Origin of the sequence: Olivibacter sitiensis DSM 17696, assembly GCF_000427965.1 — a bacterium.
Classification (GTDB): Bacteria; Bacteroidota; Bacteroidia; order Sphingobacteriales; family Sphingobacteriaceae; genus Olivibacter; species Olivibacter sitiensis.
The window spans coordinates 57,672-102,532 of the sequence record NZ_ATZA01000016.1 but is presented as its reverse complement, the minus strand read 5'-3'; the positions used below and the strand labels follow the sequence as shown (position 1 = coordinate 102,532).

The 44,861-nt window shown below is 44.1% G+C and carries 42 protein-coding genes (1 of these 42 only partly in view); 16 read left to right on the top strand and 26 right to left on the bottom strand.

The window, feature by feature from the left end:
• On the bottom strand, positions 1-225 hold a 225-nt coding region (gene tnpA, locus A37S_RS0110565), incomplete at its 3' end, for an IS66 family insertion sequence element accessory protein TnpA (RefSeq protein ID WP_028296954.1).
• Positions 226-441: 216 nt separating this feature from the next.
• On the opposite strand from tnpA, the gene A37S_RS0110560 reads away from it, so the two are divergent.
• The 3 genes from A37S_RS0110560 (at position 442) to A37S_RS0110550 (ending at position 2,015) form a co-directional block, all read left to right on the top strand.
• Entirely contained in the window at positions 442-1,005 is a 564-nt protein-coding gene (locus A37S_RS0110560) for a hypothetical protein (protein ID WP_157278562.1), read from the top strand.
• A 603-nt stretch (positions 1,006-1,608) separates the two neighbouring features.
• Positions 1,609-1,830, top strand: a complete 222-nt coding sequence (locus tag A37S_RS28300) for an Arm DNA-binding domain-containing protein (RefSeq protein WP_425414407.1) — start codon at positions 1,609-1,611, stop codon at positions 1,828-1,830.
• Complete coding sequence (locus tag A37S_RS0110550) at positions 1,731-2,015, top strand: ATP-binding protein (RefSeq protein ID WP_425414406.1); 285 nt, start codon at positions 1,731-1,733, stop codon at positions 2,013-2,015. Before A37S_RS28300 ends, A37S_RS0110550 begins: the two co-directional genes overlap by 100 nt.
• Before the next feature lie 14 nt (positions 2,016-2,029).
• Here A37S_RS0110550 and A37S_RS0110545 read toward each other — a convergent pair whose 3' ends face one another.
• Together A37S_RS0110545 and A37S_RS0110540 are read right to left on the bottom strand one after the other, a co-directional pair.
• The gene (locus tag A37S_RS0110545; protein ID WP_028296951.1) at positions 2,030-2,647 is read right to left on the bottom strand and encodes a response regulator; all 618 of its coding nucleotides are present in this window, start codon (positions 2,645-2,647) and stop codon (positions 2,030-2,032) included.
• Complete coding sequence (locus A37S_RS0110540; RefSeq protein WP_028296950.1) at positions 2,634-4,583, bottom strand: tetratricopeptide repeat-containing sensor histidine kinase; 1,950 nt, start codon at positions 4,581-4,583, stop codon at positions 2,634-2,636. The genes A37S_RS0110545 and A37S_RS0110540 overlap by 14 nt, the downstream gene beginning before the upstream one ends.
• 225 nt (positions 4,584-4,808) lie before the next feature.
• On the opposite strand from A37S_RS0110540, the gene A37S_RS0110535 reads away from it, so the two are divergent.
• From A37S_RS0110535 to A37S_RS0110525, 3 genes are all read left to right on the top strand, one after another.
• Positions 4,809-5,474 (top strand): hypothetical protein, encoded by a 666-nt coding sequence (locus A37S_RS0110535; RefSeq protein WP_028296949.1) that lies wholly within the window; start codon positions 4,809-4,811, stop codon positions 5,472-5,474.
• Between the two features lie 139 nt (positions 5,475-5,613).
• Positions 5,614-6,153 carry a hypothetical protein gene (locus A37S_RS0110530; RefSeq protein ID WP_028296948.1) on the top strand — a complete coding sequence of 180 codons (540 nt, stop codon included), beginning with the start codon at positions 5,614-5,616 and terminating at the stop codon, positions 6,151-6,153.
• A gap of 478 nt (positions 6,154-6,631) precedes the next feature.
• The gene (locus tag A37S_RS0110525; RefSeq protein ID WP_028296947.1) at positions 6,632-7,825 is read left to right on the top strand and encodes a TlpA disulfide reductase family protein; all 1,194 of its coding nucleotides are present in this window, start codon (positions 6,632-6,634) and stop codon (positions 7,823-7,825) included.
• Positions 7,826-7,894: 69 nt separating this feature from the next.
• Here the strand turns inward: A37S_RS0110525 and A37S_RS0110520 are convergent, their stop codons facing one another.
• Positions 7,895-8,581 carry an arylesterase gene (locus A37S_RS0110520; protein WP_028296946.1) on the bottom strand — a complete coding sequence of 229 codons (687 nt, stop codon included), beginning with the start codon at positions 8,579-8,581 and terminating at the stop codon, positions 7,895-7,897.
• Between the two features lie 40 nt (positions 8,582-8,621).
• On the opposite strand from A37S_RS0110520, the gene A37S_RS0110515 reads away from it, so the two are divergent.
• Positions 8,622-9,290: an ABC transporter ATP-binding protein gene (locus tag A37S_RS0110515; protein ID WP_028296945.1), complete on the top strand. Its 669-nt coding sequence runs from the start codon at positions 8,622-8,624 to the stop codon at positions 9,288-9,290.
• Positions 9,287-11,818, top strand: a complete 2,532-nt coding sequence (locus A37S_RS0110510) for an ABC transporter permease (protein WP_028296944.1) — start codon at positions 9,287-9,289, stop codon at positions 11,816-11,818. The genes A37S_RS0110515 and A37S_RS0110510 overlap by 4 nt, the downstream gene beginning before the upstream one ends.
• A gap of 48 nt (positions 11,819-11,866) precedes the next feature.
• Here A37S_RS0110510 and A37S_RS28295 read toward each other — a convergent pair whose 3' ends face one another.
• Both A37S_RS28295 and A37S_RS0110500 read right to left on the bottom strand, forming a co-directional pair.
• A complete protein-coding gene (locus A37S_RS28295) occupies positions 11,867-12,175 on the bottom strand; it encodes a type II toxin-antitoxin system RelE/ParE family toxin (RefSeq protein WP_028296943.1) in 309 nt (102 codons plus the stop codon).
• Positions 12,157-12,354, bottom strand: a complete 198-nt coding sequence (locus A37S_RS0110500) for a hypothetical protein (RefSeq protein ID WP_211229764.1) — start codon at positions 12,352-12,354, stop codon at positions 12,157-12,159. The genes A37S_RS28295 and A37S_RS0110500 overlap by 19 nt, the downstream gene beginning before the upstream one ends.
• Before the next feature lie 245 nt (positions 12,355-12,599).
• Here A37S_RS0110500 and A37S_RS24370 point away from each other — a divergent pair, with 245 nt between their 5' ends.
• A complete protein-coding gene (locus A37S_RS24370) occupies positions 12,600-13,541 on the top strand; it encodes an NAD(P)-dependent alcohol dehydrogenase (RefSeq protein ID WP_051293006.1) in 942 nt (313 codons plus the stop codon).
• Between the two features lie 111 nt (positions 13,542-13,652).
• Here the strand turns inward: A37S_RS24370 and A37S_RS0110490 are convergent, their stop codons facing one another.
• Together A37S_RS0110490 and A37S_RS0110485 are read right to left on the bottom strand one after the other, a co-directional pair.
• Complete coding sequence (locus A37S_RS0110490) at positions 13,653-16,031, bottom strand: ABC transporter permease (protein WP_028296941.1); 2,379 nt, start codon at positions 16,029-16,031, stop codon at positions 13,653-13,655.
• 116 nt (positions 16,032-16,147) lie between these two features.
• Entirely contained in the window at positions 16,148-18,559 is a 2,412-nt protein-coding gene (locus A37S_RS0110485) for an ABC transporter permease (RefSeq protein WP_028296940.1), read from the bottom strand.
• 346 nt (positions 18,560-18,905) lie between these two features.
• Here A37S_RS0110485 and A37S_RS27090 point away from each other — a divergent pair, with 346 nt between their 5' ends.
• Entirely contained in the window at positions 18,906-19,112 is a 207-nt protein-coding gene (locus A37S_RS27090; protein ID WP_157278560.1) for a hypothetical protein, read from the top strand.
• A gap of 32 nt (positions 19,113-19,144) precedes the next feature.
• Here A37S_RS27090 and A37S_RS0110480 read toward each other — a convergent pair whose 3' ends face one another.
• The 11 genes from A37S_RS0110480 to hemN form a co-directional block, all read right to left on the bottom strand.
• On the bottom strand, positions 19,145-19,546 hold the full coding sequence (locus A37S_RS0110480; RefSeq protein WP_028296939.1) for a type II toxin-antitoxin system VapC family toxin: 402 nt from the start codon (positions 19,544-19,546) through the stop codon (positions 19,145-19,147).
• Positions 19,543-19,779, bottom strand: a complete 237-nt coding sequence (locus A37S_RS0110475) for a type II toxin-antitoxin system Phd/YefM family antitoxin (RefSeq protein ID WP_028296938.1) — start codon at positions 19,777-19,779, stop codon at positions 19,543-19,545. Before A37S_RS0110475 ends, A37S_RS0110480 begins: the two co-directional genes overlap by 4 nt.
• A 156-nt stretch (positions 19,780-19,935) precedes the next feature.
• Positions 19,936-20,631 (bottom strand): sulfite exporter TauE/SafE family protein, encoded by a 696-nt coding sequence (locus A37S_RS0110470; protein WP_028296937.1) that lies wholly within the window; start codon positions 20,629-20,631, stop codon positions 19,936-19,938.
• Between the two features lie 112 nt (positions 20,632-20,743).
• Complete coding sequence (locus A37S_RS0110465; protein WP_028296936.1) at positions 20,744-21,169, bottom strand: FixH family protein; 426 nt, start codon at positions 21,167-21,169, stop codon at positions 20,744-20,746.
• A gap of 5 nt (positions 21,170-21,174) precedes the next feature.
• Positions 21,175-22,557, bottom strand: a complete 1,383-nt coding sequence (gene ccoG, locus A37S_RS0110460) for a cytochrome c oxidase accessory protein CcoG (protein WP_028296935.1) — start codon at positions 22,555-22,557, stop codon at positions 21,175-21,177.
• A 253-nt stretch (positions 22,558-22,810) separates the two neighbouring features.
• The gene (locus A37S_RS24365; RefSeq protein ID WP_051293002.1) at positions 22,811-23,722 is read right to left on the bottom strand and encodes a cbb3-type cytochrome c oxidase N-terminal domain-containing protein; all 912 of its coding nucleotides are present in this window, start codon (positions 23,720-23,722) and stop codon (positions 22,811-22,813) included.
• A gap of 20 nt (positions 23,723-23,742) precedes the next feature.
• Entirely contained in the window at positions 23,743-23,910 is a 168-nt protein-coding gene (locus A37S_RS27475) for a hypothetical protein (protein ID WP_169719473.1), read from the bottom strand.
• A gap of 73 nt (positions 23,911-23,983) precedes the next feature.
• Positions 23,984-26,122 carry a cytochrome-c oxidase, cbb3-type subunit I gene (ccoN, locus tag A37S_RS0110445; protein WP_028296934.1) on the bottom strand — a complete coding sequence of 713 codons (2,139 nt, stop codon included), beginning with the start codon at positions 26,120-26,122 and terminating at the stop codon, positions 23,984-23,986.
• 80 nt (positions 26,123-26,202) lie between these two features.
• Complete coding sequence (gene ccoS, locus A37S_RS26635; protein ID WP_084163856.1) at positions 26,203-26,442, bottom strand: cbb3-type cytochrome oxidase assembly protein CcoS; 240 nt, start codon at positions 26,440-26,442, stop codon at positions 26,203-26,205.
• A 51-nt stretch (positions 26,443-26,493) separates the two neighbouring features.
• A complete protein-coding gene (locus A37S_RS0110435; protein WP_028296933.1) occupies positions 26,494-28,902 on the bottom strand; it encodes a heavy metal translocating P-type ATPase in 2,409 nt (802 codons plus the stop codon).
• An 18-nt stretch (positions 28,903-28,920) separates the two neighbouring features.
• A complete protein-coding gene (gene hemN / locus A37S_RS0110430; protein ID WP_028296932.1) occupies positions 28,921-30,285 on the bottom strand; it encodes an oxygen-independent coproporphyrinogen III oxidase in 1,365 nt (454 codons plus the stop codon).
• Positions 30,286-30,558: 273 nt separating this feature from the next.
• Between hemN and A37S_RS0110425 the strand changes: the two genes are divergently transcribed.
• Positions 30,559-30,921 (top strand): GIY-YIG nuclease family protein, encoded by a 363-nt coding sequence (locus A37S_RS0110425; RefSeq protein ID WP_245586355.1) that lies wholly within the window; start codon positions 30,559-30,561, stop codon positions 30,919-30,921.
• 312 nt (positions 30,922-31,233) lie between these two features.
• On the opposite strand, the gene A37S_RS0110420 is transcribed toward A37S_RS0110425, so the two are convergent.
• From A37S_RS0110420 to A37S_RS0110405, 4 genes are all read right to left on the bottom strand, one after another.
• Positions 31,234-32,280, bottom strand: a complete 1,047-nt coding sequence (locus tag A37S_RS0110420; protein ID WP_028296930.1) for a response regulator — start codon at positions 32,278-32,280, stop codon at positions 31,234-31,236.
• Between the two features lie 36 nt (positions 32,281-32,316).
• Positions 32,317-33,531 (bottom strand): PAS domain-containing sensor histidine kinase, encoded by a 1,215-nt coding sequence (locus A37S_RS24355; protein WP_051293001.1) that lies wholly within the window; start codon positions 33,529-33,531, stop codon positions 32,317-32,319.
• Between the two features lie 118 nt (positions 33,532-33,649).
• Entirely contained in the window at positions 33,650-35,485 is a 1,836-nt protein-coding gene (gene yidC / locus A37S_RS0110410; protein ID WP_028296929.1) for a membrane protein insertase YidC, read from the bottom strand.
• 62 nt (positions 35,486-35,547) lie between these two features.
• Positions 35,548-37,161 (bottom strand): CTP synthase, encoded by a 1,614-nt coding sequence (locus tag A37S_RS0110405; protein ID WP_028296928.1) that lies wholly within the window; start codon positions 37,159-37,161, stop codon positions 35,548-35,550.
• 205 nt (positions 37,162-37,366) lie between these two features.
• On the opposite strand from A37S_RS0110405, the gene A37S_RS0110400 reads away from it, so the two are divergent.
• The 4 genes from A37S_RS0110400 (at position 37,367) to A37S_RS0110385 (ending at position 40,926) form a co-directional block, all read left to right on the top strand.
• A complete protein-coding gene (locus tag A37S_RS0110400) occupies positions 37,367-38,620 on the top strand; it encodes a DEAD/DEAH box helicase (RefSeq protein ID WP_028296927.1) in 1,254 nt (417 codons plus the stop codon).
• A gap of 33 nt (positions 38,621-38,653) precedes the next feature.
• On the top strand, positions 38,654-39,412 hold the full coding sequence (locus tag A37S_RS0110395; protein ID WP_036602166.1) for a lysophospholipid acyltransferase family protein: 759 nt from the start codon (positions 38,654-38,656) through the stop codon (positions 39,410-39,412).
• Positions 39,413-39,439: 27 nt separating this feature from the next.
• Positions 39,440-40,198 carry an ABC transporter ATP-binding protein gene (locus A37S_RS0110390; protein ID WP_028296925.1) on the top strand — a complete coding sequence of 253 codons (759 nt, stop codon included), beginning with the start codon at positions 39,440-39,442 and terminating at the stop codon, positions 40,196-40,198.
• Positions 40,199-40,374: 176 nt separating this feature from the next.
• Positions 40,375-40,926: a cob(I)yrinic acid a,c-diamide adenosyltransferase gene (locus tag A37S_RS0110385; RefSeq protein WP_028296924.1), complete on the top strand. Its 552-nt coding sequence runs from the start codon at positions 40,375-40,377 to the stop codon at positions 40,924-40,926.
• Here the strand turns inward: A37S_RS0110385 and A37S_RS0110380 are convergent.
• The 3 genes from A37S_RS0110380 to A37S_RS0110370 all read right to left on the bottom strand — a co-directional run bounded on the left by A37S_RS0110380 (position 40,923) and on the right by A37S_RS0110370 (position 43,579).
• Positions 40,923-41,873, bottom strand: coding sequence for a serine hydrolase (locus A37S_RS0110380; RefSeq protein ID WP_028296923.1), 951 nt, complete (start codon positions 41,871-41,873; stop codon positions 40,923-40,925). The genes A37S_RS0110385 and A37S_RS0110380 overlap by 4 nt on opposite strands.
• Before the next feature lie 30 nt (positions 41,874-41,903).
• On the bottom strand, positions 41,904-42,230 hold the full coding sequence (locus tag A37S_RS0110375; protein ID WP_028296922.1) for a HesB/IscA family protein: 327 nt from the start codon (positions 42,228-42,230) through the stop codon (positions 41,904-41,906).
• A 155-nt stretch (positions 42,231-42,385) separates the two neighbouring features.
• The gene (locus tag A37S_RS0110370; RefSeq protein WP_028296921.1) at positions 42,386-43,579 is read right to left on the bottom strand and encodes a cysteine desulfurase family protein; all 1,194 of its coding nucleotides are present in this window, start codon (positions 43,577-43,579) and stop codon (positions 42,386-42,388) included.
• Between the two features lie 205 nt (positions 43,580-43,784).
• Here A37S_RS0110370 and A37S_RS0110365 point away from each other — a divergent pair, with 205 nt between their 5' ends.
• Positions 43,785-44,861, top strand: the 5' portion of a protein-coding gene (locus A37S_RS0110365; protein ID WP_245586354.1) for an alpha-L-rhamnosidase-related protein. It continues 1,533 nt past the right edge of the window; only the first 1,077 of its 2,610 coding nucleotides appear in the window; its start codon is at positions 43,785-43,787; the stop codon falls past the right edge of the window.

The following is a 44,861-nucleotide window of genomic DNA, read 5'->3' as shown; positions in this document are numbered from 1 at the left end:
TAGGGTCTGCTCGGCAACTATCTTCTTATACTGTGCCAGCTCCCGTTCCATATCTTTCATCTGTTTGAGCTGTGAGGCATCCATGCCTGAATATTTACTCTTCCATCCGTAAAAGGTGCCTTGGCTGATGCCATGTTCACGGCAGATATCCGTAACCGATGCGCCCGATTCCTGCTGCTTCAAAATCTTGATGATCTGTGATTCACTAAACGTACTTTTTTTCATTGTCCCTAAATTATAAAACTACATTAATATTCGTAGCTGTTTTCGGGGAAGATTACAGATCAGGAAGGGTTTGAAAAAACATTGATTACTCACAATCATCTTGAGCTTCTCAAACGTATAAAAAAGAATCATACAGTCAATTTGGGCAAGCAACACATAAAGCTGTTGCAGTTTATAAGTAACTTTTACAAATCTACACGCTATAGTCGATATAATTTGGAATCAGTTTATGAAAAAAATCAAGATCTACATGGGTTTGTGAATTTTCTTAAAGAAGAATTGAACGTAACAGAGGAACAAGGCATTCAACCTATGGTTGCCAATAGCACGCGCGTTAAAAAATTCATTGGTAAATTAATTGGCGAGATCACGACTGAATTTTACGAAGTGGTGCGTAAGGAAACCGCTAGGCTTGGTCTTTTCACACATGAGGTAACAACGTATTCTAAAGCATATAAAATATTTGTTGCAAAGGAATTTACGTTTGAAAAGGAACGGCACCTACAAAAGGAAATTTTAATTCTATTGCATTCCGGGAAATTAGATGATGGAATGACAAGATTAATTAAATCAATTGAACCACTTCCCCTTGAGAACTATAATAGTACAGAATATATTAGATTTCTAATGGACATTAGGAATAACAACAATATTCTGGATGAAATGGAATCTGTACTGGAAGATAGATCAATGACCAAAGAACGATGTGAACAAATTAGCTTGATAGGTAGGGATGACTTATACTTTCCAGAAGAGGACGAAGATTTTGAAGACCTATAAATGAATAGGGAAATTTCCCCTCGCTCATTTGTGGCTTGCGAAACCCCACCGCTCTTGCCCTGCGCTGTTCTCGCTTTGGCTGTTTACGGAATTGATTTGTCGACCTAATTCTATGAAAAAAAGATTGTTATTATCGGGAGATTTTCGTATCTTTATGATAACAAAGTACATTGACTGATTGGAAAAGGTTCTATCGGGAGAACAAAAAAGCCTACAAAGTAGGTCAGATTAAAGGAGACCTATTCGGTTACCTATCTTGACAGATTACTTGTTAACATTAATATAATCAACACATTAGAGGTGCGGTGGAAAATCCTGCCACCCCGACTTTTTAGGTGTCAAAATACACCAAAAGCCCCTAAAACATGTGTTTTAGGGGCTTTTTTCTTTTTATTTCACCCCAAACTGTTCATATAAAACCAAAGTTCCGGTGTACTATTCGGTGAACGATTCCGATGATGTACATTTGTTCACTGGTATTCAATTAAAGTGTTGGTTTTCAATGTTTTGCGTATTTTATCTTGATGCCTTTTGGCATGCTTTGGTACCGTTCTATTTGCCGTTACGGTGAACTGCTTTTAGATAGTGTACAAATGTATCCACATGTGTCGGGGGAAAACGTATGAGAACTTAGAGTCGGAGGTAGATATGGAAAGCAGGAAGAGCAGTTTTGGGGTCGTTTTTTACATCAGGAAGAGACCCAACGAGCGGGGCGAATGCCCGATATATGCGAGGATAACGGTAGACGGCAAGAGGAGTATGACGATAGTATTAACGTTTGGAATGGTGGAACATTGCCCGAAGGGATTAATTCAGAGGCATTAAAAAGACCACATTGGTCAAATCCACGTAATCCGATTATTGCCGATGTTTGTTTTAAAGGTGGACTGATTGACAGTTGGGGAAGTGGAACAATTCGTATTATTGAAACCTGTAAACAAGCTGAACTACCCGAACCCGAACTTGTTGAACAAGAGGGCGGATTTTCGGTAACCCTATTCCCGCTTTGAGCATTTGGGGCTGACTATATCAGCTTTTGTTCAACCGCTATCTTGACCAATACCGCTGTGTTTTTAGCACCGAGCTTGAGTAGAAGGTTCTTGCGATAACCACGAATGGTTTCGGGGCTTAGAAAAATCTGGTCCGCAATTTCTGTGTTGGTAAAACCTTCCGAAATGAGTCGAAGCAGTTCCCGTTCGCGAGGACTTAACCAGATATTTTTTTCAGATGGGCGCTTCATCAACAGGTCAATCTCGTGGCATAAGAACGTTTCTCCTGCCGCAACGGCTTTTATTCCGGCCAACACCTCTTCGGCCATGGCATTCTTGATCAGGTATCCCGAGGCACCATTGTCCAACATCTGTCGAACGACGGTGTACTCGCTATGGGTAGTTAAGGCCAAAACCTTGATGACAGGAAATTCCTCCTTTATCTCTTTACAGAAATCCAGCCCACTGATATCGGGCAATCCAACGTCCAAGAGCAACACGTCCGGTTTCCAGAAGCCGAGCGACAGCCTGCATTCGGCGGCACTATGTGCCACGCCGACAACGATGGCTATACCCGATTCAGTAATCAGGCTCTCCAGTCCCTCGGTGAGGATTTTGTGGTCGTCTACAATAGCTACCTTAATCATTTTCATCTTTTGCTAATTCCAATTCAACATGAATTTCGGTGCCCTGTTCGGAAGAATAAATATTCACCTCCCCTTGGAAAGCTGCTACACGTTGCCGCACATTTTTTAAGCCCATGCCCTCCGTCACCTCCTCCTGGTTGAAACCTATGCCATCGTCTTGCACCGTGAAAGATATGCGGTCTTCTTCTTGTACCAGCTGCACGTTAATGTGGCTCGCTTGCGCATGCTTGAGTGCATTGCTCGTCAACTCGTGGATGCAACGGTAAATCATGATCTCCAGTTTTTCGGGCAAACGGGTTTCGTTGCCAAAATAATGAAAATTAGCATTGGGAATGGCCGAGCAGAAATCGGACAAGGAAGCCTTTAGCCCATGGCGCAGGAGGGATTCGGGCATCATGTGATGTGCCACGCGGCGGAGTTCCCGTATGGAATCATCGAGCATGCCCAATGCTTTCCGAAAGCGGGAAACATCTACGGCTTCCAATACCGCATCGCCATTTACCTGTGGCAGGTTGAACTTCACCAGCGACAACATACTGCCCAGCCCATCGTGCAGGTCTTTTGCCAGTCGCGTGCGCTCGGCAGCCTCTCCATCCAATGTAGCCTGTACCGCCACCAATTGCTTTTCCTGTTCCATGCGCTGTGCCTCTTTCTCGGCCAGTTTTCGTTTGCTCACGGCCAGGCGGTAGCGTATAAAAGCAAACGCTAATGCAACAAGCAGAATAACAGCAGCTGCAACACCCAACCAGATATACAATTGGCGTTGTTTCTCCAATGCCTGTATTTTGAGTTGTTTCTTCTCGGTCTCATATTTTACCTCCATGCCGGAGAGGGAGTTTTGGTATGTTTCGTTAGCGTAATGATCCAACCTTTCACGGTAATGATCCAGGTACTTTTCGGTAAGCTCTGGATGTCCGAGGTAGGCATTGGCCCGTGCCAGGTTCACATAGGCGTTCATGGTGATGTTATTGTCTGTGGAGTCGGTCTCTAACACCTCTCTTGCCAGCTCAGCCGATTGGGTGTATTGTCCTTGATGGAAGTGTACATTGGAATTGATAATTAAGGCAGATGCGGTTAAATGGGGGAATCCCAGCTCTTTCGCTTGCATCACGGCTTCTCGAGCCATAGGCTCCGCGGCAATATAGTCATCATGATGGTAATAGGCTTTTGCTAAGGTCTGCAAAGCATAGTTTTCCGAATGTTTATTGCCGATTTCTTTGAAAATTTCAAGCGCTTTCCGGGCATAATCTACCGATACCTCTTTGGGCTTTTCCTGATAAAGTGCCATATCGCTTAGGGAAACATAAATGCTGGCAAGACCTTCCCGGTCGTCCGTCTGTATGGCCAATTTCTCGGCCATTTCGAAATATTTGATCGCCGGGGCATAGTTTTTCATCCGCTGATAAACCCCGGCAATATTGGAATATAGTAATGTAAGTTTTTGGATATCGTTATGGTCCTCCAAAATCTTTACAGCGGCAAGATAATTCTCCAGTGTCTTATCGTATTGGCTTTGAACAAGATAGATATTGGCGTAGGTGTTGTATATAGCGGCTTGCAGCCTATATTCCTGCAGTTTTTCTACAATAGGCCAGGCTTGTTCCAGGTAGATCATTGCGGTATCATGTACACCTCCCATGTAATAGGCTACGCCCAGGTTTTTGTAGAAAGTGGCTTCCATTTTTTCGTCCTTGTTTTTTTGGGCTAGTGTCAAGCCTTTTTTACCGAAATCTATGGAACGGGTTATATTACTGTTAGTATAAAACCAAGAGAGATCATCGTATATCTTGATTTTTTCTTCGTAAGTCAACTTCTTTGTTGACAATACTTGCTCCATTGAATCCAAAGATTGTTGTGCCGATACAATTCCCGGTATCCATACCCAAACGAAGCACAGCAAGAGCTGGAAGGTTGATATGTGTTTATTGATCCGTCTTTTCATCGTATAGAAATCAATATACTGGTATAGTTGCCATTTCCTTTAACAAAGTTAACTCATTTATGCCGAATAAAAACCCCTTTTTGGGGGTAAGTAGGGCGTCGTCGCGATATTACCTTTGTCTACCAATTATTACGAAAAGGGAATATTATGGAAATAGAATGGGAAATACCCAAAGGAAAATTTAACCTTATCAATGCATTATATCGAAAATAAAAAATAGTTAACATGAAACAGTACATCAACATTAGCTGGCTGATACTATTGGTATTAGCACTTGGTTCCTGCTCCAAAGACAAGGAAGACTGCGATCCCGATGATGAGGAAAGCCCCTGCTATGCAGGATTGGGGGCGTCGAAAGGCGAGTGCTGGTATAGTCTCGCCATTGATGGCGCAACTACGCTTCCAAATACGTTTGGTCAAGACAAAATGATACTCGTTCTCAGTGCAAATCCTGAAAACGGAGGAGGGTTTGTTTTTGATATCTCACAGGCCAAGGCAAACTCATCCAATAATGCTTTATTTACCCTGGCGGGATATGCACTCCTGAACAGTAAATTGCCCAAAGGCTCTTATCCTGGCGTAGTTTTTCAAACTATGCCCTTTAGCACGCCCGAGTTTACAGCATTTCCTCTTTATACTCATACAGAGGGCGGCTATATGCATCCAGGAGGATACAAATTGCCAAACTTTACGGTTGACGTTCTGGAAAATTCGGCCCAACGACTATGGCTGAAAATGTCGGGAATGGCTTTCGTGGTCGATGTAGATTCTCCAGGGGTGGAACGGACCGCCGAGGTGGAATTAGAAATGAAAATGGGAAGAAAGCATTTCACCGAGATCGTGCAGAACGGCGAATTAGTCGGCGGTGCCACGTGCGATTGTCAGAAATAACAGGTAATAGGCTGCATGGTTAGGGCGGTTCTTTATTCAATCGGCGGATATTGACTGGGGTTCATCAATCGGGTATCTACCGCTTCTTACAAGAAGAGTATCAAATATTTTAAAACAAAAACAAATAAATTCAAAAACGATGAAAAAAATAATCTTTAGCCTCTTGGCAATCTTCATGACTACAGCTGCCAGTGCGCAACCTTTCCAAAAAGGAACAACAGCTGCAAATATTGGTATTGGTTTGGGAACGGCTTTAGGCGGACTTGGGAACGCCCGCCCCGCCATTAGCCTGTCGTTGGATCATGGAGTGTGGGATGCCGGCGGTCCTGGGGTTATCAGCCTCGGGGGGTATGTGGGAAATACCGGCTACAAGTATACTGATTTGGGGTATACGGCCAAATGGAACTACGTGGTGGTGGGGGCACGAGGAGCCTATCACTATAACGGTTTTACTTCGACTCCTAAATTGGATGTCTATGGCGGAGCGATGCTGGCGTACAATATCGTGAAATACAGTGCAGAGGGAAATGGCGCGGATCTATCGGGAAATTACGGCAGTGGGATCGGTCTATCGGGATTTCTGGGTGCCAGGTGGTTTTTGGGAGAAAATCTAGGTGTCTATGCGGAATTGGGATATGGAGTATCCGTATTGGGAGTAGGTATAAGTTTTAAATTCTAAGCTCAAGAAAAATTTCCCGGTATCAATTCGTTTGCACGAGACAGTCTAATGTGTGGCTGTCTCTTTTTTATGAAGTGTCGGTTCAAAATGATGTATCATGAGAGCTGTCATTTCAGCAGGGTTGTTTGCACGCTTCCGAATAGGATTTTAGGTGATTTTGGTTCGGTGGATAGCTATCATGATACGCTTTTGTCGGGAATTTTACTGTAAGAAAACTTTTAGTCAAAAAATGCGTTCTTAGATAAGAAAACTACTTTTGGAGAAGTATTAGTTTAAAACCAATTAACAAATTTTATGAGTTTGCCCTTTAGTTTTTTTACGCTATAAAATAAAACCATTTTTCTTTAGTCAATAATAGGGCTGACATTTTAATTTGCCGATTTAGAATTTTTTGGCTGTTAACTTTGAAAGTATCGTAGACCAAAATGCCTCGTATGAACCGCAACATAGCCAATTAATTAATCTATAATTAAGATTTATGTCACTTGCCAGATGTTTTATATTGTGTTTTATCTTTTTTCCCGTTTCATCGGCAACTCACGCACAAACCGATTCCGGAGATAGCTATACGCTCAAAGGGGATATAAAAGGAATTAGCGATGGGATAATCAAATTGTCCTATTCTGACGTTAAGGGAAATTGGGTTGTTGATTCTGTAAACATAGAAAATGGCCATTTTCAGATCAATGGCAAAATAAGCGAGCCTACATTCGCTAGGTTGCAATTGCAAAACGAATCCGATACGCTTGATGAGCTAAATCAGATATTCCTCTTTTTGGAGATTGGAGACATGATGGTTCATTTGGTACACAACAATTTTAAAGACGCAATTGTAAAAGGATCTCGCTCTCATAGTTTATTGTCCGAACATGAAGGTTCGAAAGAGGATCTCGCTTATTCCATTGACTCTTTGAAATCAAAGCTGTCGGCAGTGCGGGATTCGTCATTTATTGGAAGTGAGACGGAGCGAAAGAGGATCGTAGACGATCTGATTAAACAAATTTCAGGATTAATTGACCTTATTCAAGCAATAGATTTGCAGTTTGTAAAGCATAACAAAGATGAGGTAGTAAGTGCTTTTTTGCTATGGTTTCACGTAGATAAAATGGATATTGATACCGTTGAGTACTATTATAACTATCTTGATCCTTTAATTCAAAACACCCATTACGGGAAAGAAGTATCGAAAAAAATGTTTGAAGCAAAGAACATTGCGGTACTTAACGTTGGGGATATTGCGCCGAACTTTCTCCTGACAGATTCAAATGGTATTTCTTTTTCACTAGACTCCTTATGGAAGGACAGCTTTGTGATACTGGATCTCTGGGCGACATGGTGCATACCATGTATGGAAATGGCACCCTTGCTTCAGGAAATAAGTGAACAATATGCTAACGATGAACTACGGGTTGTTGGAGTTTCTTTTGATTTTAACGAACAGAAATGGAAAAGTGAAATTTCCAAAAACGGGAATGGTAAATGGAAACATGCTTTATTGGGAGTGACCTCTGACGAATCTAAGGATTTCATAGGACTGTTTAATATTGCGAGTATTCCAGCTTACATATTGATAAAAAAAGGCGGAATCGTTCTAGGAAAATACGAGATGCTGGACAGAGAAGCTGATTCTGGACTATTTGTAGACCTTGAAAAATATCTTCGGGAAAATTAATATCCTATCCCGTACTCAGGTACTCTTTTATTCTCCCTATTGGAGCATAATGCCAATTTTTTTAGAGGATCATTTCATGAGAGGTTCCATCACTGTCCATACGTTTTCGGCAACGATTTTCTGCCCTTCTTCCGTGGGATGTATGCCATCTCCCTGATTCAGTTTCTCTATGCCTGCTACCTGATCCAATAGGAAAGGAACCAAGGTCATCTTATATTCCTTTGCCAGTTTGGGATATATCCCTTTGAATTCATCAAAATAAGTTTGTCCCATGCTGGGCGGGACCATCATGCCCGCCAAAACCAGTTCGCAATCCGGATATGCCTTGCGGACTTTTTCTACTATCTTGGCAAGATTCTCGTAGGTAGATTCAGTTGATATTCCCCTAAGGCCATCGTTGGCACCTAGTTCCAGTACAAAGATATCAACGGGTTGTTTCAATAGCCAATCGATGCGCTCATTTCCTCCTGCGCTAGTCTCTCCACTCAAACCGGCGTTGATGCACTGGTAAGGTAATCCCAAGGAGTCAATCTTCACCTGAATAAGCGCAGGAAATGCCAGCTGTTGGTCATCCAAGCCATAGCCGGCTGTCAAACTATTGCCAAAAAACAGAATGTTCCGCTTTGGCTCCGTATTTTCTGCCACATTTTCCTTATCCTTGTTATCTTGTGTGCTTGTATTTCCTTTGTCATTGTTATTGCAAGATAGCAACATACAGGTAACAATCAGGTAGGCGCAACGTCTAATAAATATCATGGGACTAAATTAAGCATTATCCCAATTACATCAATCATTTATGGCAGCAAGTATTCTTCAGCTACAGCAGGTTTCCAAGAACTATACCCTTAGGGGGGTTACTATTCCAGTATTAAGAGATATCAGTTTTGAGATAGAGACGGGGGCTACCGCAGCCATTGTAGGCCCTTCCGGGAGCGGCAAAACAACCTTGCTGGGGCTTTGTGCCGGGCTCGATCAGTGTAGTGATGGAACAGTATTGCTCAATGAAATAGCGCTTAACGGGCTTAGCGAAGATGAGTTGGCCCAGGTGCGCAATGCCCATGTGGGTTTTATCTTTCAAAACTTCCAGCTTTTGCCCACCCTTACGGCCCTGGAGAATGTGATGGTGCCCATGGAGCTTCATGGCGTCAGGGATGCGTCCGGTATGGCTATTGAATTATTGGAAAAGGTGGGTTTAGCCAGCAGAGCTGCGCATTATCCGTCGCAGCTTTCCGGTGGTGAACAACAGCGGGTCTCCCTGGCCAGGGCATTTGCAAACAAGCCCAAGATCCTCTTTGCCGATGAGCCGACGGGCAATCTCGATGCAGAAACCGGCCAGTTGGTGGAAGAACTGCTTTTTCAGCTCAACCGGGAGGCGGGTACGACATTGGTACTGGTGACGCACGATCTGGATCTAGCGGCAAAGACGCAGCGCATCATACATATAAAGGGAGGGAGGATACATTGAACTGGCGATGGATTTTCCGAATGGCATGGCGCGACAGCAGAAAAAGCCGATCGAGGTTGTTTCTCTTCATAGCGTCCATTGTATTGGGTATTGCGTCATTGGTAGCCATGTATTCCTTCAATGCCAATCTGAAGCGCGATATCGACGATCAGGCAGCTGGCCTTATTGGGGCCGATCTGGAACTGGAAAGCAGGCGCAAGCCCAGCGAGGCTGCGCTGGCATTTGTCGATTCTCTCATTGGTCTGAGTGAAGATCATGCCCGTGAAGAACGTTTTGTATCCATGGCACGTTTTCCCAAGGCCAATGGATCGCGTCTGGTCCAGGTGCGTGCTTTGTCTGGCGCTTTTCCTTTCTATGGCACTTTGGAGACAGTACCGGTGGAAGGGGCCCTGCACTTTGGACAGGAGCAATCGGTACTGGTAGACAAAACCTTGATGCTGCAGTTTGGTGCCGAGGTGCAAGATACCCTCCAATTGGGCGTGAGCGATTTCAGTATCAGTGGTAGCTTGATCAATTCACCTGGACAGACAGCCTTTTCGGGCGCCATGGCGCCAACGGTATATGTTCCGCTTCGCTATTTGGAAGGCACTGGCTTGCAACAAGTAGGCAGCCGCATAGAATACCGTTACTATTTTAAGTTTCCGCAAGGTTTCCGAGTGGACGACTTGGTAAAGCAGCTGGACGATCGATTGGAGGAACTGCAATTGCAAAGCGCTACCATAGCCTCTACCAAGGAAAGTGCCGGACGTTCTTTTTCGGATGTAGCAGATTTCATGGGCTTGGTGGGGTTTATAGCTCTGCTCTTGGGCTGTATAGGTGTGTCCAGTGCCGTACATATCTATGTACGTGAAAAATTGGTTACGGTAGCCATATTGCGTTGCCTCGGCACGAGCGCTAGGCAGGCTTTCTTCATTTTTTTGGTTCAGATAGCAGGGATTGGATTGGCGGGGGGCATATTGGGGGCCTTGCTGGGTACTATGATCCAATACTTCCTGCCTTTGGTGATGCAGGATTTCCTTCCTGTTGCTTTGAGCAGCCAAGTCTCCTGGCCGGCCATCGTACAAGGTGTGGGATTGGGCATGGTAATTTCTATCCTCTTTGCCTTGGTACCCTTGGTGGCAGTACGCCATATTTCGCCCCTGAATACCTTGCGCGTGAATGAGGAGACCGCCCCGTCATGGAAGGATCCCCTAAGGTGGTGGATCTATTCATTGATTGTCGTATTTGTGGTGGTCTTTGCCAGATGGCAGTTGCGCGACTGGATGCAGACCTTCTTTTTCATGCTAGGCATAGCTTTCACTTTTGCCCTGCTGTATGGTGTGGCAAAGGGATTTGTCTATCTCATAAGGCGCCATTTTCCAAGCAAGTGGCCCTACCTTTGGCGTCAGGGGTTGGCCAACTTATATAGGCCACATAACCAAACCTTGGTGTTGCTAGTTTCTATTGGTCTAGGTACGGCGTTTATTGCCACCTTGTTTTTTGTGCAGGATATGCTCTTGGAGCGGGTGAGCATGGCCTCTTCTAACAATCAGGCCAATATGGTGCTTTTTGATATACAAACCGGACAAAAGGATTCGGTAAAGCACTTGACCCTGGATGCCGGTTTGCCCGTGATGCAGGAAGTGCCCATTGTGACCATGCAGATAGCGGCCATAAACGGGCATACGATGGCCGATATACGGTCAGACAGCACAAGCGAGCTGTCGCAACGCGCTTTTCGTGGAGAGATTAGAGCTACCTATCGCGACTCCTTGTTTGAATCCGAGAAAATTACGGATGGCAAATGGATAGGAGAGGTCATGCAAGGCGATACGGGACAGGTGTCATTGGAAAAGCGCTATGCCGAACGTATCGGTGTACAGGTAGGAGACAGGTTATTGCTGAACGTGCAAGGGGTGACGGTGCCCGCGATAGTGAGCAGTTTTAGGGAAGTGGATTGGAACCGCTTTCAGACCAATTTCAGATTGGTCTTTGCCAAAGGGACGATAGACCAAGCGCCCCAGTTCCATGTACTGATGACCCGGATTAATAGCGAAAGCGAGTCGGCCGCTTTCCAACAGCTGATCGTAAGCCGCTTTCCCAATATATCGGTGCTCGATCTCAATATGATCTTGGAGGTGCTGGACAGTCTATTGGAGAAAATTGGCTTTGTCATCCAGTTTATCGGCGGTTTCAGCATATTGACGGGACTGGTTGTGTTGATCGCTTCGGTCATGATCAGCAAATACCAGCGTATTAGGGAAAATGTGCTGTTGCGCACTTTGGGCGCCAGCCGTAGGCAGATTTTGGTAATCACCCTATGCGAATACCTCTTTTTGGGCGTGCTGGCTTCCTTTACGGGTATAATGTTGGCCGTGCTGGGAAGCAGTCTATTGGCCGTTTTTGTTTTCGAAACTTCTTTTATCCCTCCTATGGGAGGCGTATTGCTGTTGGTGCTCTCCGTTTCTGCTCTGACCGTTTTCATCGGGGTGATCAATAGCTTATCTATTTTAAGGCAGTCGCCATTGGAGGTACTTCGCAAGGAGTAATAGGCCAGTGGGAAATTACACTTTTGCCGATAGGCTTATTGGAGGCTTTTAATTATCTAGCAAAGCTCTAAGCTTTTTTGGATCTTGTCGATTGTCCCAAAAAGCCATGATAATGATTTGATTGTCTACATGTCTGTAAAAGAGACCGAAGTGACCCATAGTCGTCATTCGGGTGTTTGGAAAATCAGTGGGTATACAGGCTTCGGGGTGATTAACGATTAAGTTTATGCGTGACTTTATTTGTTTTAAGAGTTTCTTAGCGTATTCTGGAGATCCATTTCGTTCAGTCCAATATCGAAAGACAGCCCTTCGTTGCTTTATCGCCGTTTGGGTCCATACTACAGTTGGTCTAGCCATTTCAAATCTTCTTCATCCAATTTTTCTTGGGAAAAAAGGAGTCCGTGCTTGATGTCTTGTTCGCTCATCATCAGCATTTCTGTTTGGGCTTCTGTAGGTGAATAAGTGTCTTTGGTTACTCCGCTTTTATCGATAAGATTGTTTAATGCCTCTAAATAACCTTCGTTATTGATAGCCATCAATTTATCGATTAAGGTACTTCTAAGATGATTTACCGAATTGGCCATGATAACAAACCTTTGTGTCGTACAAATATAACAACGGAAATCCATAATAACAATTCATATCCATATCATTGAGTTATAGTACCCTAAATTCTTGTTTCTTTCCGGCAGCTCTTTGTAAAATGATACAGAGCAAACAATAGTGCACGCACAAAAGCATAAATTACCTGTTGTTATTTCACAGTGTTTAAGTTTTTCATATGAAAGCGGCAGTATTGGAAGGAATAGGAACCTCCCCGAAATTTAGGATCAAAGAATTACCAAGCCCAGTTATTAAGGCGGGTCAGCTATTGGTGAGAAATTTCGCTTCTTCGGTCAATCCGGTCGATGCCATCATGCGGATGGGGAAATCTTTGCTCAACCTAATGGGAACGAGCAATCAAATTATTGGAAACGACTTTTGCGGTCGGGTTCTTGCCTCTAAGAGTCGTTTGTTCAAGGAAGGGGACGAGGTTTTTGGGATGACGCCCGTGCTGCACGGAGGAACGTTTGCCGAGGAAATAGTGGTTGACGAATCATGGGCCGTTTTGAAGCCGGCCAATTTAAGCTATTTGCAGGCAGGCATCATTCCTCTTGTAGGCCTTACGGCTTATCAATCCCTATTCAGTATAGGCCATATACGTAGGGAAGATACCGTATTGATTACCGGGTGTACCGGAGGTGTTGGGGCTTCTGCCGTACAATTGGCAAAGGGATTAGAGGCGCATGTCAGCGGTGTGTGCAGGGAAGGCCACCGCGATCAGGCCAAAGAATTAGGCTGCGATGTGGTGATCGATTACGAAAGGCAGCGCATACCCAGCGAAGCCAAATATGACCTGATTTTTGATGCCGCAGGAAAATATACCTATAGCGATATGAAAGAGCATCTCCATGAGCACGCTCGCTTCATTACCACGCGAGGAGCTACACAGCATATCAAGGGTATGGTAACTACAGCAATGGACATGCTTTGTGAAAGCAAGATGAAAATGGTAAACGTAAAACCTCGTTCGGCCGATTTGTTGTATCTGAAACAACAAGCGGAAGGACATCTGCTACTGTTGCCACTAGCGGCCACCTTCCCTTTGGAAGAGCTGGAGCAGGCACATCAACTATTGGCCCATGGAGGCATTGTAGGAAAGATAGGGATTACCATCAGTTAGTACTTAGACATTAGATATATAATCCAAGCTAAAAGGTTAAAGCAGAAAGACGAAAGCTTTGCGTAAGTTGTCAGCAGCTTTAATCTCTGGTCTCTTTGCTTTTAGCAATCATTATTCATCGCGTAGCGAATCAACGGGATTGGCCAAAGCGGCCTTAATGGTTTGTGTGGCCACCGTAATAAGGGCTACCAAAATTGCCGCTAATCCTGCCAAGGCAAATATCCACCATTGTATATCAATGCGGTAGGCAAAACTGTTCAGCCAATTTTCTAGCGCATACAAAGCCAATAGCGTGGCAATGATGATGGCTAGCAGTATTAATTTGATGAAATTCTTTGATAATAGGTAGACGATGCTGATTACTCTGGCTCCAAGCACCTTCCTGATGCCTATCTCCTTGAATTTTTGCTCCGTAACAAAGGCCGATAGACCATATAAGCCCAAGCAGGATATGCCTATGGCAAGTATGGCAAACAAATTGAACAGATTTGCCAGCCTTTGCTCGCCATCGTATAAGTTGTTTAAATCCTGATCAACAAAACCATAAGTAAACGGAAAGTCCGGATTGAGCTTCGCATTGATTTCTTCCAGCGCCTTGATGGTCGCTTCAGTGGCTTTTGGCTGGGTGCGTACCACTGCTATACCTCCCCAATTGTTCAATTGCAGGACAATGGGCTCTATGGATTGGGTAGCCGGTTTGAAATTGAAATCTTTTACCACGCCCACAATCATCCCTCGTTTTCCCCACAGGCTAAAGGGTTTGCCTATGGCCTCTTCGGGATTTAGGTCCATGATGCCTGACAGTTTTTCGTTTATGATATAATTACTTGAATCGCCCTTGAAATCAGTAGAGAAAGCACGTCCAGCAGCCAGCTCGGTCTGAAACACCTCAAAAAAGCTTTCGCTTACATCCATAACTGGTATGACGATTTGCGAATTGGGATCTTTGCCTTCCCAGTCGTGATCAATGGTGCCACTTTTCAGGTTGCTAGGTATCGCATCAATTACCGTAAACCGTGTGGTTAATGGGTTTTCTTTCAGTGCATTTTTGTAGGCTTCTTGTTTGCCCCATATCTCCCCACTCATGGGGACGTACATCAGGTTTGATTTTTCATATCCTATATTTCGATCTTTCATGTAGTGCAACTGACGGTATACGACCATCGTGCCGACCAAAAGTACTATGGAGACAACGAATTGCGTAATGACCAAGGTATTGCGGAAGATACGCCCTCCACTTCCTTTGATGGATAGTGTCCCTTTAAGTACTGCAATTGGTCGAAATCCGGACAAGAACAAGGCGGGGTAGCTACCGGCCACGATCCCTGTCAATAAGGCAATGCCCAAGAGCGAAAGTAAGGTCTTGCCATCAAAAAGTGTAATAGCTAATTCTTTTCCAGCCAGGTAGTTGAAGGTGGGAAGCGCGAGCCAAACCATGCCTATGGCTAGGAGAAGCGAAATGAGAGAAATGAATATAGATTCACCCAGAAACTGTCCGACAAGCTGGCTGCGGGCAGCACCTACCACTTTGCGCATACCCACTTCCTTGGCCCTGCGACTGGAGCGTGCCGTGGCCAGGTTCATGAAATTGATGCAGGCTACTAGTAGGATAAAAATGGCCACTATAAACAAGATGTTGACGTATTGGATGTTTCCATGTCCCGAAAGATCCACCTGCAAATTGGAATGTAGGTGTATGTCCCTTAACGGTTGGGCTGTGAAAGCAGATTTGAGCACGGATTCATCCTGATGAATCTTGTAGATGTCATTCATCTGTTTTTCCAATGCCAGAAGATTTACTGTTGTCGGCTCGAATGTTTTTTCCAATTGGATATAGGCATAGTAGATAAAGTTTCCCCATTCATCACTGGGATAGGTCCAATCATTTTTATCAAGGGACGACAAAGGCATGAGGTAGTCAAATTGCAGGTGCGAATTGGCTGGAATATCGCCCAGTACTCCAGTAACTGTCTTGGATTGGTTGTTTTCCCTTCGTAGCGTCTTGCCGATGGGGTTGGTATCGCCAAAGTATTTTATTGCCATGCGTTCGGTAATCAGGATGGCATCGGGACTTTTCAAGGCAGTAGCGGCATCTCCTGCCAATAGGGGGAATGAAAAAACATCCAAAAACGTGGAATCGGTATAAAAGCCTCCCTTTTCTTCAAAGCGCTTATCATCGTACCAGAAAACACTGGTCATTGGATGCGTCAGTCTCACTATGTTTTTGATGGCAGGTATCTTTGCTTTCAGCTCTACCGACATAGGCGGAGGATTTACGGCAGCATGAAATTCATCGCCAAACTCAACGGTAATTCGGTATATCTCGTGGGCATTCGCGTGAAAACGATCGTAGCTTTTTTCGTTTTGCACCCACAGCAGGATCAGGATGCTGGATGCCATGCCAACAGACAGTCCAGCGATATTCAACAAGGAAAACGACTTGTGCCGAATGAGGTTTCTAAATGCAATTTTGATGTAGTTTTTTAGCATAGTTATCAGATATCAGCAGTCAGCTTTCGGATGACTGCATAGTTAATCTATTTTTTCGGTTATCGGCAGTCAGAAAGTAAGCCCCTGGCCGATTTCAGATGGCTGACAGCCCAAAATCATTCATCCCTTAGACTGTCGACCGGATTGGCCACAGCTGCCTTTATGGCCTTAAAGCCAATGGTTATCATCGCAATGGCCATGGAAATGACAATGACCACGACAAAGAGACCTGCTCCTATGCTGATTCGATAGTTGAAGTTCTCCAGCCAACCTGTCATAAGGTAATAAGCTATCGGCGTGGCCACAACAAAAGCAATCAGTACCATGAAGATAAATTCCCTGGATAGCAAGTAAACGATGCTGCTTATCGATGCTCCCAATACCTTACGTATACCAATTTCCCTTACTTTTTGCTCGGCCATAAAGGAAACCAATCCGTAGAGGCCTATACAGGAAATGACGATGGCCAATAACGCAAATATTTTATATACCTTGGCCAATTGGTTGTCCTCTTTGTAGAAGTTGGCAATGCTTTCGTCCAGAAAATTGGCATTATAAATATCTTGAGGATACAGATCATCATAAATGGACTTGATGCCGTCCAGTGTTTTTGCTCCAGCGGATTTGTCCAATTTGATGCCTGCCAATTGATACAGTTCCTTCCTGCTGGAAATAATAATGGGCTTGATCTCTTCTTTTAAGGAGTTCGGTACAAAATCCTTTACCACGCCGGTGATGGTCAACCAAGGGCCGCTACCTATACGTATGGTTTTCCCTAGCGCATCTTCTGGTGATTTCAGCAAGAGCTTCTTGGCCATGGTTTCGTTGATAATGGCATCGCGCAGGGTGTCACTTTCGCGATAACCCTGCCCAGTTATGAATTGTAATTGGTAGTTGTCGAAATAATCGGCATCGGCAAACTTCAAGAAGGTAGGGAAGGGGATGTCCTCATTGCTATGGTCAAAATAGAAGTTGGAAGACCATTTATTGTCCGACGAAGGTACGTCCGTGGCGAGGCTGACGGACTTCACCGCAGGTACCTGCAGCAAGCGTTGCTTGAAGACATCCATGCGCTTGTTAGCCTTGTCATCACTAGGCACGTTTACATAATAGATTGCTTCTTTGTTAAACCCGAGATCCGCCTCCCGAATATAGGTCATTTGCTTGACAGCCACCAAGGTGCCGACCATCAATAACTGTGCAATGGCAAATTGTACCACTACCAATCCCCTACGCAAGGACACGCCGCCTATCTGTGCCACATGCATCTTGTTTTTCAGGGCGAGTATAGGCTTGAAACCAGAGATGACCAATGCGGGGTATAGACCCGAAAGTAGGGTGATAACGAGCAGTGTCAGTAGCAGAAAAAGGAGGGAGCTTGCTTGCAGCAAATGTGTCTCACTTGGGATATTGGCGATCTGGTCGATAAATGGAAAAGTGGCATAAGCTATGGCGATGGCCAGTAATGTGGCCAATAGCACGGTGAGAAAGGTCTCTCCAAAGGACTGAAAAATGAGGTACATACGATTGCTTCCCAAAACCTTACGTATACCTATTTCCTTACTTTTGCCCACCGCCTGAGCCGTGGAGAGGTTGACGAAGTTGATGGAAGCCATAATGATGATGAATATTCCCACGATGGATAAGGTCTGCAAGGTGGACTTTCTGGTCAGTTTGTCATCCAATGGCGTGTACCGCTCATCAAAATGCATCTCCGCAAGCGGTTGGAAATGGTGGATCTTCTTAGAAACTCCCAAGCCCTCAAAATGCTTTTTGCTAAAAGCAGCCAATTGCCGATCCATTTTCGCCCTATCGGCATGTTCATCCATCAATACATAGGTCTGGAAGTCACTGCTCGTGGTATTCCAGTTAGTAGGATTATATTCGAAAGGCAATCCTTCCGCTTTCAAAGAGTTGAAGGAAATGAGCATTGCTAGTGGGAAATTGCTGTTCTTGGGAGCATCTTCCACGATTCCGCTAACTTTTAGCGTAAGGACATTAGCAAATTTGATAGATTGATTGACGGCTTTTTGCCAGTTCCCGAAATACTTGGTAGCTGTTGTCCTGTCAAGGACTACATTCCCTGGAGCAGTCAATGAATGAGGGTTCCCTGCTAGCCACTTGGCATCAAATAAATCGAAAAACTCATCGGTGGTAAAAAGTACCATGTCTTCATGGAACTTTTCGGGTCTGTCCGACCCCTCTTTCAATACATTTACCTGGCCATTTTGATTGAACACGGGTACTATCCTTTTCAGTTCGGGCATATCCAGTTTCAACGCTTCGGGGGTAGGAAAGGCCACGCCCTTGTTGTAGTCGACATCATTTTCGTACCTATCCTCGGTCACCACCCGGTAAACAGTACGATAGTTCGTTTGAAACTTATCGTAGCTCCATTCAAATTGTACGATGACAAATAGCAGTAAAGATGCTGCTATCCCAATGGCTAAGCCAAGGATATTGATAGTTGATGTCTTCTTGTGACGAACTAGATTGCGCCAAGCGATTTTGATGTAGTTTTTTATCATGGCTATCAGGTATGAGTAGTCAGCTTTCGGATGACTGCCTGGTTTATTTAATTTATTTATTCGGCTATCGGCAGTCGGAAAATAAGCCCATGGCCGAATTCTGATAGCTGATAACCAAAAATCATTCAATTTTTGTAAGTTATTTATTAATAGTTGTTTATGTTTTGTAGTGTCTTTGCCATTGTCCGAAAACGAACACTTTTTGTGCATTATCGGACAGTTATGATTGAGAGATAAAAAATAATCGTTAGCATGTAGCATTGAATCAATTATCACCGTTCTGTTACATAAATAGACATTCGTGTTTTATGATAATTCATTCTTTTTAAGTTCATTCATAAGATCCATGAGGCGACGTGAACCCATTCGATCCAAGATAAAGGTATACTTAGTTTGTTTTGCTATATCTACTCTGCTTTTCTATTATTTCCAGAGGTCTGGACGTGCCGGCAGCGAGGGTAGGTCAGTGGGCAAGGACTTTCAGGAGAAGGGTGGTCAGAGGGATTCCATTTATGAAGAAGTGTCCGACAGAAGTGTGGTAATGCGGTATTGAGCTGGCGATAGCAAAACACGATTGAATAAAGTCTATTGCCAAAGAACTTTAAGACCAATGGATTGATATCTTTTGACATCCTTGTCTTTACTTATAAAAGTCAAGTTTCTTTTTAAGGCTTGCCAGATGAGCATTCTGTCAAAAGGATCGCGATGCCAGTTTGCGTCTAGACGATGAAAAGAGCTGGATTCTTCAGGTTCCAAAGAAAGGAGCTCAAATCCAGTCATTTTGGCTAGTTCAGGAAATTCTTCCGGGACAATACCCTGTAAATTTAGCTTGCCTAAGGCATATTTTAATGAAATTTCCCAAAAGCTAACCGTACTTACGAAAATATCCTGACTTCTATCTTCCAGTACATGACGGATTTTGGCAGGTAGTTTTTGAGGATCAACGATGGCCCAAATTAAGGTATGTGAGTCGAGGAGATAGTTCATAAGCCCAATAATTCTTCATCCGTTATCTCGAAATCGGATTTGAACTCAACTGTCGCCTTTCCCTTTAGCAAACCGAGTTTGCGCTTTGTATTGCTTTTTACTGACTTGGGGACAAAATAGCCTATCACCTCCTTAGCTTTTCCGTATGTAACAGCTATTTCGGCACCCGCCTTTACTTGCTCTAGCACTTCTGAGAAATGAGTTTTAAACTCACCTACTGTCATTGTTTTCATAACCATGAAAGATTCATTGTCATCAAAGATAGTTTTTATTTGTCAACTTGTCAAGTTAGACATTCATTAGGGCGCAATTATTGAGTCTCTACGGCAACCTCTTTCTGGCCTCTCGTATATATAGATTGAAACGCGAAAATGTGATAAAAATGACAATTACCTACAGATAATCCCATTGCTTTCAGGATGCAGCATGGGACTGAGGTAGGGAATATCCAGATTGGCCCCCCTAAGGATAAACCACAGACCGAATAGACAGAAAATATAGGGCAACCATTTGTTGACAGAGAAACGAATCTTACCTTTTAGGGCCTGACCTCCAAGGGAAACACTTAATAACAGAGGCAGGGTGCCCAACCCAAAGAATAACATGTATTTTGCACCATCTAGGGCCGATGGCGTATTGGCCGCAACGGCAAGCGCCATATAGATCATACCGCATGGCAATAGCCCATTCAATGCGCCTACCACGAAGTATCCCCCTGGTCTGGCCATCCATTTGCCCATTTGCTTCAATAAAGGAGCTATAAACGATTGTTGCCTTTGGGATATGGAAGCGTTTGAACTGCCCATGATATGGTATAATCCCAACAAGAGTAATATACCTCCTGTGACGACGGAGACGTAATTTTGCCAGCCCTGGGTGAAAAGCGCAGTGCCAATACCTGCCAATAGAAATCCTAGTAGGGTGTAGGTACAGATTCTGCCCAACTGATAAAGGCCAGTGGTACTAATGAGCCGCATAAACCTATTTCCCGCCTGTGGCAAGGCCAGCATAATGGGGCCACACATCACCACGCAATGTATGCTGCTGAATAACCCCATAAAGAAAGCCAGATAGATGATGTTCATTTTTTAGTATAAAAGTATCAAGACATAAGTATCAAGACATCTTGGGCTTAAAGCAAAAGACTAAAGCTATTGAAGGTATGCACTACTTTAGTCTCATATCTCTCATCTAAAACTAAGGCACATACAATTCTTCTTCGAAGAGATAGTCCTTTTTGTTGTTTTTCCAATTGATGCGTATATGCCATGCACCATTTTTCAGTGCGCCCAAAGGAATCTGATATTCGTTTTTCGTGATGTCAAAAGGAAGCGTCATATCCATACTCTTATCGGAAGGACGCTTAAGGAAAACCTGTCCTTTATTGCCTGCCGATTGGAAACGTATCTTGAGGCTATCGTTCAATAGACTGACCACAGGTACGGCATGTGCCTGTACGGCTTGTTCCTTTTGGTTATAATCTTGATCATAATTTAGACCATTTTCGTAATAGTCGCTCTCTTCCAAACTATCCGTGTCATGGCTTACCATGTAGATGCCCGCACTTACTATGGCTGTCATGGCAATGGCCATTCCTATTACTATGCTTGTTCCCCAGTTCATACCTGCTATTGCTTTTTGTTGTTTATGCTTACCGGAGCGATAAAGGTGGTTTTCAAGGTTTCAACTACCTTTTCGTTTGAAATCACCTCCACGGCCGTTTTCGATTTATATTGTGCTACCTTTTCCTTGGGCTGTATCAAGAAAAAACTCAGTTGGACATCTTCGCCCGGTTTGATTTCGTTTATATGGCCTACGTTCAGTAGGCTATAAGCATCATCAGCTACTTTCAGTTCGAATGGGAGCGTTTCGTTAGTCTTATTGGTGAGATTGAGATTGTACAGGTTCGCCACCGTGCCATCGTCGCGCATGATATAGCTGGTGCCTTTGGCACGCAGTAAAGTACCATTTATTATGGAGCGGCTGAACAACATATACGTAAATACGCCCATAAGTAGAACCAATACGATGGAATAGGCGACGGCACGTGTGTTTTTTTTCTTGGATGCTTTCCCCTCTATTTCATCCAATGTGTAGAAACCTATGAGCCGCTTCGGCTTATGGAGCTTTTCCATGACGGCATCGCACGCATCAATGCAGGCCGTGCAGTTGATGCACTCCATCTGGATGCCATTGCGAATGTCTATTCCCGTAGGGCAAACCTGCACACAGAGCTTGCAGTCTATGCAGTCGCCACAAGCTCCTGCACTTATTTTTTTCTGATGCTTAGTGCGTGGCTCGCCTCTTTTGTAGTTGTATGCAACATTGGTAGTTTGATTGTCTATCATTACCCCTTGTAAGCGACCGTACGGACAGATAGCCGTGCATACGATCTCGCGTACATAAGCATATACAAGGTAAAAGACGAAAGTAAACAGAATGATGGAAGCCAGTCCAGCCCAGTGCTGCCCTATGGGATCGATGATAATGGCAAAGAGTTTTTCATAGCCTATAATGTAGGCTAAGAAGGTATTGGCGATGATGAATGAAATGAGAAAGAAGATAGCATGTTTCAGCACCTTCCTATAACTTACGGAAGAGGCTATGTCCGCATCATCGGCTTTACGTTGTTTGGCCGCATCACCTTCGATAGCGTATTCTATCTTGCGGAAAACGAGTTCCATGAAAATGGTTTGCGGACAAGTCCACCCACACCATATCCGGCCATAGACCACGGTGAACAAAACGATGCATACCATGGCAATGAGCATACCAAACACGAAGATGTGAAAATCCTGTGGAGTAAATACGTTGCCGAAAATGGAAAATTTCCGCTCAATAATATTGATCATCAGCAGCGGTTCTCCACCGATTTTGATAAATGGTGCGATAAAGAAAAAGGCAAGTAGGAGATAGCCTACTACCTGCCTATAGTTATATAGCGTGCCTTTTGGTTTTTTCGCGTAGACCCATTTCCTTTTGTCTTTCAAATGGTAGGTCAGTGTGCTCATCTTGTTCGTATTTAGTACTTAGTAGTTAGACATCATTAAAGTTTTAAGGGGGTACACGACAAAAATCCCATTTGAACAAAAAAAGCGTCATTGCGATGAATGTAATGAAGAAGCAATCTGCTTTTTTGTTCGTCAGACTGCTTCGCCGTTCCGTTTCGCAGTGACGGCCGACTGTAAGCAGAAATTTGTCGTGCACCCGTTGTAAGGATAAGGCCTAAGGTTCCTTACGCCTTTTACCTTACACCTTCAGCCCCTAAATAGCTTTTTCTTCTGCTTCCTTTATAGTGGCTTCATCTGCCGGTTCTTCCGGTGAGTTCGTTTCCGGCATCACCAATTCGCCTTGTGGCTCTTTTGCGCCGGGAGGTTTTGTGCCTCTCAAGGACAGGATAAAGTTAGACACTTGAGCTATTTGCAGTGGGCTAAGTTGTGATTGCCATGGCACCATTCCTTTGTCTGGTACACCATATTTGATGGTCTTGAAAATGGCTTTCACATCGCCACCATGTAGCCAATAGTCGTCTGTCAGGTTAGGGCCAATGCCGCCTTGTCCCTTATCGCCGTGGCAAACCGCACAGTTGGTTTGAAAAGCGGCTGCTCCCGCAGCGATGGTTTCAGGACTTTTGTCTTGTTCCACGTTGTTTTCATCCACATTGTTTGCTTGGCTGGCCAGGAATAGCTGACGCTCTTTTTCTGCAACCGCCATTTCATGCGCATATTCTTGATCCTGTGACGCCCCGATACCAAATACATGGTAAACGGAGAGGTAGACCACGCCAAATAAGATGGTGCCGTAAAATAGGCCCATGAACCAGGCAGGTGTTGGGTTGTCCAACTCTTCGATGCCGTCATAAGCATGGTCCATGATTTGGTCTTTTTCTTCTTCAATGGGCCGTAGTCCCATCAATTTGTTCCAAAAAGCCTTTCTTTTGGTCTTGCTCAATTCCTTTTTCAAGACTTTTTGTTTCTTTTCTTCCTCCACTACTTCTGGTAGGGTAACCTGTAGTACCACCCTAAAGGCTCGTAGCACTACCAGCACGGCAATGAGCACGATGCTCATGACCAATATAAGTGCCAATAGCAATATTTTGCTGTTTATATTACCATCGCTCCAGAAACTGCTGCTTGAGTCGGCAGCGATGGCGGCATCTATCAATATCCTGTTCATATTGTTTAGTTATTTTCGTTCTACTTGTCCTCTTCTTCGCTGAAAGGCCTATTTTTCATGTATTCTACATAATCCTTGCTCATCTTTACCAATAGGATAGCTACCATGATAAAGAATAGGAGAAATATCCATAGAGAAGCGATGAGGTACCATTCGTCTCCATTCAATGTAGTGATTTGCTTAAACATCTTTCTTCGTATTTAGTACTAAGTACTTAGTACCTAGACATGATTTACAACTTATAAAGTATGACTCCAATTCTCAATCTTTTTTTGCCACTTCCTGAGTGTCCTCTGCCTTCACCTTTATATCCGTTCCCAGCCGTTGCAGGTAAGCGGTGATGGCCACTATTTCACTGGTTGGAAGCACCTCTACTTGATTGGCTTTGAGATCTTCGGCTATTTCATTTGCCTGTTTAAGCAAATCGTCGTTGGCCTTATCTTCATAGCCTGCAGGGTAGGGAACACCTAAGGTACGCATGGCATTGATCTTGGTTGGCGTGGTACTGATATCCAGTTCCTGCTCTATGAGCCAAGGATATGCTGGCATGATGCTACCCGGTGAGGTGATAGTAGGATCCAGCAAGTGATCGTAGTGCCACTTATTGGGATATTTCTTTCCTACACGGTGCAGATCCGGACCAGTACGTTTGGATCCCCAAAGGAATGGGTGATCGTAGACGAACTCACCGGCCTTGCTAAACTCGCCGTAGCGAACAGTTTCCGATCGGAATGGCCTGATCATCTGCGAGTGGCAATTGACACAACCCTCTCTGATGTATAAGTCCCTGCCCTGTAGTTCGAGGGGAGAGTAAGGTTTTACGCTACTGATGGTAGGTACATTGGAAGATATCATGAACGTAGGCATCATCTCCACCATGCCACCTATGAGGATAGCAATAAGTGCCAATACCAAAAATAGGATGGGCTTGCGCTCCAAGCGACGGTGTAGCGTTGGCTCGTTTTTGGTGATGGGTTCCAATGCGGGTGCTTCAGCAGGCTCATTGGCTACCAACTTGCTTCTCAGCATGGTTTTGGCCAGGTTGACGGTCATTAAGATCACGCCTGCCAAATAAAGGGCTCCACCTATAGCACGCATCATGTGCATGGGAATTATTTGTAAAGTGGTCTCCAAGAAATTGGGGTATTTAAGCACTCCTTCTGGAGTGAACTCCTTCCACATCAATCCTTGTACTACGGCAGCCCAGTACATAGGGATGGCATAGAACAGGATACCTAAGGTGCCTATCCAGAAGTGGGCGGAAACCCATTTTTTGGAGTATATCTCGGTTTTATATATTCTTGGGATGAGCCAATAAAGCACCGCGAATACCATGAAGCCATTGAAACCTAAGGCACCTACGTGTACGTGAGCGACTATCCAGTCGGTAAAGTGCGCAATGGCATTTACCTGTTTCAGGGAAAGCATTGGGCCTTCGAAAGTAGCCATACCGTAGCAAGTGAGCGATACGACCATGAATTTCAGGATAGGCTCTGTCCTCACCTTGTCCCAAGCACCCCTAAGGGTAAGCAAACCGTTGATCATACCTCCCCAGCTTGGTGCAATAAGCATGATGGAAAATACTACTCCCAGTGATTGGGCCCATCCTGGCAACGCTGTATAGAGCAAGTGGTGAGGGCCTGCCCATATGTAGATAAATATGAGTGACCAAAAGTGCAGTATACTCAGTTTGTATGAATAGATTGGCCTGTTGGCCATCTTGGGCAGGTAATAGTACATCAATCCCAAGAAAGGAGTGGTAAGGAAAAATGCAACCGCATTGTGGCCGTACCACCATTGTACCAACGCATCTTGCACACCGGCATAGAGGTAATAGCTCTTCCATGCGGAAATGGGCAATTCAAAAGAATTGACGATGTGCAGCACAGCAACGGTCACGAAGGTAGCTATCCAAAACCAGATGGCCACGTACATGTGCCTTTCCCTTCTCTTGATAATGGTGCCAAACATGTTGATGCCAAAGACCACCCATATCAAGGTGATGGCGATATCTATCGGCCATTCCAGCTCGGCATATTCATGCGAGGTAGTGATACCTAATGGGAGCGTAATGGCGGCCGCCACGATGATGAGTTGCCAGCCCCAAAAGTGGATATAACTCAGCACGTCACTGAACATCCGGGCCTTCAGCAGCCTTTGCAGGGCATAATAGACCCCCATAAAGATGGCGTTGCCCACAAAGGCAAAGATTACGGCATTGGTATGCAATGGCCTTACCCGTCCGAAAGTGGTGTACTGGTTGTCTAGATTCATAAAGGGCCATATCAATTGGACGGCAACCAAGAGACCGACCGTCATGCCCACAATCCCCCACACGATGGTGGCGATACCAAAATTGCGGACGATTTTGTTGTCGTAATTGAACTTTTCTAGCTGCATTGTATTAGTTTGTTTATGGTGGTAAAAGTAAGTTGGCCTAGCTGACTATGGTATGACATTTATTTTGCTATTAAATGACTTTAATCACTTATTTGATCTTTGGCATTGACAACTGGATGAGGCTTGTTTTCAGAGTTTTTCGAAGCCGTCGTTTCTTCGGTGTCATCGTTAGATTCCAGGTTGTCCTGGTCAAATAAAATACGGACAGATGGCGTGTACGTATCTTCATATTGGCCACTTTTGTTGGCCCAGAAAAATGCTGCCAAGAAAATCACCGCTACGATGATACTGCAGGCTATCAGAAAATATATGGCACTCATGGTTTTGTTCGTTGTTGATTGTTTGTATGGGCGAATGGCCATTCACCCATACTATAGCTTGTTTCTCTTTGCAAAAAAATGTGTGGCCAAACTGGTGAAACTGATGATGGTAACCGTACTAAGGGGCATCAAGATAGCGGCAAATAACGGGGACATTGTGCCTTGTACGGCAAATGAAAGACCGACGACGTTATAACACATGGAAATAACGAAACTGCTATGGATGACCTTGATGGTGTCTTTGCTGAACGACAAAAACCTTGGCAGTTTACCGAACGAGCTGCCATCCAAAATAGCATCGCAGCCTGGCGAAAAATTGTTGATGTCATCGCTAATGGCGATGCCTACATTGGCCTGTTTCAAGGCTGCGGCGTCATTGAGTCCATCTCCTAGCATGCATACCCGTTGACCTTTGGACTGCTGTACTTGGATATACCGTAGCTTGTCCTGTGGCGACTGCTGAAAATGCAGTTGTTGGGCATTGGGAAATATAAGGGACAATACATTTTTGAGTTGATCGCCGTCACCAGATAGCATGTGCAGATCGTATTTGCTTTTTAATGAGCCAATGACATCGTTTAGCTCCTTCCTCCATTGCTGATTGAGCAAGAAACACCCCTTGTATACCCCATCTATGCTGACGAAAACGCTACCTGTTTGTTGAGGCATGGCGCTGCCAGTCTCTTTGGCGATAAGCGAGCGACTGCCTATAGCTATTTGATGTATTCCGTATGTCGCTTTGATGCCCGAGCCTATTACCTCTTCATAATGCAAAGGCTGCACCATATCACTGTCATATGAAGCCAACGATTTATGGATTTCCCTGCTCAAGGGGTGTGAGGAGTTTTGGCAGGTATTGGCAACCATGATTTTTTCGAGATCGGTCAAATGACCTTCAAATACGATATCTACCGCTTTTGGCGAGGTTATAGTACCTGTTTTATCAAAGATAATCTGTGAAATGGTGGCCAGTTTTTCTACGGTCAATGTGTTTTTTAAGTAGAACTTATTCTTGTCAAATATGCTCAAGGCCGCAGAGAGCGTGAAAGGCGAGCTTAGGGCCAGCGCACAAGGGCAGGCAATGATCAATACGGCGGTGAAGGCAGACCATGCCTTCGTCGCGTCACCTGCGTACATCCAATAGGAAGTTGCAGCTATGGCTATGGTGAGCAATACCGGCGTGAAGTAACGGCTCACCATATTGCTGAAGCTTTCGAACTGATTCTGCTCATTTTGGTATTGTTCGTCATTCCACAGCCGTGTGAGGTAACTTTGTGAGACCGACTTGACCACCTCTACTTCTATGGCTTGTCCCATTTGTTTTCCGCCCGCATAGACGATTTCCCCCAGTGTTTTGCTAACTGGTTGCGATTCACCCGTGACAAAGCTAAAGTCAATGGAAGCTTCACCTTGCAATAAAATGGAGTCGGCAGGGATGACCTCATTATTCCGTATCAACAAGCGATTGCCTACCTGTATGTCGGCTAAGGGAACGGATTGATGCTTTCCATTTTCAATTTTGGTGATGGCTATTGGGAAATAGGAGCGGTAATCGCGTTCGAATGATAGGTGATAGTATGTCCGTTGCTGTACCCATTTGCCGATGAGCAGGAAAAATATCAATCCACAAAGCGTATCGGAAAAGCCGATACCGTGCCCACCGATAATGTCTATGGCCGACCTAAGGAAAAGGATGAATATGCCAAGTGCTAGGGGCACATCCAAATTGAGCCGTTTTTGCCTTAGGCTGTGCCATGCCGAGGTAAAGTAATCCCTGCCACAGTATAGCAGCGATGGTATGGCGAGCCCCAAATTGATGTAGCCAAAAAGCGAAGAATACTGGCGCTCGAAACTGGCCATGCCGAAATATTCCGGAAAGCTGATCATCATGCTGTTGCCAAAACAAAAGCCTGCCAAAGCAATTTGTCTGATGAGCCTGCTGTCGTGATTTTTTTTCTTCTCCTTTACTACATCTTGCAAACTGATGGTCGGCTCATAGCCAATGGAGATAAGCAACTCTACTAAAGCCTTTAACGTGATACCGCCATGCTTGTAGGTGATGCTTACCTGTTTCTTCATAAAGTCTGTTCTCGAAGAAACAATGGAGTTGTTTATCTTGTACAGGTTTTCCAAAAGCCATATGCAAGAGCTGCAGTGCATATTGGGAACGTAGAAAGTAATAATGGTGATTTCATCGTTTTTGAAATCTATGAGTTGCTGCTCTATTTTGGGCTCTTCCAGGTAGTCGAGATTCGTGTCGTTTGCGCTGTTTGTCTTGCCTGGATGGGTATTATATTTGTAATAATTGCTGAGCTTGTATTGGTTCAGCAAGAGATAGACACTTTGACAACCTACGCAGCAAAAAAGGTGTTGATCTACGGTATAGTTCGTGTTGAGTGCTTCCTCTCCACAGTGGAAACATACGATGTCTTTTTTCTCTAATAGTTTTTCTTTTTCCATGAGTTAGGCTAATCTAGGTTATACAGATTTACTAAAGATGGGAGATTCAGATTGGTTGTTTTCCAATTGATGAACCAGTCTTTCGTCAAAGGCCATGCAGATATTTCTTAAAAAGGACTTTCCTAAAGAGGTCACCATCAGATGATCATGATTTACCGATACTAAGCCATCCATCACGAGCGGCTCCAGCCGTTTTAAGATAGCCTCGTAGTGCTTCCCTTTTTTGTTCAGGACTGTATTTCCCTTGCACATAATGTTTAGTATGTGTTGACGAATAAATAAGTCTTCTTCGGTGAGTATATGACCCTTGAAAACGGGGATTTCTCCCTTGTTCACAAGATCGATGTACTCTTCTACTTTTTTTACATTCTGAGCGAATCCTCTCCATGCATCGCTGATGGAAGATACGCCGAGGCCAATGAGCAGCGGCGCATGCCTATCGGTATAGCCCATAAAGTTGCGATGCAGCCTGCCTCTTTTTGCTGCCACGCTCAGTCCATCTTTTGGTAGGCCAAAATGATCCATGCCGATATCTATGTACCCTGCTTCTTGAATTAATTTTTTCCCGGTTTCATATAGGCGTAGCTTTTCCTCGTTGTCAGGTAGGTCCAGCTCCGTAAACTTTCTTTGACCTGGCTTCACCCAAGGCACATGAGCATAGCTGTAAAATGAAATCCGGTCGGGGTTCATGGCCAATGCCATATTGATGGTGTCTTGGATGTTGAAAAGGCTCTGCAACGGCAATCCGTAGATCAAATCAAAATTGATAGAGGTAAAACCTAGGCGTCTAGCCTGATGCATCACGCGGATGACGTCTGCGGGTGATTGCTTGCGATTGATGACTTCCTGAACTTTGGGGTCGAAATCTTGTATGCCCAAGCTTAACCTCCTAAAGCCAAGGTTGTAAAGGATGGTGAGATGTTCTTTTGTAGTATTGGCTGGGTGTGCCTCAAATGAAAACTCGGCGTTTTCAGATATAGTGCAGCCGTTCGTGATACCTTTAATAAGAAAAGCCAGGTTTTCTGGATTGAAAAAGGTAGGCGTGCCGCCACCAAGGTGTACATCGCTCAAGACGATATCTTCGCCTAAGTGTTGCTTGTACAAATTCCATTCCTTCAGTAGGGTATCGATATAGGGCTTTTCTACCCCATGGTTTTTTGTTATTCTGGTGTTGCAACCACAATAGGTGCATAGGCTCTCACAGAAGGGAAGGTGTATATAAATACTTATTTCCTTTTTGCTGTTTTCTTTCTGAACTTCTTCTACTAGTTCTATCCATTGCTTGGGAGACCACGATTGCTGATCCCAAAAGGGAACGGTGGGGTAGCTAGTGTATCGTGGTGCCGCGACATTATATTTTCTGATCAATTGACTCGTATCCATAAGCTAAAAGTTGCTACAAAATTAGCTATGGGTAGGATATTAGGTCATGTTAGTTGTCAGCGCAGAAAATGATGTTGGTCATTATTAGGGAAGGATGATGCATTGGGATTGTTGTTTCTTTATATTAGCTTGTGTCATTGCGAAAGGTAGGGTTGGATGGTGCCGAGAGTGAAGCAATCTCATTTGCAATGACGATCCGTCTGTGTGAGACTGCTTCGTTCCTCGCAGTGACGGTCGTGCCGGTGTCATTGCGAATCGAGGAGTAGCGTGTATGTGAATGAATCACTTATTATAGTTGGATATATTGTAAAGAATGAATTAGATGAATTAGAAAAAATGAAAAGAGGTGGAATTGTTTATATCATCACCAACAAAAGCCATAGGGTTTTGTACACTGGAGTTACTTCCGATTTGTTGTCAAGAATAAAGAAGCATAGGGATAAGGAATTCCCAAACAGTTTCTCTGCAAGGTATAATGTCTACAAATTGGTGTATTACAGGTTTTTTTCTACTATTCAAGAGGCTATTGCGGAAGAGAAACGTATAAAAGGTGGTAATAGAAAGCAGAAGCTCAGACTTATTGAAGGATTAAATCCCGATTGGAACGATTTATGGGATGAGATTGTTGAGTGGTAGTCCCGTTTGCAATGACGATCCGTTTGTGTGAGACTGCTTCGTTCCTCGCAGTGACGATGGTGCCGGTGTCATTGCGAACGGAAGGGGTGTGGATGGTGCCGAGAGTGACGCAATCTCATTTGCAATGACGATCCGTTTGTGTGAGACTGGTTCGTTCCTCGCAGTGACGGTCGTGCCGGTGTCATTGCGAACGGAAGGGGTGTGGATGGTGCCGGGAGTGACGCAATCTCATTTGCAATGACGATCCGTTTGTGTGAGACTGCTTCGTTCCCCGCAGTGACGGTCGTGCCAGTGTCATTGCGAGGATATCCTTTACTGCTTTATCTTACTAAGCTTATCTATAGAATGAATACGAATGGCATTGCCCTCTTTGCTGAGCAATTTTTCTTGTTTGAAATCGGCCAAGGTGCGGCTGATGGTTTCCTGTGCAGTGCCGGCCATGGCTGCGAGATCTTCCCTCGAAATGCGCAATACGACTTGATCTGCATCCTCCTCAGCAAATTTTCTGGCAATAATTACCAAAGTGTCTGCCACTCTTTTCCTGACGGAATGGTAGGCCAAACGCAGCATCTGTTCTTCTTTGTTTCTGATGTTTTCCGATAGCAGATTGGCAAATCGTCGGGCTATGGACGGATTTTGATAAAGCATTTCATAGAAGTACTCTTTATTGATCAGGTTTATCTCGCATTCTTCAATTGTTTCGGCATTGTCTCTATGGGCTTCGTTGGCAAAGAGTGCCTCGTAGCCTAGGTAGTCGCCCGCTTTGTGTATATTGGTGGAAAGTTCCCTGCCATCACCATAATAGAGAAAACTTCTCACTTTGCCTTTGATAACTTGGTAGATATAGAGCGGGGTATCGCCTTCTTGGTAGACAATTTGTTTTTTTGCATATTTTCTCTTTCTGCCTTGCATATTCAGCTTTTCCAAAAGAGCAAATTGCTCATGTTCATTCAATACGGATTTGGAGAAACGTTGTCCTTCACTCTTTTTGAACCTAGCCTCTACGGCATTAAGTAATTCCATGTCATCAAAAGGCTTAGTGAGGTAGTCATCGGCTCCCATTTCCATTGCCTTTCTCATATCCGCACGCTCGGATTTGGCAGTTAGGAAAATGAACGGAATGTGGGCTGTTTCATTGTATTTGCCTAGCATGAACAATACGCCATAGCCGTCAAGGATAGGCATCATGATATCGCACAAAATTAAGTCTGGGTATTCTTTCAGCGCCAAATCCACTCCGGTTTTCCCTTCACTTGCCGTTATGACATCGTAACCTGCAAGCAGAAGAATTTCCTCCGTACTATCCCTGATGTCATCGTTGTCTTCAATAACTAAAATTTTTTTCTTAGTATCGTTCATTTGGTTTAAAGCTGTTTGTTTTCTTTAGCAGTTAGTTTATTCACCAATATCTTCCGTTTTTTCGTCTCCCTTTCTGATCCTGACCTCTATGGTGGTTCCTTTATGCTCTTCGCTCACCAAATCTACTTGGCCTCCCATGAGCTCTACATAGCGTTTTACGATATTCAAGCCAAGGCCAGTACCGGGGATGCTTCCGGTATTGTTTGCTCTGAAAAAAGGTTCGAATAGGTTTTTCTGTTCCTCCAGAGGGATGCCAATGCCATTGTCCTTGACTGTAATGAAGCATTCGCTGTCAGTGACTTCTGTACAGAATAATATGGTTGTATCTTCTCCCGAATACTTAATTGCGTTGGATATCAAATTGATGATGCAGTTTTTGACAAGATATGGGTCCAGCTCAAAATTGTGATGCTCACCACTGTGCTTGTAGATAATTTGTTGGTTCTTTTTTGAAATGAGCTGCATCTCCTCCACGATTTGCTGGCCAAGATCCAAAAGGTCTACCTGTTCTTTTTTGATCGTCATCTTGCCAACTTCCAGCTTTTCAAGAGAAAGAAAATCATTCAAAATGCTGGTGAGGAGTTGCACGGAATTTTTGATTTTGTTGGTATGTTTCAATACCGAAGGATAATCAGGTTTTTCTGCGTACTTTTCTATAAGCGATGCCGAAAGTTGGACGGAGCTCAAAGGAGTGCGAAACTCGTGTGAGGCCATGGACACAAAACGCGATTTTAATTGATTGAGGTCTTTCTCCTTTTCCAGTGCTTGGCTTACATCTTCTTTGGCTTCTTCCAGTTTGGAGATCATTCGGATGAGATCTTTGGTACGCTCTCTCACTATTTGTTCTAGCTGGGAAGTGTACTGCATGAGTTTTTCCTCGGCTTCCTTTTGTTTGCTGAGGTCGTGGATAAACCCCGTAAAGATGCGCCTGTCGTTCATCTTTACCTCACTTACAGCAAGCCTGAAAGGGAACGTATTGCCATCCTTCTTTTTTCCCCTTACTTCACGGCCCACACCGATGATGTGTTTTTCACCGGTCCGCAGGTAGTTTTCCAAATATTGATCGTGCCTGCTATGGTCTGGTTCGGGCATCAGGCACGATATATTTTTCCCCGTAAGCTCTTCCGCTTCGTAACCAAAAACTCTGAGCGCAGCAGGATTCATGGATTCAATATGCCCCCTCTCGTCAATGGTGATAATGCCATCTATGGCATTATGGATAATTGCCTGCAGTAATCTTTCTGTTTCCATGGCTTGGTATCCCACAAACCTAACAAAAACTGCTCAACAAAAAAAGGACATCCATTGAAGATGCCCTTTTTTTGTTTTGCTGAACATTTTGTTCCTAATGGTACAGGATTCGTTTTTCTTATCCCTTTTGACCTTTTTGTTGCTGCTGGCGCATGTAATCTTCCATTCGCTTTTGGAACGTAGATTTCTTCTTGGCCGATTCAGGCTTCTTTTTGTTTGCTTGAATCATGGCGTGTATCTTTTCGTCATTGACCGACCGGCGTATGAAGAATTGTATCAAAAAGGTGAAACAGGTAGATAGAAAATAATAATAATTCAGTCCGGAAGGGTAGCTGTTCAATACGAAGAAAAACACTAAAGGCATAATATACCCTATGTATTTCATCTGTCCGGCCGCGCCACTCACGGCATTGTTGTACCAGGTGGTTAGTAAAGTAGCGCAAGTCATCAAAATACACATCAAACTGATGTGGTTTAGATTGAGGATAGGTACCGTGCTAAACGAAATAAGTGAATCGTATGTAGACAAATCCTTCATCCACAAAAAGCTTTCTCCGCGCAGTTCGAATAGATTCGGAAAGAAAAAGAAGAAAGCCATCATGAAAGGCATTTGGAGCAGAACGGGTATACATCCACCCATCGGGTTAACGCCCGCTTGCTTGTAGAGTTTCAGGTATTCCTGTTGCAACAAAGTCTGGTTGTCTTCACCTACTTTTTCTTTAATTTGATCCATTTCTGGCTTCAAAACCCTCATCTTGGCCATGGACAGATAAGATTTGTAAGTCAATGGCGATAATGCAATCTTGATTAAAATAGTAAGCGCGAGGATAATAAGTCCGTAGCTCCAATTGAGGCTTTCCAGTGCGTTGAAAACAGGCAATGTTACCAAGCGATTTATCCAGCGCATAGGCCCCCAACCCATGTAAACTTGCTTCTCTAGGTCATGCCCTTGGTCTTTCAACGTATGGAACTTATTTGGCCCAAAATAGAAATGCAACGGATAGGTATTGATTTCTTGTTTGTTGAAAGCAAGGTTGACGTTTGCTACAAACGATTTGACGATGGTGTCATTCGTAGATGTCATTACCTTGATATCGCCACCATCAAAGCCGTTGTCATTGATCAATACCGACGAAAAATAATGCTGCTTGAACGATATCCATTCCGTTTTGCTTGGAAGTGTCTCACTGTCATCTTTGGTAGTACTCAGGTCTTCTACGTCGCCATTCAGCTCCTTAAAATAAGCTGTGGACTTTTGGCGCTCGTCGTTCAAGTCTTGTTCTTTTTGAGGCAAAGAAGTGGCCAACTGCAAGATCAATTCCTTTGTAGAGGCCGAAGCGATATTTTGCAGCCCCTTGGTCATGATGGTAAGGCCTAGTTGATAGCTATTTGACTTCAGCGTGTAAACATAATCGACGTATTGATTGGCATTATAGCTCAACCTCATCGTTAGCTCTTTGCCATCTTGATTTTGGACTATATAATTGTTGTTGTCTCCTTGAGATTGAAAATAGAAATCATTGGTGTTTATCAGCACATTCTCTGAGGTAGTGAAAATCAAGCCAAAACGATTCTGATCACCTTGATATAAAATAAGTGGCGCACCGGAGAAAGTTTTATCACCTTTTATTTCAACCGATTTGACCCTTCCTCCCTTGCTGGAGATTTCGGCCTTTATGAGTTCGTTTTCCAGTACAATCAATTGTTCACTACCCATGCGTGCGGCACCAAAAGGACCACGCATAGTAGAGGAATCTACCTCCGTGGCCAGTTGCGATTGTTGTGCTAAGCTATCGCTTAGGCTTTCCTTAGGGGCCTCGGTCTGAACAAGGGCAATGGAGTCTTGCCGCTGCTGTTCTTTTTTTATTTCTTCTTCTGAAGGTTTTGTTAAGTAGAACGAGCCAACTAGGATGATCAAGATCAAAAATAGGCCCGTGAAAGTACTTCTATCCATTTATATGTCGTTATACTGTTTTTTTTATTGCATACCTTTAGCAGGTGAGCATATTTAATTTTTTACTGTTTCTTCGTAGCTCGCGCCATGGAAGCGGCCACAAAGTTAACAAAAAGTGGGTGAGGATTGGCAACCGTCGACTTTAATTCTGGATGAAACTGTCCAGCCACAAAGAACGGGTGGTTTTTTAGTTCGATAATTTCTACCAGTTGATTGTCGGGATTAATACCAGAGGCAATCATACCCGCTTTTTCATATTGCTCTAGGTAGGCGTTGTTAAACTCATAGCGGTGACGATGCCTCTCTGAAATTCTGGTCTTGCTATAGATGGCAGCAGCTTTGGTGCCTTTTTTTATCTCGCAGGGATAAGCGCCCAATCGCATGGTACCTCCCATGTTGGTGATGTTTTTTTGGTCTTCCATCAAATTGATGACGGGATTTTTTGAATTTTTGTCCATTTCATAGCTGTTGGCATCTTCTAGTTGTAATACATTTCTGCCAAACTCTATGACGGCACACTGCATGCCCAAACAAATGCCCATAAAGGGGATCTGATTCTCTCTCACATATTTGATAGCAGCCAATTTTCCGTTCAATCCTCTTTCGCCAAAACCGGGCGCTACTAACACACCATGGAGCCCTTGCAGTTTTTCTGCTACATTTTCCTCATTGATGCTCTCGGCCGCGATGCTCTTTACCCGTACTTTGCACTCATGCTCTGCGCCTGCGTGGATAAATGCCTCGTTGATGGATTTGTACGCGTCAGGCAGTTCCACATATTTGCCTACTAGTCCTATTTTGATTTCGGAGGTTGGATTTTTAACTTTTCCCAAAAATGCTTTCCATTTTTCAAGGTCAGGTTCGTTTTTGGTAGGCAGCTTCAGCTTGGCCAATACCGTTTTATCCAATTGCTCTTTCAACATGAGTAGGGGCACATCATATATCGAGGTAGCATCGGCAGATTCTATGACAGCGTTAATTTTCACATTGCAAAACAGTGCCAATTTCTTACGGATATCTTGATTGAGGCGGTGTTCGGTGCGGCATACCAAGATGTCTGGCTGGATGCCGTATTCGAGCAGCATTTTTACGGAGTGCTGGGTGGGTTTCGTCTTCAGCTCACCGGCTGCGGCCAAATAGGGTACTAGTGTCAAATGGATAACTAATGAATCGCTATTGCCCAGCTCCCAGCGTAATTGCCTTACCGCCTCAATAAAAGGGGTAGATTCTATATCGCCCACTGTTCCACCAAGCTCGGTAATCACAATGTCATAATTACCTGTTTGTCCCAGAAGCTGCATCCGCCTTTTTATCTCATCGGTAATATGGGGAACTACCTGGACTGTCTTTCCCAAATAATCGCCTGCCCGCTCTTTGTTTATGACGTGTTGGTATATGCGGCCAGTAGTCACATTATTTGCCTGTGAGGTAGGCGTGTTCAAGAAGCGTTCGTAATGGCCAAGGTCCAAATCTGTCTCGGCACCGTCTTCGGTAACATAGCATTCGCCATGCTCGTAAGGGTTGAGTGTGCCTGGATCGATGTTGATGTAAGGGTCAAATTTTTGAATAGTAACACGATAACCGCGTGACTGAAGAAGTTTTGCCAATGAAGCTGAGATAATCCCCTTTCCTAGAGAAGAGGTAACACCGCCCGTAACAAAGATGTATTTTGCCATGATAATGATGTGGTATTTTCTATTGTACGGGGTACAAAAGTACAAATATTTTTTGTGCTTATGCACGATGTGAGTACAATTGTTGTGTACTTGTGGGTTGTAAAAGGTTTGGGGCCATTTATGCGATTGTATTGCAGGAGGTTGGATCGTAATTGTATTTCAGCGCAAATTTGCGTAGGTTTGTTTGCAACAAAAAATAAAGACATTGACATTTAACGAATTTAACTTCGATGAGCGGCTGTTTGAAGGCATAGACAGTATGGGCTTCAAAACTGCTACCCCCATCCAAGAACAGACCATTCCTTTGATAGCCGAAGGAAATGACCTAATAGCCTGTGCCCAGACTGGCACGGGCAAGACCGCTTCCTACCTACTACCTGTACTGGATGCCTTGTGCAAATCTGATGAAAAAGCACCTATTTCAGCATTGATTTTGGCTCCAACGCGAGAATTAGCCATGCAAATAGATCAGCAGGTAGAGGGCTTGGCCTATTTTACTGGCTTAAGCTCAATAGCCATATACGGCGGTGGCGATGGGATGGGCTTTGAGCAGCAGCGACGATCTTTGAAAGAAGGAGTGGATCTGGTCATTGCTACCCCTGGGAGGTTGCTTGCACATATGAATACGAGTGCCATCGACTGGAGCGGCTTGCGCTTTTTGGTGTTAGACGAAGCAGATAGGATGTTGGACATGGGTTTCAAAGATGACCTGATGAAAATAGTCAGAAGCGTTCCCACGCAGCGGCAAACCCTCTTGTTCTCTGCTACCATGCCTCCAAAGATAAGGCAATTTGCTGGTGTATTACTGAGCAAACCGAAGGAAGTTAATATTGCGATATCGCAGCCTGCGGAGAAAATATTGCAGCTACAGTACAGAGTGTACGATGAACAAAAGATAGGTGTCGTAAAGGACATCCTGAATCAAGGAGATTACAAGAGCGTCATTATTTTTGCATCCACCAAGGAGAGTGTCAAGAACCTGGACAAGGAAATGCAAAAAAATGGTTTTTCAAGTAAGGCATTCCATTCTGACTTGGGGCAGGAGGAGCGTGAGCAGCTTTTATTGCGTTTCAAAAACAGAAAACTGAACATATTAGTAGGTACAGATGTATTATCGCGTGGAATCGATATAGACGGAATAGATTTGGTAATTAATTATGACGTACCTCCAGATCCCGAAGATTACATACACCGCATAGGAAGGACGGCAAGGGCAGAAAAAACTGGAACGGCCATTACTCTGGTCAATAATCGCGACTATGGCAGATTTAAGGGGATAGAACGACTCATGGGCAGAGAGGTGGATGAAGCGCCAGTGCCAGAAGAGCTGGGACCAGCTCCCAAAGGAGCACCGCTTAGAAAGTCAAATGACACACAACGAAAAAAGAAAAAAAACGGAGCACGAAGAAAATTGGGAAATAGAAATGCCAATAGAGGAGGGGATGTAAAAGCTTCGTAAAAGACTAAAGCTGAAAGCCTAGAGACTAATGACATGATGCGTTTATTAAGACATGTCCATAAGATATATGTGTTGTTGGTCACAGCGCTATGCTGCTTACCCTTTTTTCCCATATTGTACTTTTTGATCAAGCATCCGCAAAAACATTATGTCGCCATTACTTCCATTAGAAAGTGGATATTGAAGAGCGTTAGTTTTTTGTCGGGAATACACTTTGACGTACATTACCTGCAAGAAATAGATTGGGAAAGTAGCAATTATATTTTTTGTGCCAATCATAGTTCCATCATGGATATATTCGCTATGGAACATTGTATTGAGCAACCATTCTCTTTTTTAGGGAAAGACTCTTTGCTGCATAATCCATTCACTTCCATGTTTTTCCGTTCCGTAGATATACCGGTCAATAGATCTAGCAAGTTGTCATCCTATAGAGCTTACAAAAAGTGCCAGGAGCTCTTGCGGGAGGGACGCAGCTTGGTCGTCTTTCCAGAAGGCGGCATTGCCACGGAAAATTATCCCCCCATATTACAGGCTTTCAAGAATGGCACCTTTAAAATGGCTATAGAGAGCCAGGTGCCAGTTGTGCCGATAGTGATACACGATTTGTGGGAGTTATGTTGGGACGATGCGCAATTGGGAACCCGACCAGGTGTTTGCCATGTGGAGGTGCTCGATCCCATTCCTACGTCTGGATTGACCATGCAGGATGAGGAGTCCTTTAAAGCCTTGGTTTTCTCTCGCATGCAAGAACGGATAATTATGTTTCGTGAACATGTAACATTAGCCTAAGGAAACCGTCAAATACATAAAAACGACATGGCTGAAAAGGCACTCATAGACATCAAGGATATTGGACGGAAATATGTCATAGGCACCGAAGTGGTACATGCGCTGAAATCTGTTTCACTACAAGTAAACAAGGGTGAGTTCGTAGCGTTAATGGGCCCCTCTGGATCTGGGAAATCCACCCTGATGAACATCTTGGGATGTTTAGACACGCCTACGCGGGGCGAGTATATCCTAAATGGTATCCATGTAAGTGAAATGAGTGATGATGAACTGGCCGAGGTACGCAATAAGGAAATTGGCTTTGTCTTTCAGACATTTAACCTGCTGCCTCGATCTACTGCTCTGGACAATGTGGCGTTGCCGCTTATATATGCGGGTTACAGTAAGGCCAGGCGGGAGGAAAAAGCGAAAAAAGCACTGGAAAGCGTCAATCTGGCTAATAGGATGGAGCATAAACCAAATGAACTTTCAGGAGGTCAGCGACAACGTGTGGCGGTGGCCAGGGCGCTCATCAATGATCCTTCTATCATATTGGCCGATGAGCCAACGGGAAATCTGGACACCAAAACATCTATAGAGATCATGGGCTTACTGGAGGAGATTCATTCGAAAGGGAATACCATAATCTTAGTAACTCACGAAGAAGATATAGCACAGCATGCCCATCGTATAGTACGTATGCGCGATGGATTGATAGAGGATGACTACCCAAACACCGATATTAAGCGTGTGTCGCCAAGGTTGGATGCCTTGAAAGCGAAAGGTACAGACTGGGAAGGGATTTGATTAATCATTAGTTTTTGGTCATTGGTGGGTCGGTTTATCAGTCAGCAGGCCATTCGTCATTCCGAGCGTAGTTGAGGAATCTAATTCGCCCTTGGCAGAAAGAAGTTCTGAAAGCTGGCTGGGCATTGTGATTTGTCATTGGGTTTTACTTTTTCATTTTTACTTTTTATTTCTCAATGAAAATCTATACAAAAACAGGCGATGACGGCACTACCTCCCTGATAGGGGGCACAAGGGTATCTAAATCCCATACCCGTATCGAAAGCTATGGCACCTTAGACGAACTGAACTCCTATATCGGCTTTTTGCGCAGTTACAAGCCAGATGCCCACATAGACGGAACACTGATCCAGATTCAACAGATACTGTTCGATATAGGGGCGCTACTTGCCTTTGATGCCTCGCGTTCCAAATTGCAGTTATACCAAATTCAGGATGCCGATATTTTGGCTTTGGAACAAGCAATAGACGAAATGGACAGCCATCTTGCCCCATTGAAGAGTTTCATATTGCCGGGCGGCTCAGCCACAATTTCTGTTTGCCATATAGCGCGTTGTATTTGCCGAAGGGCGGAGCGACTGGTTGTTCATCTCAGTGAAGATGAACCTGTACATCCAGAAATCATTCAATACCTTAATCGCCTGAGTGACTACCTGTTCGTGCTGGCAAGAAAGATGGCACAGGATAGTGGGGTTGAAGAAACTCTTTGGATACCTAGAAAACCTTAGTAGGCAAGTCCTTCAATATACTTTTTGCTATAGTCGTCTGGCGCCCGCCATCTGGATGAGGGTTCAAAATATTGCCACAACAAAGCCGATAGGTTACGCGTCAATTGCCAAGCTGCATTGTCATATTTCCAGCTTTTATCCTTATTGTCCTTGGTGGCTATGTAAAAGACATAATCACCATGAGGCGCGTTTACCATGACAAGTTCTGATCTGGAGTCGTTGACCATACCTTGTTTGCTTGCGGTCTGTATATATGGAGGGATTTGTGATAAGGCATAATCATCATAATAGATGTGGCTCATGAGGCGATACATGCGTTCGCAAGCGGCTTGGTCTATGATTTCTCCCTTGCGAATTTTCACCAGCAATTGAGCCATTTCCCGAGGGCTAGTTTGTCCCCAACCGTAAATTTTCCATATATCTTCCCTGCCGCTGGTTCGTGAGTTTACGCGGGTTGCTTGCAGCCCGTAGCTTTCCATGAGCGCATTGATGGTCGCACCACCGCCCGCCAATGCTTGGCACCAGAGTGATGTTGTGTTGTCGCTATAACTGATCATCAGCGCGGCCAAGGTGCTTAAATCCGTTTTCACACTGTCTTGGAAAAACTGCATGAGGCCAGAACCACCATATTTTATAGAGTCTCGGTACAGAAGGGGCTGGTGGTATGACAGATCGCCCTTGGCTATTTTGTCGAACAAGCCAACCAAAATCGGCACCTTAACAATACTGGCAGTAGGAAATATCGTGTCTGCGTTAATAGCAGCTTCTTTTCCTGTCTTCAGGTTGTACACATAAATGCCCACGGTGCCTTCATATCCCTCGCAGAGTTGTTCTAGTTTTGATTGTAGTTTTTTATCCTTTTTAGCTACTTGGGCGTTTGAACTTTTATGAATACACAAAAGCAAGCAGGCTGTCAGAAAAAAATAAGAAATATTTTTTACGCGCATTGCAAGAATCGAGTTTAATCTAATGCGTTTTTACAAGGAGAAACTTTCGCCACAAGCACAAGTCCTAGAGGCATTGGGATTGATGAAATTGAAGCCTTTTCCCGCTAAGCCATCGGAGTAATCCAAGGTAGTTCCTGCGAGATATAAGAACGACTTGATGTCAAGCACCAGTTTAACGCCTTTGTCTTCAAATGTTTGATCACCTTGCTTTTCCGTGTTGTCGAAGTCCAATTTATAAGTGAGGCCGGAGCATCCGCCACTTTCTACACCTACGCGAACGAAGTAAGAACTGTCATAACCCTCTTCTTTCCAGATGTTCTGGATTTGGTCTTTTGCTTTTTCTGTGACATTGATCATGTTTCTGACGATTAGAATACTTCAAATATCGTCATTTTGTATATAAGAAAAAAAAGGATATTCACTTACCTTTTTTTTTGACCTGCTGAAGACTTAATTGGTTTTGGGATATGGTTGTCCTGGTGCCTTTCAGGATTTGCCTTGACATAAAGTTTTCAGTTCAATAAACCTGCTTTAAATAGCTGCCAGATGGGCGATTTTTCCCGAATTTGATCTACAGCATTCTTTACTTGGTCAATGGTTTGGTGTATTTCCTTTTCCGTGGTGTATCTGCCTAGGCTGAAGCGAAGCGAAGAATGCACATCGTCTGTACTTAGTCCCATCGATAGCAGCACATGCGAAGGTTCCAGTGATCCTGTAGCACAAGCCGAGCCTGAAGACAAGGCGATATTGGGCAATTGTGTCATGATTTCACTGCCCCTAATATGCCGGAAACAGATATTAGATACATGTGGTAGCCGATACGGGGTTTTTCCATTTAGCTCGGTGGCTTCCAACTGTAGAATGGACTGTTCCAACTGATCCCTAAGTGCGCTTAGTCTAATTAGATCACCTTTTTTCTGTCGATGTGCCAATTCGGCGGCCGTACCCATGCCCACGATTGCCGGAACATTCAATGTGCCGCCCCTTAGCCCATTTTCTTGTTTTCCACCATGGATGATGCTGTGTATTTGTATGGGCTGCCTCGGTTTCCGTTTTATATAGATAGCACCAATGCCTTTTGGCCCATAGAACTTATGGGCACTCAGCGACAATATGTCTATACCGTCTCGATTTGGATCAATATCCAATATGCCAACAGCCTGAGTGGCATCACAGAAGAATAAGACATTTTTCTTTTGAGCTATTGCGCCTATTTCCTGAACTGGGTGGGTGACTCCTGTTTCATTGTTGGCCGCCATAAGGGCTATGAGGATGGTCTCTCGACTAATGGATTCTTCCAGTATGGATAGATCTATATGACCGTAAGCATCTACATCTAAATAGGTCACACGTGCTCCCTTGCTTTCTAAGTATCTACAGACCTCCAGTACGGCCGGATGCTCGGTTTTGCACGTGATAATATGGTTGCCCAGGGAGCTGTAATGTTCGTATATAGACTTGATGGCCATATTGTTTGATTCTGTAGCACCCGAAGTGAAAGTGATTTCCTTTGGATGAGCATGTATGAGGGCAGCTACCTGCTCGCGTGCAGTAAAAACGGCCTCGGCAGCTATTCTTCCCGCCTTGTGTGCCGTGCTGGAAGCATTGCCATAATTGCTTTCCATAAAGGGCAACATACTGGTAAATGCTTCTGTCGCCAACTTTGTTGTGGCGCAGTTGTCCATATATATAAAAGGGTGGCTCATGTATATTAATATCACTTATAAAAACGCATTAATGAAGTTTTTGCTTACATTTGCGACATCATGGGCAATATAGTTCCTTGCCCTTAATATTTCTCTAAAGTAAAAATTTCATTTTTATATGAAGTCCTTTCCGTATTTAATTTTAGTGTTATCTTCAATAGTGTGTACAACAATCGTTTCGTGTAAAAAAGATTTTAACAAAGAGGTGATCTATGCAGCTGGCGATTATCGGATTTATCATGATAGGGTAATACAAGGGGCTTTTGAGGCGAAAGCAAACTCGGCTAAGGAAATAGTCTCCAATTATCATAGTCTCGCCGCAGGCTATCAAAGCCCCAATATAGTTTTCAAGTTCAGCATCAATGGGCAGGACAATGAAATGCCAAGTGGACAAGACCACAACATAGTCCTTCTGCCAGGTAAGCAGTATGAGATTCCCCTTATCACCTTTGGCAAGCAATATAATGATGAGACGGAAGTTCCCGAAAATGTGTTTTTATCTGATGATGAGCACTTTCGCGTGCGTTTGGATATGCGCCCTGTCTTTAAAGAATGGGAGGAGCAAGGTTTTTTTACCACTTATTCAGGAAGGAAGATATATAAGGAAGATTTCAATGGCGTATACATAGCTGGAAACACCGCTCCCTTGATATGGGACTTTGACAACTTGGTTGGGCACGAAGAACTGAAACTTCATGATGACGATGGCGATCATATCTATGAAATTGATTTGAGGCTAAAACAGCAACCCCTGAGGGAGGGGGAGCGACGTTGGGAGTTGAAAGCCGATATAAGTGAACTGCCCGCATACGAATCGAATTACGTCTTGCATAATGCTTTGTATAACCTTTCATTGGAAGAAATGCTTCGCGATATAGAGGATGATGGCACCTTTAGGACCGGCAAGGAATGGGGAGGTGTATGGACTAGGGATGTCAGCTATTCCATCATTTTGGCCATTGCTTCCATTAAGCCGGATGTTGCCAAGGCCAGCCTCTTGCGAAAAGTCCGAAACAAGCGCATCATTCAAGATACGGGTACAGGTGGATCTTATCCTGTCTCTACCGATAGGGTGATATGGGCGGTTGCTGCATGGGAATTGTACCTGGTTACGGGAGATCGCCAATGGCTTGAGGACAGCTATGACATCATAAAAAATTCTATCGACGACGACAAGGTAAATGCATATAATAGGCAAACGGGCTTGGTGAAGGGCGAATCTTCTTTTTTAGATTGGCGTGAACAAAGCTATCCGAGGTGGATGCAATCGGTAGATATTTAC

Coding starts and splice junctions, on each gene's coding strand:
- ccoN (WP_028296934.1), bottom strand. CDS start 26,122: ATGCAGCTAGAAAAGTTCAATTACGACAACAAAATCGTCCGCAATTTT.
- A37S_RS0110390 (WP_028296925.1), top strand. CDS start 39,440: ATGGCTGAAAAGGCACTCATAGACATCAAGGATATTGGACGGAAATAT.
- A37S_RS0110385 (WP_028296924.1), top strand. CDS start 40,375: ATGAAAATCTATACAAAAACAGGCGATGACGGCACTACCTCCCTGATA.
- A37S_RS0110490 (WP_028296941.1), bottom strand. CDS start 16,031: ATGCTAAAAAACTACATCAAAATTGCATTTAGAAACCTCATTCGGCAC.
- ccoG (WP_028296935.1), bottom strand. CDS start 22,557: ATGAGCACACTGACCTACCATTTGAAAGACAAAAGGAAATGGGTCTAC.
- A37S_RS0110535 (WP_028296949.1), top strand. CDS start 4,809: ATGAAACAGTACATCAACATTAGCTGGCTGATACTATTGGTATTAGCA.
- A37S_RS28300 (WP_425414407.1), top strand. CDS start 1,609: ATGTGTCGGGGGAAAACGTATGAGAACTTAGAGTCGGAGGTAGATATG.
- A37S_RS24355 (WP_051293001.1), bottom strand. CDS start 33,531: ATGGAAACAGAAAGATTACTGCAGGCAATTATCCATAATGCCATAGAT.
- ccoS (WP_084163856.1), bottom strand. CDS start 26,442: ATGAGTGCCATATATTTTCTGATAGCCTGCAGTATCATCGTAGCGGTG.
- A37S_RS24365 (WP_051293002.1), bottom strand. CDS start 23,722: ATGAACAGGATATTGATAGATGCCGCCATCGCTGCCGACTCAAGCAGC.
- A37S_RS0110395 (WP_036602166.1), top strand. CDS start 38,654: ATGATGCGTTTATTAAGACATGTCCATAAGATATATGTGTTGTTGGTC.
- A37S_RS0110465 (WP_028296936.1), bottom strand. CDS start 21,169: ATGAACTGGGGAACAAGCATAGTAATAGGAATGGCCATTGCCATGACA.
- A37S_RS0110500 (WP_211229764.1), bottom strand. CDS start 12,354: ATGGCTATCAATAACGAAGGTTATTTAGAGGCATTAAACAATCTTATC.
- A37S_RS0110375 (WP_028296922.1), bottom strand. CDS start 42,230: ATGATCAATGTCACAGAAAAAGCAAAAGACCAAATCCAGAACATCTGG.
- A37S_RS0110370 (WP_028296921.1), bottom strand. CDS start 43,579: ATGAGCCACCCTTTTATATATATGGACAACTGCGCCACAACAAAGTTG.
- A37S_RS28295 (WP_028296943.1), bottom strand. CDS start 12,175: ATGGCTAGACCAACTGTAGTATGGACCCAAACGGCGATAAAGCAACGA.
- A37S_RS0110380 (WP_028296923.1), bottom strand. CDS start 41,873: ATGCGCGTAAAAAATATTTCTTATTTTTTTCTGACAGCCTGCTTGCTT.
- A37S_RS0110525 (WP_028296947.1), top strand. CDS start 6,632: ATGTCACTTGCCAGATGTTTTATATTGTGTTTTATCTTTTTTCCCGTT.
- yidC (WP_028296929.1), bottom strand. CDS start 35,485: ATGGATAGAAGTACTTTCACGGGCCTATTTTTGATCTTGATCATCCTA.
- A37S_RS0110485 (WP_028296940.1), bottom strand. CDS start 18,559: ATGATAAAAAACTACATCAAAATCGCTTGGCGCAATCTAGTTCGTCAC.
- A37S_RS27475 (WP_169719473.1), bottom strand. CDS start 23,910: ATGTTTAAGCAAATCACTACATTGAATGGAGACGAATGGTACCTCATC.
- A37S_RS0110405 (WP_028296928.1), bottom strand. CDS start 37,161: ATGGCAAAATACATCTTTGTTACGGGCGGTGTTACCTCTTCTCTAGGA.
- A37S_RS0110475 (WP_028296938.1), bottom strand. CDS start 19,779: ATGAAAACAATGACAGTAGGTGAGTTTAAAACTCATTTCTCAGAAGTG.
- A37S_RS0110480 (WP_028296939.1), bottom strand. CDS start 19,546: ATGAACTATCTCCTCGACTCACATACCTTAATTTGGGCCATCGTTGAT.
- A37S_RS0110515 (WP_028296945.1), top strand. CDS start 8,622: ATGGCAGCAAGTATTCTTCAGCTACAGCAGGTTTCCAAGAACTATACC.
- A37S_RS27090 (WP_157278560.1), top strand. CDS start 18,906: ATGAGGCGACGTGAACCCATTCGATCCAAGATAAAGGTATACTTAGTT.
- A37S_RS0110435 (WP_028296933.1), bottom strand. CDS start 28,902: ATGGAAAAAGAAAAACTATTAGAGAAAAAAGACATCGTATGTTTCCAC.
- A37S_RS0110470 (WP_028296937.1), bottom strand. CDS start 20,631: ATGAACATCATCTATCTGGCTTTCTTTATGGGGTTATTCAGCAGCATA.
- A37S_RS0110520 (WP_028296946.1), bottom strand. CDS start 8,581: ATGATATTTATTAGACGTTGCGCCTACCTGATTGTTACCTGTATGTTG.
- hemN (WP_028296932.1), bottom strand. CDS start 30,285: ATGGATACGAGTCAATTGATCAGAAAATATAATGTCGCGGCACCACGA.
- A37S_RS24370 (WP_051293006.1), top strand. CDS start 12,600: ATGAAAGCGGCAGTATTGGAAGGAATAGGAACCTCCCCGAAATTTAGG.
- A37S_RS0110545 (WP_028296951.1), bottom strand. CDS start 2,647: ATGAAAATGATTAAGGTAGCTATTGTAGACGACCACAAAATCCTCACC.
- A37S_RS0110540 (WP_028296950.1), bottom strand. CDS start 4,583: ATGAAAAGACGGATCAATAAACACATATCAACCTTCCAGCTCTTGCTG.
- A37S_RS0110530 (WP_028296948.1), top strand. CDS start 5,614: ATGAAAAAAATAATCTTTAGCCTCTTGGCAATCTTCATGACTACAGCT.
- A37S_RS0110420 (WP_028296930.1), bottom strand. CDS start 32,280: ATGAACGATACTAAGAAAAAAATTTTAGTTATTGAAGACAACGATGAC.